Below are 44,026 nucleotides of genomic sequence, written 5' to 3'. Positions count from 1 at the left end.
GGAGATCAACGAGGAGATCGTCCGGCGGTTCGGCATCCTCTTCGGCGCCGGCGAGGTCAAGCAGGGCCAAGAGGTCGCCGAGAGCGTCGTCGACTCCTCCGAGATCATCAACACGCTGTCCGGCGGCGGGGTCTCCACGGTCGGCTACGCCGAGGAGGAGGTCGAGGAGCGCACCTCCGGCGGGCTGCTCTCCCGGCTGCGCGACGACAGCGGCGAGGACGAGCTCGACAGCGCGCACACCACGAACCGGATCACCAGCCTCGTCCGGAAGGCGGCGCTGGGCCGGCTCACGCTGCCCTGTGAGATCGAGGGCGCCGAGCGCGCCCTGCTCGTGCTCGCGGGCCCGCCGGAGTACCTCAACCGGAAAGGTATCGAGCGCGGGCGGAAGTGGCTCGAAGAGCAGACCGGCTCGATGGAAGTCCGCGGCGGGGACTACCCGTACCGCGGCGCCGGCTTCGTCGCGACCGTCATCCTGCTCGCGGGCGTCACCAACGTCCCGCGGATCAAGGAGCTCCAGCAGGTCGCCATCGAGGCGCAGGACAACTTGGACGAGATCCGCGAGGAGAGCGACGAGAACCTCGACGAGCTCGTCAGCGACGACGGCGACGAACTCGAATCGCTGTTCTAAGCGACCCTCCCGATGGAGGTCCTCGTTCCGTTCTCGACCGACCGCCCCAAGTCGCGACTCTCGACCGTCCTCGCGCCCGACGAGCGCGCTCGGTTCGCGCGGGCGATGCTGTTGGACGTGCTCGACGCGGTCGGCGCGGCCGGCGGCGAGCCGTGCGTGCTGGCGACCGGCGCCGTCGACGCCGACCTCCCCTGTCCGGTGACGATCGACGATCGCCCGCTGACCGACGCGGTCAACGCGGCGCTGGACGCGCGGCTCGGTGCGAGCGGTGCGGAGCGCGTCGCCGTCGTGATGGCGGACCTCGCGCTCGCGACGCCGGACGCCCTGCGAGAGCTGTTCGGGGCGGGACGCGAGGCCGACCTCGCGATCGCCCCCGGCCGGGGCGGCGGGACGAACGCGTTCGTCGCCGGGCACCCGGCGTTCGAGGTCGACTACCACGGCGCCTCCTATCTCGACCACCGTCGGATCGCAGACGAGATCGGCGCGAGCGTCGCGGTCGTCGACTCCCACCGGCTCGCGACCGACGTGGACGAGCCGGCCGACCTCGCGGAGCTGCTGATCCACGACGAAGCGGACGACGACGAGGGAGCGCGGGCGCCGCGCTGGCTCCGCGAGGCCGGCTTCGCGCTCGACGCGACGGACGGGCGAGTCGGCGTCAAGCGGGAGTGAGCGGCGGCGCCCGGCCGAGGGCGTCGACGCGGTCGGATCCGGGACCGCGATCCTTTTTGAGTCCCGGCGGCGAGTGGCGAACGTGTTCGCGGCCGCCGAGCGGTACGGAATCGAGATCGAGCCCGACGCGTCGCGCGTCGAGCGGCTGCTCTCGGTCACGCCCGAAGACGTCGAGCCCGCCGAGCGGCTCACCTTCGCGCGGAACGTCTTCGTCCCGCTAACGACCGCCTGCCGGTACACCTGCACGTACTGCACCTACTACGACGTGCCCGGCGAGGCGTCGCTGGTGTCGCCCGAGGGGGTCCGGGAGCGCTGTCGCGTCGGGGCCGACGCCGGCTGCACGGAGGCGCTGTTCACTTTCGGCGACGAGCCGGACGACCGGTACACCGCGGTCCACGACCAGCTCGACGAGTGGGGGTACGACTCGATCCTGGAGTACCTCCACCGAGCCTGCGAGATCGCCTTGGAGGAGGGGCTGCTCCCGCACTCGAACCCGGGGGATCTCACCGAGGCGGCGTTCGCCGACCTCCGCGAGGTGAACGCCTCGATGGGCGTCATGCTGGAGACGACCGCCGACGTCGACGCGCACAGCGGCGGCCGCCGGAAGACACCCGGCCAGCGGCTCAACACGATCCGCGCCGCGGGGCGGCAGGGCGTCCCGTTCACGACCGGTATCCTCGTCGGGATCGGCGAGGACTGGCGCGACCGCGCGGAGAGCCTCCTCGCGATCCGCGAGCTGCACGAGCGACACGGCCACGTCCAAGAGGTGATCGTCCAGAACGTCGTGCCGAACGAGCGGTCGGACTTCGACAGGCCTGACCTGGAGACGATGCGGCGCGTCGTCGCCATGGCGCGGGCCGCCCTCCCGCCCGAGGTGTCGGTGCAGGTGCCGCCGAACCTCTCGCCCGCGGCCGACCTCGTCGACTGCGGGATCGACGACCTCGGGGGCGTCTCCCCCGTCACCGACGACTACGTCAACCCGGACTACGCGTGGCCCGACCTCGACGGGCTCCGGGCGGTGGCCGACGCCGGCGGGATGCCCCTGCGCGAGCGGCTCCCGACCTACGCCCGGTACCTCCCCGACGACTTCAGACCGACCGGCGTCGCTCCCGCCTCGGCGCCGACGAACCGCGAGGCGTGGATCCCGCCGGCGGTCAGCGACCGGATGCGCGTCGACGACCCGCACGGGCGCCGCCTTCGGGGGGTCGCGCGAGGCGACGGACCGCTCAACCCGCGGCCGGCGCGCGGCGACTGAGCGACGGTTCGCGGCCGCCGAACGCCGTGTCGAACCGGTCGAGGGACCCCGGATAAACAACTGCGCTGCCAGTAGTTTCTTTAAATATCTGTCCGAATGGAGGGGTGATGGTACCACTACAGTTCGGCGGTGTCGGGTTGAGCGCGGCACTGGCGGGGATCCTGTTTTCAGTGGCGCTGTTCCTCGTCGGGTTCGTCGGCGTGTTGCTGCTGGGGAAGGTCGTCCTCGTCCCGGCGGTCATGCGGGTGTTGGGGGCGCGCGGGTTCGACGAGGCCGTTCGCAGCCTCGGCTCGAGCGTGGCGAACGCCGTCGTCTGGGTTGCGGCGATCGCCATCGGCTTCACGATGGCCGGCTACGGCGCGTTCCTCTCGGCGTTCGCCGTCTTCGGCGGCGCCATCGCGCTCGCGGTCGGCTTCGCGGCGCAGGACCTGCTCGGAAACTTCGTCGCCGGAATCTTCATCCTGAAGGACAAGCCGTTCGAGGTCGGCGACTGGATCGAGTGGAACGGGAACGCGGGCCGCGTCGAGGACATCGACCTGCGCGTCTCCCGCGTCCGCACCTTCGACAACGAGCGGGTCACGGTGCCGAACGGCGACCTCGCGAACAACGCCGTCACGAACCCGGTCGCCTACGAGACGCTGCGCCAGAAGTTCGTGTTCGGCATCGGCTACGAGGACGACATCGCCGAGGCCACCGACATCATCGTCGAGAAGGCCGAGGCGCACGAGGGGATCCTCGACAACCCGGCCCCCTCGGTGCGGGTGGTCGAGCTGGGCGACTCCGCCGTTGGGCTGCAGTCGCGCTGGTGGATCGACGAGCCCGACCGCGGCGAGTTCGTCCGCGTGCGCTCGGAGTACGTCACCGACGTGAAGGAGGCGTTCGACGACGCCGGCATCGACATGCCTTACGTCCACCGGCAGCTCACCGGCAGCGTCGAGATGGTCGAGTCGGTCGCCGACGAGGAGTAGGCGCCGCGTCTGCGAGCTACTCCGCGGCGGCGTCGCCGTCCGCCGCGTCCGGGCGGTACTGCCGGCTGACCGCCTGCCACCGGTTCGACCGGAACCGCGCGAGGTTCAGCCCCGCCGGCACCACCTTCTCGGCGACGACCGCCGCGTACAGCCCGCCGACGCCCAGCGGCGTGACGAGCCCGAGCAGCGCGAGGGGGAGCGCGACGACGTACAGTCCGACCATCGACGAGAGGAACGGCCACCGGGTGTCGCCCGCCCCGCGTAGCGAGCCGGTCACGGAGCCGTCGACGCCGAGCGGTATCGCGGAGACGGCGGCGACGACGACGAACGCCGCGGTCGCCGCCACGGCCGCCGGGTCGTCGACGAAGACACCCGCGATCGGGTCGGCGGCGAGGAGCACGACCGCCGAGGCGAGCACGTAGACGAGGGCCGACAGCCGGATCACGTCGCGGCCGTACTCGGTCGCGAGCGACTCCTCGCCCGCGCCGAGCCGCTGGCCGACGAGCGTGCTCGCGGCGATCGAGAACCCCCAGCTGAAGCTCCCGAGGATCGCCCGGACGCGACGGCCCACCTCGAGGGCCGCGACGGTCGCGGAGCCGAACGAGGAGGCGATCCACAACAGGGGGAAGACGGCGACCCCCTCGGCCACCCGGCGGCCGATCAGGGGCGCGGAGACGCGGAGGAGCTGCCGGACGAGGTCGGCGTCGATCCACGGCCCGTCGCGCCCGATCGGGACCGGCGAGGCGCCGCGCCCGAAGTACGATCGGCCGGTCATCCCCCACGAGAGCGCGACCCCGACGGCGGCGATGGAGACGGCGGTCCCGAGCCCAGCGCCGAAGACGCCGAGCCCGACGCCGAGGACGAGCCAGACGGTGAGGACGACGTTGAGGAGGGCGCCGCCGGCCCGGACCACCATCGGGGTGAACGTGTCGCCGACGCCGGCGTACGTGCGGCTCGCGATCATGTTGAAGAACTCGAAGGCGAGCGCCGGCGCGGTGACGGCGAGGTAGATCGTTCCGGCCCGGAGCGCGGTCCCCTCGCCGCCGACGAGCGCGATCAGCGGTTCCGCGAACGCGACGAAGCCGACGACGATGGGCGCGACGAGCGCCAGCGCGACGAGCAGCGACGCCTTGACGACGAGCGCGGCGCGGTCGGTCTCGCCGCCGCCGTAGCTCTGCGACACGAGCGACACCGTCCCGCCGGCGAGCCCGATGGAGACGAACTTCGCGAGCTGCCAGTACGCGAACGCGAACGCCAGCCCGGCGACGGAGGGCGCCCCGAGCGCGATCCCGACGACCGCCAGGTCCACCGTGTTCTTCGACATGATCGCGAACCCGGTGACGATTCGCGGCCACGCCAGATTGAGGGTCTCTCCGAGCCGCGTTCGGTCGATGACGCCGGCGCGGTCGAGCGCATTCGCGCTCACCGATCCGAGCCGGGAGAGCGCGGCTCGGAGTCGGACCGCCGCGGCCCGAAGTCGTGATCGCATCGACTGTGATACGCCCTGCGGCGGCTTGGGTCTGTTCAACCTCGGCCGGGCGCCGGCGGTGTCGCTCCACGGCGAGCGCCGACGCGTATCCGATAGCTTTTCACTGCGACCACCGACAGATATTACTAATGAATCCCACCGAGTGGCGGACGTACCTCGTGACACAGGAGAGTCGGTCGGCGGGTCGTGAGACGGCGGCGGTCGTCGAGGCGGCGCTCTCGGGCGGCGTCGACGCCGTCCAGCTCCGCGAGAAGGGCCGACCGGCCCGGGAGCGGTACGAGCTCGGACGCCGGCTCCGCGACCTCACCGCCGACGCCGGCGTCCCTCTGATCGTGAACGACCGGATCGACCTGGCCGCGGCGGTCGACGCCGACGGCGTCCACCTCGGGCAGTCGGACCTGCCGGCCGAGATCGCCCGCGGTCGCCTCGGCGACGAGGCGATCGTGGGCGTCTCGGCGTCAACGGTCCCCGAGGCCCGAGCGGCCGCCGAGGCCGGGGCGGACTACCTCGGCGTCGGCGCGGTGTACCGGACCGGCACGAAGGACGTGCCGGACGAGACGAACGGCGTCGGCCCCGAGCGCGTCGCGGCGATCGCCGACGCCGTCGACCTCCCCGTGGTTGGGATCGGCGGGATCGACGCCGGCAACGCGGGCGCGGTCACCGCGGCGGGCGCGGCCGGCGTGGCGGTCGTCTCGGCGGTCACGGCGGCCGCCGACCCGCGTGCCGCGGCCGCGGAGCTCCGGGAGGTGGTCGGCGATGGGCGGTGAGTCGACCGACCGGTCGACGGGCGGCTCGGGCGGCGACTCGATCGACGGCGCGCTCCTCGCCGATACCCTGTCGGCGGTCGAGGCGACCGCGCCGCTCGTGCACCACCTGACCAACGACGTGACGACGAGCGAGACGGCGAACGTCACGCTCCACTGGGGCGGGCTCCCGGTGATGGCCGACGCCCCGGCGGAGGCGGGCGACATGGCCGCCGGCGCCGACGCGGTCGTGATCAACACGGGAACGGCCTCGACGACCGACGTCGACGCCATGGTCGACGCCGGGCGGCGCGCCAACGAGGCGGACGTCCCGGTCGTGCTCGACCCGGTCGGGTACGGCGCCACGCCGCACCGCGTCGAGTCGGTCGGCAGGCTGCTGGAGGCGGTCGCGTTCGACCTGATAAAGGGGAACGCCGGAGAGATCCGCGGGCTCGCCGGGGAGGCGGCGACGGTGAGAGGGGTCGAGTCCGTGGGCGGAGGCGGCGCGGGCGTCTCGGACGCGGCCCGCGCGCTCGCCGCGGAGACGGGGGCGGTCGTCGTCGCGTCAGGGCCGACGGACGTCGTCGCCGACGCCGAGCGCGCGTACGAACTGTCCGTCGGCCACGAGCGCATGGGCTCGTTCGTCGGGTCTGGCTGTATGCTCGCGAGCACGCTCGGGACGGTCGCCGCGGTCGTCGACGAGGCCGACGGCGCGCCGGCGTCGACGACCGAGGCCGCGCTCGCCGGGTGCGCGGCGTACGGGCTCGCCGGGGAGCGCGCCGCGGAGGGCGATCCCGCGGGACCGGCGAGCTACCGGACGGCGTTCATGGACGCGGTGGCCGGGCTGGCGTCCAAGCGGCCCGCGCTCGACGTCGCGTCCCGGGTCGATCGGGCGTGAGATCACCACCAACGGGGCAGAGAGCGCCTACCGCGTCGCCGACTTCCACTCGCGGAGGCCGAGCCGCTCGCCGTTCAGGTCCTCGGCGGGCGCCTCGGTGACGGCCCAGACGAACAGCGGCGCGACGCTCTCGGGGTCGCGGGCGCGCTCCTTCCCGGTGAGGTCAGTGGCGACGAGCCCCGGGTCGACGACGCCGACGGTCGCGTCGAGGTCGGCCGCGAACCCGCGCGCGACCGCCTCGGCCGCCGCCTTCGAGACGGCGTACGCGCCCATCCCCGGCCGGGACTCGTGGGCGATCCCGCCGGAGGGGACGACGATCCGCGCACCCTCGGCGAGGTGCGGGACCGCCTCCGAGAGCGTCGCGAAGACGCCGCGGGCGTTGGTCCGCATCGTGTCGTCGTAGTCGGCGTAGCTGGTCTCGTCGACCGGACTCTCGCCCGGCCCGCCGTGGAAGACGGCCGCGTTCGCGAACACGGCGTCTATCGGCCCGGCCTCCCGGGCGACGCGCTCGAAGAACCGCTCCAAGTCGAACTCGTCGCGCACGTCGACGCGGGCGCCCCACGCGGTACCGGCGGTCTCGCCGCCGTCTTCGCCCCCCTCGTTCAGCGCCGCGACCGTTCGGTCGACCGCGTCGCCGTCGCGTCCGGAGACGGCGACGAACGCCCCCTCGTCGACGAACGCCTCGGCGACCGCTCGCCCGATCCCGCTCGTTGCACCGGTGATCGCGACCGTGGGATCCATGTTGCGATCGGGTAGGGGCGTCGCCGACTTAGGCGTACCCACTCGCGGCGCTTGCGACCCGGGTCCCGCCCGCTGCGTCTGGCCGGTATTTATACCGCTACCGACCCTACGATCAGGCATGGACGTGGCCCCGGACATCGACGCCGTGGCCGGCGAATCCGTCATCGTGATCGGCGGCGGGTTCGGCGGCCTCTCGACCGCGTGTTACCTCGCCGACGCCGGCGCGGACGTGACCCTCTTGGAGAAGAACGAACAGCTCGGCGGGCGCGCGAGCCGCCTGGAGACCGACGGCTTCCGGTTCGACATGGGCCCCTCGTGGTACCTCATGCCGGACGTGTTCGAGCGGTTCTTCGGCCACTTCGGCCGGTCGCCGGACGAGTTCTACGAGCTGGAGCGGCTCGACCCCCACTACCGGGTGTTCTGGAAGGACGGCGACATGGTCGACGTGCTCCCGGACCGAGAGAAGAACAAGCAGCTGTTCGAGGAGTACGAGCCCGGCGCTGGCGAGGCGTTCGAGGCGTACCTTGAGGAGTCTGAGCGGACGTACGAGATCGGCATGGAGCACTTCGTGTACGAGGACCGCCCGCGGCTCCGCGACTACGTCGACACGGACGTGCTCCGGTACTCGTGGGGGCTCTCGCTTCTTGGCAAGATGCAGGGGCACGTCGAAGACTACTTCGACCACCCGAAGCTCCAGCAGCTGATGCAGTACACGCTCGTGTTCCTCGGCGGCTCGCCGTACAACACGCCGGCGCTGTACAACCTGATGAGCCACGTGGACTACAACATGGGGGTCTACTACCCCGAGGGCGGGATCGGCGCCGTCGTCGACGGGATCGTCGAGCTCGGCGACGACCTCGGCGTGGAGTACGTCACCGACGCCGAGGTGACGGGGATCGAGGGGCGCCGCGGCGCGTTCGCGGTCGACACCGCCGACGGCGAGCGGTACCTCTCCGACCTGGTCGTCTCTGACGCGGACTACGCCCACACCGAACAGGAGCTGATCCCGAAACACAAGCGCCAGTACAGCGAGGAGTACTGGGAGTCGCGGACGTACGCCCCCTCCGCGTTCCTGCTGTACCTCGGCGTCGAGGGCGACGTGCCGAACCTCGAACACCACACGCTGGTGCTGCCGACGGGATGGGACCGGCACTTCGAGCAGATATTCGACGACCCGTCGTGGCCCGACGACCCGGCTTACTACCTCTGTGTCCCCTCCGAGACCGACGACACGGTCGCGCCGGAGGGCCACAGCAACCTGTTCGCCTTAGTCCCCATCGCGCCCGGACTGGAGGACACTCCCGAGCTCCGTGAGGAGTACCGCGACCTCGTGTTGGACGACATCGCCGAGAACACCGGCACGGAGCTGCACGACCGGATCGTCTTCGAGGAGACGTTCTGCGTCAACGACTTCGCCGACCGATACAACAGCTACCAGGGGAGCGCGCTCGGACTGGCCCACACCCTCAGGCAGACCTCGCTGCTCCGGCCGCCCCACCGGTCGGACGCGGTCGACGGGCTCTACTTCACGGGGTCGACCACGACCCCCGGTATCGGCGTCCCGATGTGTCTGATCAGCGGGCAGCTGACCGCCGAGGAGCTGTCGAAGACGGCGTGACCGAAGCCGTGAGCGACACCGCGACCGATCCCGGCCGACGCTCGATACCCGACCTCCTCCGGTACCTGCTGGTGCTGTCGCGACCGCGGTTCTGGCTGTACCTCGCGGGCCCCGTCGCCGTCGGCGTCACCTACGGGATCGCCAACGTTGACGGGCTGTTCACGCCCGTCACGGTCGGGCTGGCGGCGTACTTCCTCGTCCCCGCGAACGTCTTCCTCTACGGCGTCAACGACGCCTTCGACGCCGACATCGACGAGCTGAACCCGAAGAAAGAGGGCCGAGAGGCGCGCTGGCGAGGGGACCGGATCGTCGCCGTCGCGGTGGTCGTCTCGGCAGCGCTCGGGCTCGCCGCGTTCGCGGCCACGCCGCGGGTCGCGTGGCCGTACCTCGCCGGCTTCCTGCTGCTCGGCGCCGCCTACAGCGCCCCGCCGGTCCGATTCAAAACGACGCCGTTCCTCGACTCCGTCTCGAACGGGCTGTACGTCCTGCCGGGCGCGGCCGCGTACGCCGCCGTGGCGGGGACGCACCCGCCGGCCGCGGCGCTCGTGGGCGCGTGGCTCTGGGCGATGGGGATGCACACATTCTCCGCGATCCCTGACATCGAGCCCGACCGCGCCGCGGGGATCCGGACGACGGCGACCCTGCTCGGCGAAGGGCGGACGTACGCGTACTGTATCGCCTGCTGGGTCGCCGCCGCGGTCGCGTTCGCCGCGGTCGACCTCCGACTCGGCGCCCTGCTCGGCGTCTACCCGGTCTTCGCGGCGTGGGTCGCCCGGTCGTCGATCGCGGTCGACCGCGCGTACTGGTGGTTCCCGGCGCTGAACACCGCCGTCGGCACCCTGCTCGCGATGGGCGGGCTCTGGCGCGTCTACCCGATCACGGAGGTGCTCGCGTGAGCGACCCCGCCGGATCCGCCTCGACGTCGGGGGGGTTCGACGCGCTCCGCGCGCGGCTCCCGGACACGCGCCGCGAGGCGGAGCGCGTCCTCGACCGGATCGTCCGCGAGAACCGGTTCACCATCGCCGTGCTGTTCCCGCTCGTCGGCGCCGTCGCGCTCGTCGGCAGCGCGGAGGGGTGGGTGCCGGAGCCGCTCGCCTTCAATCCGTGGTTCGTGCTGTTCGGCGTGCTGGTGATGCGTTCGCCGCTCGTCGTCGGCGTGTTGCCCGCGATCGACCGCCGCGCGGTCGGGTGGATCGGCGTGCTCGTCGCGTACACCTACGCGATCGAGGTGTTCGGCGTCACCACGGGCTGGCCGTACGGGACCTTCGAGTACACCGTGAGCCTCGGGCCGATGCTCGGCGGGGTGCCCCTGGCGCTCCCGGTCTTTTTCATCCCGCTGGTGGTGAACGCCTACCTCCTCTGCCTCCTGCTTCTCGGCTCGCGGGCGTCGAACGGGTGGCTGCGGCTCGCGACCGTGATCGCCGCGGTGGTCGCGATGGACGTGGTGCTCGACCCCGGCGCGGTCGCGCTCGGGTTCTGGACGTTCGGCGGCGGCGCCTTCTTCGGCGTCCCCCTGTCGAACTACGCCGGGTGGGTGTTGTCGGCGACGGTCGCGGTCGTCACGCTCGACCGCGCGTTCGCGATCGGGGCGCTCGCCGACCGGCTCCGCGACTGCGAGTTCATGCTCGACGACATGGTGAGCTTCGTGATCCTCTGGGGCGGGATCAACCTCTGGTACGGGAATCTGATCCCCGCCGCCGTCGCGGTCGCGTTCGGCGTCGGACTCGTCCGGGCCGATCGGTTCGACGCGGCCCTGTTCACGCAGTGGCGGTGAGGCGGGGCGATCAGACTCGCTCGGCCCGTCCGGGTCGACCCGCCGGACTCGCTCGGCCCGTCCGACTCGGCCCGACTCGTAACCGCTTATATACGGCCCGCTCGTTCATGTAGGTATGAGCGTTCGCGTCACGGACAGTCGAGCGGAGGACACCGAATGAGCGGCCTCGCGATCGAGTACGGCACCCACGAACGGGTCCGCGAGGTCGTCGACCGACTGACCTACTGCGCCGAACACGTCAGCCTCGCGTTCGACGGCTGGGACGAGCCGCACGTGAAGGGACCCGGGCTCTACTTCGCGGTCGTCGCCGACCGCGACTACGGCGAGTACGCCGACCCGATGGGCGACAACCGGTGGCCCCGGGAGAGCTGTCCGACCGCGTTCGCGGAGGCCGAGTTCGTCGACGCCGTCGAGTCGGTGAGCCTCGAGCAGGACGGCGGCGTCGTCGTCGCGGTCGACGGCGAGATCGAGGCGCAGATGGTCCGCTTCCGCGACCTCGGCACCCGCGGCGACGAGAGCGATCTGGTCGACGACGTGAGCTACGAGCCGTGGATGGGGTCGCGGCACATGAGCGCGATCGAGACCTCGGTGCGCCCCGAGGTCGTCGCGACGGTGACGCTGAGCGAGGAGACGGGACGGGTGAGCGTGTTCCGCGACGGCGACGCGGAGTCGATGACGCGCGACGCGCTCGGCGGGAAGTGGCGCGCCGAGTGAGCGCGCGCTCTCGGCGGGGCACCGCTCCGACCCCGGCTCTCAAGTGAGCACCCGGAGTACCGGGCGGCATGCTCGTCAACGAGGTGATGACGACCGATCTCGTCGCCTGCGACGCCGGCGCGTCGGTCCGGGACGCGGCCGAACTGATGCTCAGGAACCGCGTCGGCAGCGTGGTCGTCACGAACGAGGGGACCCCCGCCGGTATCGCCACCGAGGCCGACGTGCTCCACGCCGGGTACGTCACCGACGACCCGTTCTCGGCGATCCCGCTTCGGAAGGCGACGAGCAGCCCGCTCGCGACGATCCAGCCGACGAAGACGCTCCGGACCGCGACCGACCGCATGCGCTCCGAGGGAGTGAAGAAGCTCGTCGTGGTCGAGGGGATGAGCCCCGTCGGGATCGTCACGACGGGAGACATCGTCGACAACTACGCCGGGATCCGGCGCGAGGTGCGCGATCTGGCGACTGACGCGGACCGCTGGTCGAACCGGGACGACCGGCTTGACGACTGAACCCGCTCAGTCGTCGTCGACGATCCCCTCGGCGACGGCCATGTCGTCGACGCTCGGGTCGTCGGCGGAGCTCCGCAGGACGAACCGCTTGCGAATCAGGTCCGCGAAATAGATGACGGTCCCGAGGATGAGCAGGGTGTCGCCTGGGAGCCGCGCCCAGAACAGCGTCTGGACGAGCGAGCCCTCGTCGAACGCGTGGCTGCGCGCTGCGGCGTACCCCTCCGTGACCGCCTTTTATTTCCGCGCGGCGCGATCGGCGAAACGTACCATGCGGATCGGCATCGTCTCCGACACCCACGACGACCTCGCCGCCGTCGAGGCGGCCGTAGCGCTGTTCGAACGCGAGGGCGTCGACGCCGTCGTCCACTGCGGCGACTTCGTCGCGCCCTTCTCGGTGACCCCGTTCGACGTCGGCGACGACTCCGACGACGGCTTCGACTTCTACGCTGTCCGCGGCAACAACGACGGCGAGTGGGCGGTCCAGTCGACCGTCGAGTCGTTCGGCACCTACCTCGGCGAGGCCGGGACGCTCTCGTTCGGGGATTCCGATTCGGGCGGAGACGCCGGGGACGCCGTCGACGTCGCGGTCACCCACGGCACGAGCGGGATCGTCGTCGACGCCCTCGTCGACTGCGGCGACTACGACTACGTGCTCCACGGCCACACACACGCGCACGGCGTCGAGGAGCGCGGCGGCGCGGTGCGGGTGAATCCGGGCGGACTCCCAATCCCCGTCGCGGGCGCGGACGACGCCTTCCGGGTCGCGGTCCTCGACGCCGACGCCGACGGCGCGACCGGCGCCGACGCGGTGACGCACCACGCCCTCGATTTATAAGCGGAACGCGATACACAAACGCGCGTTTGTTCTTTCGTTGACCTTTTGACCGGGCCGCGAGGACACCCCGTATGGACAGACGCGCGTTCCTCCTCAGAGGCGCCGGCGCCGCGGTCTGCGGCGGGGTCGCCGGCTGCGCCGACCTCGCCGGAAGCGGGGGCACGGAGGGAGTCGCAGAGCGCGATCCGCCGGAGCGCCCCGACGAGCTCGAGTCGGAGGCCGTCGCGGCGTACGTCGCCGCGTACGAGGAGGTGTACGCGCACAACCACCACGCGGCGGCCGGGGCGGTGGAGGTGACCGTCGACGCCGCCGCGACGGTCGACCACGTCTCCGGCGACGACCACTACGCGACCGCACAGCACGCGGGATCGGTGTACTACGAGGACGACGGCGACCGCTCCGTGGGCGAGCTGTACGCCGATCCGGTTCCCTACCTGGTGACGCCGGACCGGACCCTCCGGCTGGACGTGCGGCGAAGAACTGCGGGGACCGACGGCTCGAGCGACGGCACCGACGGTGACTCCGCCCCCGGGGAGGACCGGTCCTCGCCCCCGCTCGGCGTCCGCCTCCTCAACGTCACCGAGGAGGCGCGCGAACTCGCGCTGACCGTGACGCGCCGGTCGTCCGGCGACGACGCGGAACCCGGCGAGACGGTCGCCGACCTCGACGTCGCGGTCGACCCGGAGACCGCCGTCGAGGTGCGGTCGATCACGGACCTGCGGGGCGGCTACCGCGTCACCGCTCGCATGGAGGAGGACGGCGTGACCGGCGAGGGGCGGATCAACGTCGGGCTCCCGAGCGCGGACCGGGGCCCGAACGTCGACGTCGCGCTCGACGGAGCGGGCGTCTCGACGCGGCACCTCCCTTCATTCGAGGGCGTCTGAGTCGGTACCGCACAGGGTCCCGTTTCAGGCGTCGGCGTCGACCGTTTCGACGCCGCGTAACTCGAACCGGGCGCCGGGGTCGCCCGTGTCGTCGTCGGCGATCTCGACGGTCCACCCGTGCGCGTCGGCGACCTCGGCGACGATCTTGAGGCCGAAGCCGGTCCCCTCCGGGTCGGTCGAGACGCCGGCGTCGAACACTTCGTCGCGGCGGTCCGCGGGGATTCCGGGACCGTCGTCCGCGACGTAAAAGCCGTCGCCGTCGGGGAGGGCCCCGACCTCGACGCGGACCGACTCGCCGGCGTGGGTGACCGCGTTGGTAAACAGGTTCTCCAGGGCCTGCCGCAACCGGCTCCGGTCGGCGCGGACCCGGAGGTCGTCGACGACGACGAGGTCGGCGAACGCGGTGTCGACGCCGGTCCAGCACTCCTCGGCCAGCGCGGCGAGCGACACCGTCTCGGTCTCGTCGATGGCGGAGCCCTGTCTCGCGAGCGTCAGCATGTCCTCCACGAGCGACTCCATCCGGTCGAGCGAGCGGGCGACGGTGTCGATCTCGGTCAGGTCCTCGTGGTCCTCCCGGAGCCGCTCGCGGACCATGTCGAGGTTCCCCGTGGCGACGTTGAGCGGACTCCGCAGGTCGTGGGAGACGAGGCTGGCGAACTCCTCCAGCCGGTCCCGCTCGCGGGCGATCTCCCGTTCGCGGACCCGCAGCTGGCGCTCGCGTTCGATCCTGACGAACACCATCGTGACGGTGGCGGCCCAGAGGCGCGCGACGGCGAGGTCCGACTCGTCGAACGCGTCCCGCTCCGTGCCCCCGATGTTGATGAGGCCGTACCGGCCGAGCGGGAGTATCAGCTCGCTGCGGATCGGCGAGTTCCGGTTGTACCGGTCCGGATCGGCGTGCGTGTCGGCCACGTACACCGGGTCGCCGGACTCGAACGCCTCCCACGAGATGCTCGCCTCGTCGGGGCCGAACGTCGGGTGGTCGCCGACGAGCTCGTCGGCCTTGTCGGTCCAGACGACCGGACCGAGGACGTCGCGGTCCTCGTCGTACAGCCAGATCCCCGCTATCGGGTGTCCGAGCACCTCCTCGACGTACTCGACCGCCGCCTCCGCGGCGAACTCCCGATCGGTCGTCTTCAGCAGGTCCTGGGTCGCCTCGTGGAGCGCTTCCAGCGTCCGCGTTCGGCGGTGGAGCTCGGCCTGCTCCGCGCGCTCTTCCCTGACGTCGACGATCGTCGCGACGAGGAACGTTTCGCCGTCCTGTTCGAACGGGCCGAGGCTGAGGGTCACCGGCACCTCGCTCCCGTCCGCGCGCCGCGCGCACAGGTCCAGGCTCGCCGCCATCGAGCGCGGCTCGGGGTCGACGACGTAGCGGTGGAGCTCCTCGCCGGCCGAGCCTTCGCGGGGGTCGTACAGCAGCGTCTCGAAGCTCCTGCCCTCCACCTCCGTCGGCGTGTACCCGAGGACCCGCTCCACGCGTCTGTTACCGGCCTGGACGATCCCGTCGCTGTCGACGATCACGACCGCGTCCGGGACGCCGTCGAGGGCCTCCGGAAATCGCTCCATCGCTACTCCTCGGTCGGCTCGTGGACGTGTCCGCACTCGGGACACCGGACCTCTTCACCCCGGAGATCCGCGGAGGAGGCGCGCACCTCCCGCATCACCTCGCTGATCCGGTCCTCCGCTTCGAGCTCGTCCGCGACGGCGAGGTCGACCCCCTCGACTTCGAGGAGGAACTTCGCTACCTCCGTCACCTCGTACATCATCTCGTCTAAGTCCTCCGCCGTGAAGAAGCCGGACATCGCGCCGTAGAGGAACGTCGCGCCCGCCTTCGTCACCTTCTCCTCGAAAGAGTAGCGCGCCTGGTTGACCGCCTGCGGCGTGTACGTGTCGGTCATGAAGGGGACCAGCTCGGGGAGGTTCTCGCCGATCTTCGTCATCTCGACGCCCGTCTCGGTCCGGAAGTCGGCGCAGAGCCGCGCGATCGCCCACTCGCGGGCCGTGATGTACGTCCGGTCGCGGAGGAACTCGTTGACGCGCTCGTAGCGCGCCCCGTCCATCTTCTTGAACCGCTCGTACTTGCGGACCTCCGGCGGGAGCTGCTCTCGGGCCTGGTCACCCGCCTCGTCGTCGGATCCGTCGCGGTCCGTCGCGTCGTCGGATCCGTCGCGGTCCGTCGCGTCGTCGGATCCGTCGCGGTCCGTCGCGTCGATAGCCGACCGGGACCCGTCGCCCGGTTCCGACGACTCTCTCGCGGCGTCGTCGGCCCCCTCGCCGGCGTTCGCGGCTCCGTCGCCGGCGTCGGCGGTCCCGTCGGCGGCGTCCGATCCCTCGTCCGACGCGGGATCGGTTGGTTCGTTCATGTCGTTAGTAACCTGACCGCCGAACAAAAGGGTTGTCGGTGGCCATCGCGGCGGCGGGATCCGGCCGAAACGGACCGTAATCAGAGATCCATTTTTGTACCGGCGTGCGGACGGGGGACGTATGAAGGTGCTCTGCGGGATCGGCGGCAGCGACGACTCGTTCCGCGCGCTCGACCGGACCGTCGAGCGCGCGGCGGTCGCGAACGACGACCTCACGGTCGCGGTGGTCGAGAACCCGGACTCGTCGGTCGATCCGGACGAGATCGCCCGAAAGGCCGAGTCGGCGGTCGAGGAGGCGGGGATCGACGCCGAGGTCCGGCAGGTCGAGGGCGACCCGGGGAGCCGGCTGGTGGAGATCGCGGAGACGGAGGGGTTCGAGGAGATCGTCCTCGGCGGGGGCCACACGAGCCCGATGGGGAAGATCACGATCGGGTCGATCGCGGAATTCGTCCTGTTGAACGCCAAGACATCCGTAACGCTGGTCAGATGAGCGACCGACGATACCCCGACGCGGTGGCCGACGAGTTCCCTGTTCCGCCCACGGAGTTCACCGACCGGGAGGAGCGTACCGTCGAGATCCGCCCCTACGAGGGTACCGACGAGGAGTACGAGTCGCTCGTGGAGATGTACGACGCCTTCGACCCGGCCGACCGCGCGCAGGGGATCCCCCCGGGCGGGGAGAAGCGGATCCGCGAGTGGCTGGACGCGATCCTCGCCGACGACTGTCTCAACGTGATCGCGTGGTGCGGCGACGACGTGGCCGGGCACGCGACGCTGGTGCCCGACGGCGACGCCTACGAGCTGGCGATCTTCGTCCACCAGGAGTACCAGCGGGCCGGTATCGGCACCCACCTGATCCGCGGGCTGCTCGGCCACGGCCAGTCCGAGAGCATCCGGAAGGTGTGGCTCACGGTGGAGCGCTGGAACCGCGCGGCCGTCTCGCTGTACAAGAAGATCGGGTTCGAGACCTCCGACGCCGAGAGCTTCGAGCTGGAGATGGGGCTCCGACTGAACCCCGACGCGGACGAGGAGGGCGACGCGGACGAGGAGGGCGACGCGGACGAGAGCGAGGGCGACGGCGGAACGGCGTAGCGTTGGCCGGGATCTTCAAGCCTTTACGTGCGGCGGGCGAGCGCTCCGGTATGAGTCATCGGATCCTTCTGTTGGGGGCGCCGGGCGCCGGAAAAGGGACGCAGAGCGCGAAGCTCGCCGACGAGTACGGCGTCGAGCACGTCACGACCGGCGACGCGCTCCGCGCGAACAAGGACATGGAGACCGAGTACGGCACGCCCCGCTCGTTCATGGAGGCCGGGGAGCTGGTCCCGGACCCGGTCGTCAACGAGATCGTCCAGGCCGCGCTGGCGGACGCCGAGGGGTTCGTGCTCGACGGCTACCCGCGCAACCTCGACCAGGCGGAGTACCTCTCGGAGATCACGGACCTGGACGCCGTGATCTACCTCGCCGTCGACGAGGAGGTGCTCGTCGACCGTCTCACCGGCCGGCGGGTGTGCGACGACTGCGGCGCGAACTACCACGTCGACTTCCAGCCGCCCGAGGAGACGGGCGTCTGCGACGAGTGCGGCGGCGAGCTGATCCAGCGCGACGACGACACCGAGGAGACCGCCCGCGAGCGCCTCGAGGTGTTCTACGAGAACACCGAGCCCGTTATCGACCACTTCCGCGACGAGGGCAACCTCGTCGAGGTCGACGGTGAGGCGACGCCGGACGAGGTCTTCGAGCGCATCCGCGACGTTCTCGACGAGTAGGGGGGCGACGAACGGCGACCGGGGCGCCGTGACCGGTCTCGCGGCGACGGACCGGTCGCCGGCGATCCTGCAAGGTTCTTAACTGTCGGCCGACAACCGAACGGTAATGAGCAAGGTGGAACGGAGAGTCCGCTCGCTGGTCAGCGAAGACAGCGAGATGCGAGACGCCGTCGAGGTCATCCTCGATAGCGCCACGGACGGGGAGGTCCAGTGGGTCGACGTCCGCGACGAGATCACGAGCGGCCAGTGGGGCCGGCTCATCGAGAAGGAGGTTCTCACCGACGGGGACACCGGTTTCGCGCTGGCGGACCGCGACGCCATCGAGGCCGGGCTGGAGGACGACGACGACGACGGGATCACCAGCAGCGACGTCGACACTCCGGAGACGACCACGTGGACAAAGTGGGACAAGATCGCCGGGGTCGCGACGCTTGGCGCGTTCGTCGGCTACGCCGTCAACCCGGTTCGCAACGCGATCGCCGGCGCCTTCGACCTCGTGTTGGGGCCGCTCCTCAACTTGGTCCCCTTCTACGTCGTGGTCATGGTGATCGCGCTCGCGACGGGGCTGTACTCCACCCTGTTGCGCGCGGGACTCATGGACATGGACAAGATGAGCGCGTACCAGGACCGGATGAAGGACATCCAGGAACGTCGCAAAGACGCAAAGGAGCGCGACGACCAGGAGGCGCTCGACGCCATCCAGGAGGAGCAGATGGACGCGATGGGCGACCAGCTCGGGATGTTCAAAGAGCAGTTCCGCCCGATGGTGTGGATCATGTTCCTCACGATCCCGGCGTTCCTGTGGATGTTCTGGGTGATCGGCTACCGCGGCTCCTCCGCCGCGTACCCCGACGTCGCCACGCAGGAGCTGATAGTCCCGCTCGCGGGCACCGTCACGTGGGACACGGGCATCGTCGGCCCGATCCAGATGTGGATCGTCTGGTACTTCCTGTGTTCGATGGCGTTCACCCAGCTCGTCCAGAAGAGCCTCAACATCGAGATGTCGCCGTCGTCGTCGTAAGGCGCTCTTCCTCGGTCGGCCGTTTTTTCGCAGTCCGATGCGTCGGTACAGTGCAAACTGGTTGATGCCGGGAGTGGGTGGTGCAGATCGGTGGCGCCGTGCGAGTATTTAAACGACCGTGAGCGGCGGCGACCATCATTTATAAACGACTGGTGCGGTGGCGCGTGCCGCCGAGCGCCCGAAGGGCGCGAGGTGCACGCGCGAGGGAGTCGGTCACCCGGAGCAACGCGGAGGGTGACCGACGAGGCTGGGGAGGCGTGAGGCTGTGCGGTGCGGCTTGGGTTTTGGAGGTCGTCACCGCAGCGGTGCCAACCACTCATAAACGGCCGACAGCAACGCCACTCGATCGCTTATAAATACCCGATCGACCGAACTGAGACACGTACTCCCGCCGTCGCTCGGGACGCCAACAATATCACGCGTACGCCTCGAACTCCTCGCCGAAGACGAGGAAGTAGCCGGTCCCCGCGATCCCGATCACGGCGGCGACGGTGAAGGCGAGCTCCGGGCTGACGAAGTCCCACAGGTAGCCGCCGATCGCGGCGCTCGGGATGACGATCGTGTTCCGGAGCAGGTAGTAGGTCCCCGTGACCCGACCGCCGGCGCCCTGCTCGGCGGGGCCGACGATGAGCGCCTTGTGCGCGGGGAGCCCGGCGAACCGGAGCCCGGAGAACGCGAAGACGACGACCAGCGCCCACTGGACCGAGACGACCGGCGAGAGGAGTTCGGGGCCGAACACGAGGACGACGGGGAACGCGCCGTACACGAAGAATCCGAGCGCGACGACCGGCTTGAGGCCGACCCGCTCGGCCAGCTTCGCCGCGGGGACCATCGTGACCAGCGCGATCACCATCTCGACGCCGAGCAAGTACCCGAAGAAGGCCTGCGGCGAGAGGTCCACGGCGTACGCGAAGCCGCCGACGCCGACCGTCGTCTCCAGCCCGACCGAGAAGATCCGCGTGACGACGAGCACGAAGAAGACGTACACCATCCCGTTCGCGAACCGGACGAGGGTGTCGCCGATCAGAAGCGGTCGGAGCGGGTCGGGCATCTCGCGGAGGTCCCGCCGGATCCGCGCGAGTCCCTCGAACCGCCCGCCGCCGACGCTGTCCCCGCTCGCGTCGTACAGGACGTGTTGCGCGAGCGTCCCGAGGACGCCGAAGGCGACCGCCACCGCGAGCACGTACCGGAAGCTCACGGTGAACGCCGGGTGAAGGCCGATGAGGACCGCCGCGAGGACGGGGCCGATCAGGAACGCGGTGCGCCGGAACGTCTCCGTGCTCGCGAACCCGGCCGCCAGTCGGGACGGGGCCGTCGCCTGCTTGACCACGGCGAACGTCGCGCCGAGCCCGAACGACTTCCACGCCTGCGCGAGGGCTAGCCCGACGAAGATCCAGATCCACGGCTCGATCGTCACGCCCGCGACGGCGACCGCCCCCGCGTTCGGGGCGACCAGCCAGACGGCGAAGCCGACGGTCGAGACCAGCCCGAAGAGCGTCAGCGCGTACCGCGAGCCGACCCGGTCGGAGATCGCGCCGCCCGGGTACGGGTACAGCGCGGAGATGACGTTGCCGAAGGTGCCGAACAGCCCGACGACGAACCCCGACGCCCCGAGCGCCACCATGTACTCCGGGAGGAACCGGCTCGTCATCTGAAAGCCGAGGCTGAACGCGAACATCGCCAGCGAGACCACCAGCACGTCCCGCTCCAGCGCGAAGAACTGACGGAACGTCGCTAACGCGCCCGTCTCCTCCGGGTCGGCATCCGCCCGGTCCGCGCTCATCGCAGGAGTGATGGCGAGGCGGCGAGCGAGGTGTCAGCGGCGGTCGACGCCACGGCGCTCATGGTCGGGTGTTCGCTCACGGCGACAAATAGGTTCTCACCCGCGCCGTCCCCAAGGTTTACTCCCGACTCGCCACAGGGTCGACCATGCACGCCGACGAGATCGATCCGCAGGCGAAGGAGGCGGTCGAGCGCCAAGACCGGTTCCCGCTGCCGCACAGCAGGTGGGGAGTGAAGCTCGCGCGGCTGCTCACGCGGCCGATGACGTGGGTTCAAAACCGGAATCCGCCGGCGGTCGGTCGGACCGTGGACGGGACGGTCCCCGGGCCGGCGGGCGACCTCGATGTCAGGCTCTACCTCCCCGACGGGGAGGGTCCGTTCCCCACGGTCGTGTTCTTCCACGGCGGCGGGTTCGTGTTCGGGAGCATCGGCACCCACGATTGGCTCTGTCGCCACCTCACGCGAGAGAGCGGCTGCGCGGTTCTCTCGGTCGACTACCGGCTGGCGCCGGAACACCCCTTCCCCGCGGCGGTCGCGGACGCGTACGCGGCGGTCGAGTGGGCGGCGGCCAACCCGGACGCGATCGACGGAACCGGCGAGGTCGCGGTCGCGGGCGACTCGGCCGGCGGCGCGCTCGCCGCCGTCGCCGCGCTCATGGCCGTCGAGCGCGACGGTCCCGAGATCGCGTATCAGGCGCTGCTGTACCCCGGCGTCGGCGTCGAGCCCGACCAGCCGTCGGTCGAGGAACACGCGGGGACCGTCCTCAGCGAGTCGGACCTGGAGTGGTTCACGGAGTGCTACTACGACCACGAGCTCCACGCGCGCAACCCGTACGCCGACCCGACGAACGCCGGCGACGTGTCGGGCGTCGCTCCCGCCACCGTCGTCACCGCGGGGTTCGACCCCCTGCGCGACGGCGGGAAGGCGTACGCCGAACAGCTGGTCCGGGACGGGGTGCCGACGCGCTACGAGAACTACGCGGACCAGGTGCACGGGTTCATGACGCTCCGCGAGGTGGACCGGGCGACCGAGGCCATCGCGGACGTGGCCGACGACCTCGCCGTGGCGTTCCGAGCGGACTAGTCGGCGAGGGAACGGGCGGTCGCAGAGGTGGCGGCGTCGGCAGCGGCGTCGCGGTCGCCGCGCTCGCCGTCTCCCGTTAGTCCCCGCTGCCGGCCGCGACGAACTCTTGGATCACCGCGGCCTCGGCCTTCCGAACAAGCTCGCCGGCCGTGCTCGTCGAGCAGTCGAGAGCGGCCGCGACGTCCGCAGTCGTCCCGTCGCGGGGCACCTCGTAGTACCCCGCCTCGACCGCAGCCTCCAACGCGGCCCGCTGTCTGTCGGTGAGCCGCGAGGGCGACGCCGTCCGCTCGAACTCCTGAGCCCGCTCTATCGTCACGTCAGCGAGGTCGCCGAGCGCCTCGTGGAAGGCGCCGAGGGCCGCCGCTTCCCCGACCGCCTCGAACCGCACGTCGCCGCTCGCCGAGAAGACGACCGGCGGGAGGAAGACCACGCCTGCGGCCGCGATGGCGTCGAGCACCGCCGGCGCGAACTCGTAGCCGTCCTGTCGGAGGAACGCGTACGTCCCGGCACCGTCCTCGACGAGTTCGCTGTCGACGAGCGAGTCGACGGCGCGAACGACCGACCGTGTCGCGGCCGGGTCGGCGTCACACCAGAGCAGCGTCGTCGCGTCCGCGGTAGGGCTCCACGTCAGCAGCTCGGCGCGGGCGACCGGGCCGGGCTCGATGACCCGCCGGTGAAGCGGGTGGACGAGCCGCTCCGGGTACGCCGCCGAAAACTGGACGCGTTTCATCCCCTCGACGGGCGGGTTCGCGGCGTCCGTTTGTAAATCCGCGTTTCGATCGCCGGCTCCCGTCACGCGGGCGGCACGCGGCTCCCGTCACGCGGGCGGCTCGGCGTCGTTCAGGGCCGCGGGAACTGAGCGAAGGAGGGTCTGGAGGTGGTCCGCGTCGTCGAGCGCCGTCAGTCGGGCGGCCGGGAGCGCCGCCTCGAAGCGCCGAACGTCGGCGATCGGGACGTTCGTGTCGTCCTCGCCGTGCCAGAACCGCACCGGCGCGTCGATCGCCCCGAACGCCACGTCCCAGTCGGCCGCAGTCCGTCGGAACTCCGTCACAGCGCCGCTGCGGTGGCGGGAGAGCGCCTCGAGGAAGTCCGCGCGCACGACCTCCGCCGCGCGGTCGGACACCGCGGCGGTCGGATCCCCGTTGGTGTACTGGGCGACGACGAACGACGGGTCGCGGCGCCCCGCGAGCCACCGCTGGGCGCGCAACAGCCCGGCCAGCACCGAGGGCGCCGTCGACCCGATCCGGGTCAACAGCCGCTGTACCCCCGGCCGCTCGCGCGTGTGCTCGGGCGGAGTCGCGCCGGCGACCGCGTCCACCCGCTCTATCCGATCCGGCAGCGCCGCCGCGGCCGCGAACGCGTCGGGGGCGCCCCCGGAGAACGCGATGAGACGGGCGGATTCGACTCCGGCGTGGTCGAGCACGGCGCGGACGACCCGCGCGCCGTCCGCTCTCGACCGGTCGGGCCACGGGTCGGACAGGCCGTAGCCGGGGCGATCGGGCGCGAGGATCCGGTGATCGCTCTCCTTGGCGGGCGCGTCGAACAGTTCCGCGAGGCGCCGCGACCCCGGCGTCCCGTGTAGGAACACGACCGGAGAACCGGCCTCTGACCCGTACTCCGCGTACGCGAGTCGGCGACCACCGTTCACCGCGGTCGTTTCGGTCCGCGAGTCGGCCCGCGTCGACGACCGGTCCGCCGCGGGAGTCGTCTGTTCGGTCATCGGGTTACAGAACGAGACCGACCGGGGTGGAACTGGTGCCGGACTCGTCCGGCGGTTTATAAGCAACAGCCGGCGGCCGGTCCGACCGACGGTCCGGCGGCTCGCCCCTGACGCCGGGACCGCGGTGACCGATCCGGGGACGAAGACGCGCGCTCCGCCGGCGCAGCGGGCGCCGCGACCACCCGCGGAACCGCAACGCTTTCGTTCCGGTTCCCTGTCATGTGAACCATGCGACGCCGCCGATTCCTCGCGAGCGGGACGGCCCTCCTCTCCGTCCCCCTCGCCGGCTGCGGCCACCCCGCAGTCGTCCTCGACCTGACCGAGGCGACCGCCGCCGACATCGCCGACGAGGTGTCGGTGACCGCCGAGCCGGGCTCGGCGGAGTACGACGTCGTCTCGTCGGCGATCGAAAACGGGTCGGCCATGCGCAGCGGCCGGTCTCGGCTGTTCGATCGCACCGAGGCCGTCCGAGTCGACGGGGCCTTTTATGAGGTCTCCGAGACGCGGATCGCGAGCAGCGAGGTGACGGTGTACGAGGTGCTCGTCGACTTCGACCCGGAAGACGGGACCCCCGAACTGGGCGAGATCGCGTTCGACGAGCTCCCGGAGACGGATCGGGAGCGCCTCGAACCGATCCTCTCCGAGGCGGACCGGCCGGGACAGGACGGCTACGACGTCGGCGTCGGCTACGGGAGCGCCGCGGAGGTCGGGGACGACTCGGTGTTCGTGCCGGACCAGCGGTACGACGTGCTCGTCCGCGAGGGGGAGCGGTACCGGATCGGGGTCGAGTCGCGAACCGCCGAAGAGGTCGAGTACCGCTACGAGGCGACCGAGGCCGCGCCCGACGTGGACGCGTTCGCCGACCGGGTCCGAGACCGGTACCTGTTCGTGCTCGCGGGGCTCTCGACGGCCGAGCGCGAGGTCGTCGAGGAGGCGATCGACGACGGGTACTTCGAGGACGACGACGCCTTCCGGTCGGTGGTCGACCGGATCCGAGACCATGAGGGGGTCCGAGAGGACGACTCCTACGGGACGTGGCTGCTGGAGTACGAGGGCGCGACGTACCTCGCCTACGTCGAGTGGTAGCCGGTCGCCCGCAGCGCGCGGGACGCGTCGGCTTTACCCGAGCGCGGCCCGAGCGAACCCCCATGAACGAGACGACACGCGAGGCTGACGAGCGGCGAGCGCGATCGCACCGGGCGCGGCTGCTCTCGGTCCTGCGCGTGCAGTACCCCGACGCGCTCGCCGACCGCGGCTACCGCCTCCTTCACCCGACGACCGGAGACCCGTACACCGGCGACCGGCGGCACCTCGTCGCGACCTGCCGAGGGGTCGCCAACTTCGCCGTCGGCGCGCTCGCCGACGGCCCCGACTGGTGTCTCGACGCCGCCGAACACGGCCTGCGGTTCCTTCGAGAGGCGCACCGCGCCGACGACGGGGGGTACCGGCTCGTCGTCGACGCGGACGGCGACCCGGTCGACCGCACGCGGTCGGCGTACGGCCACGCGTTCGTCCTGCTGGCGTACGCCCGCGCGGTCGACGCCGGGATCGAGGGCGCCGCGGCCGACCTCGAGGCGACCCGGGCGCTGATCGACGAGCGCTTCCGCGACGACCGCGGGCTCCTCCGGAGCGACTGCGACGCCGACTGGACCGAGCGGGAGCCGTACCGCGGCCAGAACGCGAACATGCACGCCTGCGAGGCGTTCCTCGCCGCCCACGAGGCGACGGGCGAGGAGCGCGACCTCGAGCGCGCGCGGCGCGTCGCCGAGGCCATCGCGGTCGACCTCGCCGCCGAGACCGACGGGCTGCTGTGGGAGCATTACACCGCCGACTGGGAACACGACTTCGCGTACAACGCAGACGAGCCGCGCCACCAGTTCCGGCCGCCGGGGTACCAGCCGGGCCACCACGCCGAGTGGGCCAAGCTGCTCGCGCTGATCGACCGGTACGAGGGCGGCGAGGCGGCGAGCGGCGGCTCGACCCCCGAGTGGTACCGCCGCGCCCGCGAGCTGTTCGACGCCGCCGTCGACCGCGGCTGGGCGGAGAACGGGTTCGTGTACACCCACGCGGCCGACGGGTCGCCGATCGTCGCCGACCGGTACGGCTGGGCGCTCGCGGAGGCGATCGGCGCGTCCGCGGCGCTCGCCGAGCGCGCGGCGGCTCGCGGCGACGCCGACGAGGCCGACCGGTTCCGGGAGTGGCACCGGCGGTTCCTCGTCCGGACCGACCTGTTCCGCGGCCCGGCGGGCGTCTGGTACGAGAAGCGGCTGCCCGCGGCCGCCGACGGCGACCTCGTCGCGCAGGACCCGCCCGGCGTCGAGCCCGACTACCACCCGGCGGGCGCATTCTTCGAGGGGTGGCGCTCCGCGCGCGGAGCGCTCCCGGAGCCGTGAGACGGCTCCGGAATCGGGATATCGTGCCCTACGGCCAGTCGGGGTCGACGCCGACGAGGTCGGCGCTGACGGTCCAGAGCCGCTCGCGCGTCTCGGGGTTGGTCGCCGCGTCCGCTGGCGTCAGTTCCTCCTCGCCGACGTAGCGCCCGGTCCGGTCGGCGTATCCCGGTGCCGCGATCAGCCGCAGGAGGCGGTCCGCGGCCGCCCGGCGCGTCGTTCCGACGCCGGGAACGAGCCCCGCGACGCGGACCGCGAGCCGGGTGCGGAGCGCGGCGTCGCGGAACAGGTTCGTCGAGGGCACGAAGCCGGGGTGGAGGCAGTTCGCCGTGATCCCCGCGTCGTCCGGGAGCCGGTCCGCGAGTTCGAGGATGAACGCGACGTTCGCGAGCTTCGACCGGGCGTACGCGTCGAGGGGGTCGTACTCGTCGGCGAACTGGAGGTCGCCGAAGTCGAGCGTCGCGCGCCGGTGGAGGTCGGAGGCGGTGACGACGACGCGGGCGGGCGCCGAGGCGGCGAGCCGGTCGAACAGCTCGCGGGTGAGGAGATACGGCGCGAGGTGGTTCACGGCGAGCGTGAGCTCGATCCCGTCCGCGGTCTCGGTCCGCGACCCCGCCGAGAGCCCGGCGTTGTGCGCGAGGACGTCGATCCGGTCGTACGACCCGCGGAGGTCCGCGGCGAGGTCGCGAACGGCCGCCCGGGTCGCCAGATCGGCGCGGTGAAACCGGACGTCGCCGTCGAGCGCGTCGGCCTCGGCCGCCGTCGCCTCCCCCCGTGAGCGGTCTCGCCCGACGATCGCGACGGTCGCTCCGCGGGCCGCCAGCTCCGTCGCCGCTGCGCGACCGATCCCGCTGGTTCCGCCGGTGAGTACCACGGTTTCGCCGCTCAGATCGCTGGGTGACACGGTACCCGACTCCTCGAACGCGAGCATGTTATCGGTGTCGGGGGCGACCGGGCGGACCGCGGCGGCGCCGGGAGGCGGGGACGACCGGGCGGACCGAGGCAGCGCCACGAGACGGAGACCGACCGGCTCGAGGGAGATTCGACCGAGGTAGTTTCCGAAATTTTTATTCTTCGATTGGCTCAGGCTTTACTCGGTTATGTCAACCAAACAGCCCTCCACGGCCCTCACGTCGCGGCAACAGCTCGCCGCCGTCGTGTTGGCCGCGGCGGTGGTCGGCGCCGTGCTCGCGCCCAGCGTGTACGCGGCGACCAACGACCCAGAGGACACCGTCGCCGTCGTCGAAATCGAAGGTCCCGTCAACGCGGCCCTCGCGGACGACGTCGAGAGCGAACTCGCGGACATCCGCGCCAACGACTCCGTCGGCGCGGTCGTCCTCAAACTCGACACGCCGGGCGGGGCGCCCGTCGCGTCCGAGCGGATGTACAAGGCGGTCCAACGCACGAGCGAACAGATGACCGTGATCGCGAGCGTGCAGTCGATCAGCGCCTCCGGCGGCTACTACGCCATGGCGCCCGCGGACGAGATCTACGTCCTCCCGACCTCGACGGTCGGCAGCATCGGCCTGAACGCGCCCGCCCCGCAGACCTCGTCACCGGTTCTGGGCCCGAGCGGCCCCGACAAGGCCGGCGGCAACGAGGTTCAGGGGTGGGCCGAACAGCAGACGCTCGCCGACACCTTCGTCGACGCGATGATGGCCGAGCGCGGCGATGAGTTCGAGATCCCGCGCGAGGAGGTCGCGAAGGCCGACGTGTACCTCGGCACCGAGGCCGTCGAGAACGGCTACGCGGACGAGATCGGGTCGCTCAACGAGGCGGTCCACGCCGCCGCCACGGAAGAGGGGCTCGGCGAGTACGAGGTCGACACCCGGGAGACCGGACCCGACACCGGCTTCCCGATCCTGCTCCGTACCGACACGCAGGTCGTCGCGGTCCACGCCAACGACCCCGGCTACGGCGAGGTCGAGCCGATGGGCCTCACGTACGTCCACTTGGAGGCCGTTCCGCACGTCGACACGGTCGAGCGGTTCTCCGAGAGCGACCTCGACGCCGATCGCGGCGGGTCGGGGACCGACGCGACGGGGAACGGAACCGCGCGGCTCGCCGGGGGTGTCGGCGCGTGAGCGACGTCCGCACCCTGGCGGTCGCCTTCGCGGTGACGCTCGCGACGATCCTCGGCGGCGCGGCGCTCACGGGGTACGTGACCGCCGACGGCGCCGCCCCCGCGCCCGAGATCCAGAACGAGCACTACGTCGACGGCGACGCGGTCGCGAACGACACGCCCGGCGAGGCGACCGTCGAGATGGCGGCCGCGACGCGGTCTCAGACCGTACTCGTCGACCCCGGCGTCGAGCCGCAGGGCGCGCTTCCGTCGAGCCCGCTCGCGCTGCTCGGCTTCGGCGGACCGGGCGTCGCCGACCGCGACGTGCGCCCGCTGGCGAACGCGCTCATCGAGAACGGCCACGACGTGGGCGTCTACGTGCCGGACCCGGAGCAGCAGCGCGCCGTGCCTCCGGGCGCGGAGCAGGGACCGACCCAGCTCGGCGAGCGGCTCGCCGAGGCCGACGCGTTCGTGACGTTCCGGACCGATTACGACGAGCGCGAGCTCGACGAGATCGAGTCGTTCGTCGAGTCGGGCGGCCACGTGATCGTGGCGACGGAGCCCGACGCGGCGTTCGACCAGCCCGGGGCGGCCGCGCTCGACGCGACGCTCGGCGTCACGACCGACCCCGGCTACGTGTACAACATGGCCGAGAACGACCTGAACTACCAGCGCGTGTACGCGGAGCCACCCGAGTCCGACGCCGCGCTGACCGAGGGCGTCGACCGCGTCGTGTTGCCGTCGGCGACGCCGGTCGGGACGACGGCCGCGGGCACCGACGTGCTCCGCCCGATCGCGGGAAGCGAGCTGTCGACGACCCGGGCGCCGACCGAGGCGCCGCTGCTCGTCAGGAACGACGAAGTGGTGATGGTGGGCGACAGCGACTTCCTCTCGCCCGAGAACGCCCAGCGCGCTGACAACGACGCGCTGATCGGAAACCTCGCTGACTTCCTCGTGACGAACGACCGGACGCCGCCGGGAGCGGGGAGCGGGCAGCCCCCGAGCGGTCCCACGGCGCCCGACGAGCCGTCGGAAGAGCCGCCCGAGGAGCCGCCCGAGAACCGCACTGCCGGCTGAGCCGCGTCCGTCCGCCTTTTTATTCCCAGTTCCGTCGCACCGGCGTCTCGCTCGCGTTCACGTTCGCCAGCAGCCACGCCGCGGCGTCGGCGAGCGCGTCGGCGTCGGTCGCGGTCACTTTTAAGCGGTTGTGCTCGGCCTCGCGGTCGGGGTAACAGCCGACGGCGACGTCGAACCGCTCGCCCGCCGCCTCCAGCGCGGGCACGATGTCCGACTCGGGCTCGACGGTGTAGAGGAACCGGGACCGCCGGTCGCCCGCGAACTCGTCGGCGACCGACGAGAACATCGCCTTCAGCTCCTCGGGGATGCCCGGCATGACGTAGACGCCCTCGACGACGCACCCCGGGGCGAGCCCGGGAGCATTTAAAAGTGGTCGGCTCCCGACCGGAATCGCGGCCTCCGCTTCGACGTCCACGTCGACGTCGCTGTCGGGGAGACGCTCGCGGATCTCGGCCAGGTGCCCCTCGACCGCTTCGCGCGTCAGGTCCGTCGGCGCCAGGTCGCGGTCGAACGCGTCCGCGACCGCCTCCATCGTCACGTCGTCCGGGGTGCCCCCGATCCCGCCGGTGACGATCACGGCGTCGAACGCGTCGGCGTACCCCCGGACGCGCTCCGCGATGACGGCGCGGTCGTCCGGCACCGAGAGGCTCCGTGTCACGGCGACGCCGCGGTCGCTCAGCTCCGCGGCGAGCCAGTTGGCGTTCGTGTTCACCGTGTCGCCCGCGAGCAGTTCGTCGCCGACCGTGATCAGTGCGACCTCCATCGATAGGCCGTACGGCGAGCGCACGGATGTGCGTTTCCCGTCGACGGCAGCTCTCACCGAAATAATAATTAGGAACCGACGGCTCGGTCACGGGGTGACGAACCGTACCACGCGCCGGGCCGTCCTCGCCGCCGCGCTGGCGGCCGGGACCGGCGGGATCGCGGCCTCCGCGGCCGGCGACCTGCTCGACTCGTTCGCGCCGCTCTCCGGCGGGGCATGGGACGCGGCCGACCGGTCGCTCCCGGAGACCGTCACGAGCCCGCACGGCGACGCGAGCGTCGTCGTCGACGGCGACGGCGTCCCGCACGTCAAGGCCGACGACGAGGCCGCGGCGTACTTCGCGGTCGGCTACCTGCAGGCGTTCGACCGGCTCTTCGCGATGGACCTCCAGCGGCGGGTGATGCGCGGGCGCCTCTCGGAGGCGGTCGGCGCCGCGACCGTCGAGAGCGACGAGTTCAACCTCGCGATGGGGTTCGCCGAGGCCGCCGAGGCCACGTGGGACCTCGTGCGCGAGACCCCCGCCGGGCCGCTGGTGGAGGCGTTCGCGGACGGCGTCAACGCGGCGATCGAGGCCGAGCAACTCCCGGTCGAGTTCGCGCTGGTCGGCCACGAGCCCCGGCCCTGGACGCCGGTCGACTCGATGCTGATGGAAAAGCAGATCTCGTGGACGCTCACCGGGGACTTCTCCGGCCTGCGCCGGGCGGTCGTCGCCGACCGACTCGGCGCGGACCGCGCCGACGAGCTGTTCCCCCGGCGACTCGACCACGACGCGCCGATCCTCGACGGCGACGAGACGCGGCTCGGGGACACGAGTGGGGAGAGAGTCGCCGACCGCGGCTGGCGGCAACCGGCCGTCTCAGACCCCCTCGACGCCGACCTCACGGCGTGGCTCTCCGGGTTCGAGTCCCCGACCGGCGTCGGCTCGAACAGCTGGGTCGTCTCGGGCGAGCACACCGCGAGCGGGACGCCGATCGTCGCGTACGACCCGCACCTGTCGCTGATGGCGCCGCCGCTGTGGTACGAACAGCGCGTCGAGACCCCGGAGCGGTCCGTCCGCGGGGCCACGTTCCCAGGCGTCCCCTTCGTCATCGCGGGCGCCAACGACCGCGGGACGTGGTCGTTCACTAACGTCGGCGCCGACGTGCTCGACTGCTACCGCTACGAGACCGACGAGGCGGGCGAGCGCTACCGCTACGAGGGCGAGTGGCGCGAGTTCGACACCGAGACGCACGCGATCCCCGTGTCGGGCGGCGAGGACCGCGAGATCGAAGTCAAGCGGACGGTTCACGGCCCCCTGATCGAGCGCGAGGGACGGCGGGTCGGCGTCGCGTGGACCGGCCACACCGCGACCCGGACCACGGTCGCGATCGACGAGCTCGGCCGCAGCGACGGGTTGGACGACGCGCTCGCGGCCGCGCGGAAGTTCGACCTCCCGACGCAGAACCTCGTGTACGCCGACGCGGACGGGCGGACGATGTACTACGCGACGGGACAGCTCCCGATCCGCGAGATCGACGGCGAGGCGGTCGCCGGCGACCGGATCTTCGACGGCTCCGCCGGCGAGGGGGAGTGGGCGGGGTTCGAGCCGTTCGGCCGGTCCTCGTGGGACGGGTTCGTCCCCTTCGAGGAGAAGCCCCACGCGATCGACCCGGACGTGCTCTCGACCGCGAACCAGCGCGTGATCGACGACCCGCGCCACTACGTCGGCGTCGCGTACGCGACCCCCTACCGCGGCATGCGGATCGCCGACCGGCTCGACGACGCGGTCGCGTCGGGCGAGCCGACCGACCCGGCCTTCCACCGCGCGCTCCAGCGGGACGTTCGCGACGGGCGCGCGGCCCAGCTGGTGCCCGATCTGGTCGCGGCGGTCGAGGCGGCGGGAGACGGCGAGGCGGGTCCGGGATCCGAGGCCGAGCCGTCGGACCGCGCGACGGCGGCGGCCGAGGCCCTCGACGACTGGGACTACCGCATGGAGTGGGACTCACGCGCTGCGCTCGTGTTCGCCCGATGGCTCGACCGGTACCGCGCGCTCGCCTTCGGACCGACGTTCGACGCGGTCGACCTCGGCGAGACGTACCGGCCGAGCGACTGGGTCCTCGCGACGCTGCCCGACGGGGACCAGATCTTCGCCGACCGCTCGCGCCCCGAGACCATGGTCGCGGCGCTCGAGGAGTCGCTCGCGGAGATCGAGGAGGCGGGCTGGGAGGCGTACGGCGACTGGAACTCGACGGCGGCGATGACACATCCCCTCGGCGGCGAGGCGCCCTTTTTAAATTACGACGAGCTCCCGGCCGACGGCTCCCGCGCCACCGTGATGAACTACCGGGTCGACGACGCGGTGGGGTCGAGCTGGCGGATGGTGGTTCGGCCCGGGACCGACGCCACGGCGGTGCTCCCCGGCGGCAACTCCGGGGACTACTTCTCCGAGCACTACGACGACCAGCTCCGCGCGTGGCTGGCGAACGACCAGAAGCCGATGTCGCCGGGAGAACCGCCCGACGCCGACGAGACGGTCGCGTTCCGAGGTGACTCGTCGTGACCGACCTCAACGCGCTCCTCGACCGGATCCGGACCGACTCCCGCCCGCACGCCGCCGCCCTCGGGGTCGCGCTGGCCGTCGGCGTCGCCCTCGCGTCGGTCCACTGGCTCGGGCTCGTCGCGGCCGGCGCGGCGGCCGCGCTCGTGGCCCCGTCTCCGCGTCGCGGCGTCGCGTACGCGCTCGTCGCCGGGGTCCTCGCGCTGGCCGTCTTCGCCGTCTCCCTCGGGCCCGCGGCCGCGCTCCTCCCCGAGATGCGCCCCGTCGTGTACGTCACCGTCGCCGGCGCCCTCGGGCTCCCGCTGCTCGGGTCGCTCGCGCGCGGCGTCGTCTAGCCGCGAGCGGCGACAGCGACGGGGTCTCCGGAGCCCTATTGAGCGCCCCGTACGGGTCTCGTGCGCCTCGTATCACTATTATAAGCGCTTACGTGAACGATACGCGACGAGTGCGGTATGGCAACGACGACCGAGCCGACGGACGGGGGCCCCGAGGTGCTGGACGACGCTCGAGCGGCGCTCCGGGTCGAGCGACGGCGCGTCGGCGACGAGCGCGAGGCGTTGCGCGCCTTCCGCGGGCGGATATCGTCCGTCCCGTCGGAGCCGGTCCGCACGGACGGCGGCGCGGGAGCGGCCGGCGGAGGCGGGGGTCCGATCGGCGTCGCCGGGGGGATCGGGGCGCCGAGCGCGGGCGGACCCCGCGGCTCGGGGCCACCGGCGGGGTCGGGGCTCGTCGCGGTGAGGGACGCGTACCGCGAGACGGTGATGTCCGTCCCCCACTACGAGGCCGAGTACGACGACACCTACGAGCGGAGCGTCGCCGAGGAGTTCTCTCCCGAGCTCGCGTACGCGCTCACCCGCGGGTCGCGGTTCCACCGGGAATGCAAGCGGTCGCTGCTCGACGCGACGGCGACCGCCATCGAGGAGCGCGAGCGGTTCGTCGAGACGGTTCGGTCGGAGAGCGAGTCGGTTGAGCGGGCCGCCTCGCGGCTCGCCCCGATCCGGAGCGAAGCCGAGTCGACCGGCCAGCGGGAGTTCTCCGAGGCCGGGTTCGGCACGCTCGACGCCTACCGGGCCCGGACAGAGGTCCTGATCGACGACTGCGACCGGATCGCGGCGCGTCGACAGCGGGAGCTCGCGTCCCACGAGCGCGCCCTCGGGATCGACGGCGACCTCGACGTCCCCACGTACCTCTATCAGGACCTCGCCCCGACGTACCCCGTGTTGGCGGCGGTCGCCGCCGTCGGTGACCGCCTCGACGAGTCGAAGCGGCGGATCGAACGGGCGATGGCGCGAAGCGGATAGCCGTCGCTCGCGGTCGGCCGATCTGTCGGCCGTCGGGGCGGCAGTCCGGCCGAGACGGGCGACGGGCTCTTTGGGTCGCGGCTCCGAGATCCGGTAGCCGTGACGACCGTTCTCACCGACCGCGACCGACGGAAGCGCGACGACCGGTCCGACCAGACGTTTTATTCGGATCCGCGGTTCGTCACGCACGCCGACGACGCGTTTCTCGACCGGCTCACGGCGCTGTATGACGAGGTTCTCGGCCCGGGAGACCGCGTTCTCGACGCGATGAGTAGCTGGGTGTCGCACCTCCCGGAGACGGAGTTCGAGCGCGTCGTCGGCCACGGGCTCAACGAGGCCGAGCTCGCGGCGAACGACGCGCTCGACGAGTTCGTCGTCCGCGACCTCAACGCCGACCCGGGGCTCCCGTTCGCCGACGACGCGTTCGACGCCGTCTGCTGTGCGCTGTCGGTCCAGTACCTCCAGTACCCAGGGCCCGTGTTCGCGGAGGTCGGGCGCGTGCTCGCGCCCGGCGGCGTCGCCGTGGTGAGCTTCTCGAACCGGATGTTCCCGACGAAGGCCGTCCGCGCGTGGCGGACCGCCTCCATGGACGAGCGCGCCGACCTCGTCGAACGGTATCTGAAAGCCGGCGACCTCGCGGTCGAGGACCGGATCGCGGAGCGTCCGGGAACCGACCCCTTCTACGCGCTGGTGGGGCGGAAGCCCGCGAACGGCGGCGATTAACTCGACTGATTGAGGCCCGGCGTCAGTCCGGCGGCGTCGCCGTAGTGGCCTCAGTCCGACGCCGTCGCCTCAGTCCGACGCCGTCGCCGTCTCGGTCACCAGCCCGGACCCGCTCGGCGGTCGGAGCAGCAGCGCCGCTAGCCCCGCGGCGATCGCGAGCCCGCCGCCGAGCGCGAACGTCGAGACCCAGCCGGCGGTCGCGACGAGGTAGCCGGCCGCGGTGCCGGCGAACACGCCGCCGCCGACCTTCGCGGTGTAGAGGACCGCGTAGTTCCCGGAGGAGTTCTTGGCGCCGTAGTAGTCGGCGATCACCGACGGGAAGTAGACGAACAGCGGCGACGAGAAGAACATCGCCGCCATCACCAGCGCGACGAACGCGACCCCGGCCTCGGCCCGCCCGGCCCCGATCAGCGCGAGCCGGAACACCCCGGCGAGGACGAACGAGGCGGCCATCACCCGCTTCCGGTCGAAGCGGTCGGACGCCTCCCCGAGGATCAGCCGTGAGACCCCGGCGGCGACGGGCAGGAGGGTCGCCGACGCGGTCGCGACGACCGCCGCCAGCCCGAACTGCTCGGCGAAGCGGACGACGTTGGCGATGACGAGCAGGTCGGCCCCGGCCATCGCGACGAACATCGCGTACAGCAGCCAGAACTGCCACGTCGAGAGCATCTCGCGGGTCGTGTACGCGCGGCCGCGGAGCGACGCCGCGAGGCCGTCGCTCCCTCCGTCGCCGCTCTTTCCGTCGCCGCTCCCTCCGTCGCCGCCATCGTCCAGTCCGAGCCAGTCGTCCGGCGGGTCGCGAAGGAGATACGCGCCGACGAGCGTCACGACGAGGATCGCGAGCCCGAGGTTCCGGAGCACGTCGCTGTAGGCGGCGACGGTGGCGTTCGCGCGGACGTACGGGACCACGAGCGCGCTCCCGGCGGCGAACGCCATCGTCCCGACGCCCGTGGTGAGCCCGGTGCGGTCCGGGAACCACTTGACCGCGGTGTTCACCGCGACCGTGTACACGATCCCCACGCCGACCGCCCCGAGCGAGTACAGCAGGTACAGCTGCCAGAGCGCCGTGGCGTACGCGAGGCCGACGTACCCGCCGCCGGCGAGGAGGGCGGCGACGAAGGTGAGCGCGCCCGGCCCGTGGCTGTCGCGCCACTTGCCGGCGGGGAACTGCGAGAGCGACTGGAAGACGACGTAAAAGGAGAACACCGCGCCGAGCGCCGGCAGCCCGATGTCGAGGCTCCGTGCCAGCGACCCTTCGATCGACGACCAGACGTACTGATAGGGGCTCACCGCGGCCATCATCCCCGCCGCGGCGGCGATCTGCCACCAGCGCGAGAAGCCGAGGATCTCGGACGCCCGCCCCGCGTAGTCGACGTCGGAACCGGACGACTCCGGGGCGTCAGCCGGGGTGCCGTCGGCTGGGGTGCCGTCGGCCGAGGGGGAGTCGGCCGGGGGGGAGTCGGCCGAGGGGTCGTCAGCCATCGGTACCGTCCGTCCCGCGTCCGGTCGTGTGGTGGGTCATGGTGTGTCGGAGGCCCCCCGGTCCGCGCGCCGGACCGGCGGTTCGCGTTCGCACGCTGTCGGCACGCGGGAATAAAACGCGCCGTCGGGGAGGTTCTTGCCCCCTCGCTCCCGGGCGGGCCCGTCCGCGTGGCGCCGGCCGCGGCGACCCCGAGCGACCGATTAAGTGGCTGCACCCCCTCCCTACGCCCGTGACACACATCGGCATCGTCGGCGCGGGAGCGGGGGCCGCGGCCGCGGCGTTCACCCTCGACGGCGCGCTTCCGGACGCGGACGTGACGGTCTTCGAGAAGTCCGGCGGGCTCTGCGGCCGCGCGGCGACCCGTCGCCACGGCGAGTTGACCTACGACTACGGCGCGAACTACCTGAAGGCCGACGACGAGCGCGTCGTCGAGCTGATCACGGAGACGCTCGACGACGAGGGGCTGGTCGACGTCGCGGAGCCCGTCTACGTGTTCGACGCGGACGGCGAGGTCTCGCCCGGGCGCGACGCCGACGAGCACAAGTGGAGCTACCGACGGGGGATCACGCAGATCGCGAAGCGGCTGTTCGACCGGACCGACGCGACGGTCCACCGCCGGACGCGGATCGAGACGGTCCGCCGGGTCGGCGACCGGTGGGCGGTCGACGACGCGGAGGGCGCGACGCGCGGGCCGTTCGACGCCCTGCTGTTGAACCCGCCGGCGCCCCAGACCGCCGACCTCCTCCGGGACGCGGAGTGGGACTCCCCCGTCCGCGAGGCCCTCGTCGACGCGGTCAGCGACGTGCCGTACCGCACGGTCTGGACCGCGGTGCTGCACTACCCGTTCCCGCTGGACGCCCCCTACTACGGCCTCGTCAACACCGACAAGGAACACGCCGTCGGGTGGCTCTCCCGCGAGGAGTGCAAGCCCGGCCACGTCCCCGACGGCGAGAGCCTGCTCGTCGTGCAGGCGAACCACGACTGGTCGGTCGAGCACTACGACGCGGACCCGGCCGATAACGTCGCGACGCTGGCGACCCACGCCGCGGACATCGTCGGCGACGAGCGGCTGGCGGACCCGGCGTGGACGGACCACCAGGGATGGCGGTACGCGCAGCCGGAGAGGGGCGTCGACCGCGGCCCGATCGACTCCGCCCGCCGGGAGGGGCTGTACCTCCTCGGCGACTGGGTCGCCGGCGAGGCCCGGGTCCACGCCGCGCTCGCGAACGGCCTCGACGTCGGCGAGCGGGTCGCGTACGGGGTCTGAATCGCGGTCGGGCCGAGGAGTGGAAACGCGGTCGTCGGACCCCTCAGGCGGTGATACGCCTGACCCTGTCGCGGTCACCGCGGACACAGCAGTGAGCGACAGCGGGAGTGGGTGTTGCAGTTCGGTGGTAGCGATGGAGTGTTTAAACAGCCGTGGGCCACGGCGTCGATCGATTATAAATGAGCGAAGCGGTCGGCGCGCGCCTCCGAGCGGGCCGCAGGCCCGCGAGGAGCGCGTGCGAGGGAGTCGGTCGCCCGGAGCAACGCGGAGGGTGACCGACGAGGCTGGGGAGGCGTGAGGCTGTGCGGTGCGGCTGGATGGGATTCAAAAGGGAAGCCGTGAGGGCGACGCAGGCGACGGAAGCACCGCAGCGAAGGAGCGATAGCGACTGCGCGAGGCGCGCAGCGAGCGTGCGCCGCCCTCACGGCTGGGGCCTTGGAGGTCGTCACCGCAGCAGTGTCAACCAGGTATAAGCGGCCGACAGCGACGCCTCTCGATCGCTTATAAATACCCGGTCGACCGAAGTGAGACGCGTCCTCCCGCTATCGATCGACACGCAGCTGTCAGCGGCTGTCGAGTTCGAACGAGAAGCGCTCCGAAGAAGAGGGTCTCAACAGGGCCGAAGTACCGGGCGTCCGTCCGGCGGTTCGGTATCGACGCGTCGTTAGCTGCGGGTGAAGCGGTACTCGACGGCGCCCAGCCCGGGGAGGCTGACGCGGCCGACGGCCTCCCGGTCGACGTGGCGGGCGAGCGAACGCGTCAGGACCGCGAGGGCGACGCCGGCGGCCAGGACGCCGAGCGAGACGAGCGGGTACGCGGCAACGAGGACGCCGAAGGCGATGACCGCGAGGAACGCGAACGAGGCGCGGACGATGCCGTCGGGCGCGACGTTGGGCCCCGGCGACCGGCCGGCGGCCGGATATCCAGTTGTCATTGGTCGCATGGATACACCTCGGTCGCCGGGCGGTAAAAACCTTTCATATTACGAATATGTTTTGAGAACTGTTCGCACGACACACACCACCAGATGGTCTGAAGCTGTCGATATGACGGTGTAACTGTTGACATGGTAGTCGTTCGTGCACTCGTAATGAATCTATCACGTACGATCGTGCTCGCGGGGTGGCACCGACCCGGAGGCCCTCCGATCGGCGGCCTCGCTCGGATGTCGGGGGTCGCTCGGAGCTCGATCGACGAGTCGGGTCGCGACCGGAGGACTTCTCCCCGTGGCTCCCCCACGATCAGTCAATGGTCAGTATCCCGGGGTCTGGCGGGCGGGCGAACGCCCCGTTCTGGGCGACCGTCGCCCTCGCCGCGCTGTACCTCCCGGCGTCGATCGCCGCGCGCGCGCTCGTCGACCCGTCGTTCGCCGACGGGGGACCGGGCGTCCCGTCGGCGGTCGCCGACGCGACGGGCACCGTTCCTGCGACGCTGGTCGCCGGCGCGCTGTGGCTCCTGGTCGCCGGCGGCTTCCTGTACGCCTTCGCCGCGGAGCTCGACACGATGCGGACCCGAACCGCGTGGTCGCCGCCGGCCAAAGGGTACCTGATACTCGCGGCCGGCTCGCTGCTGGCGCACCCGCTCACCGGGGTCCCGTTCCTGTTCCTGCTCGTCCCCGGGTACACGCTTCACCGCGGGCTCCGGGTGCGATAGCGGGGCGCGGTCGGCGCTCTCGGCCCGTAGTTTTATTTCGTCTTAATCCATCATGTAGATACGAACAGTCGATGTCACTGACACATCACACCCCCTCAGAACGAAAGGCCGCGGTCGCGACGCCGGGCCGCCGTCGCGTCATCGCCGGGATCGCGGACGGAGCGGTCGAGACGGTCGCGGATCTGCAGGTCCGCGGGCGGGTCGACGAGATCGCCGCCGAGCTCCGCGAGAGCCACCTCCCCGCGTTGGAGGAAGCCGGCTACATCGAGTGGAACCGAGAGGAGGGGACCATCGAGCCCGGGCCGAAGTTCGACGAGGCGGCCGCCCACGTCGCCGACCTCCCGGACCCGGACGGGGAGCTCGCGGACGACTGACCCCGTCGGCGCGCGGACCGCGCCCGAGACGTTTATACGCCGCGGCGGGCGACCCCAGACATCGCATGGCCGAGCCGATACTGAAGTGGGCCGGCGGGAAGCGGCAGCTCCTCGACGAGCTGTACGCCCGGTTTCCGGCGACGTACGGCCGCTACCACGAGCCGTTCGTCGGCGGCGGCGCGGTGTTCTTCGACCTCGAGCCGTCGGCCGCGACGGTCAACGACGCGAATCCGCGGCTTGTGAACTTCTACGAGCGGGTCCGCGACGACCCAGAGGCGCTGATCGAGCGGCTGGAGTCGTTCGACGACCCCGACGCGGACCCCGATCCCGACCTCCCCCACGCCGAGGAGACCGCCCGCGGCCGCGACGTGGAGAGCTACTACTACCAGCAGCGCGCGCGGTTCAACAGGCGGCCGTACGAGGGCGAGTTCGACCCGCTGGAGGAGGCGGCGCTGTTGTTGTACCTCAACCGCACCTGCTACAACGGGCTCTACCGCGAGAACGCCGACGGCGGGTTCAACGTCCCCGTCGGTCGCTACGCGAACCCCGACTGGGTCCAGCGCGACCGCATCCGCCGGGCGAGCGACGCGCTCGCGGACGCGACGGTCCGGAACGGCGACTTCGACTACGTCCTCGACGCCGCGGAGCCGGGCGATCTGGTCTACTTCGACCCGCCCTACGAGCCGATGAGCGCGACGGCGAGCTTCAACGAGTACAGCGCCGAGGGGTTCGACCGCGAGGACCAGCGCCGGCTGCTCGACGTCGCGGGGGCGCTCGACGAGGCCGGCGTGTGGGTCGTCCTCAGCAACAGCGGCGTGATGAACGAGCCGTACGCGGAGGCCGGCTTCCGCGTCGATCGCGAGGGCGCGACCCGCGCGATCAACAGCGACGCCGGGAACCGCGACGAGGTCGACGAGATCGTCGCCACCAACGTGCCCCCGAGCGAGCGGCGCGCGGCCGGCCAGCGCGACCTCGCAGAGTTCTGAGCGCGGGCCTCGACCCGACAGCTGGCTCGGAAGCTCGGGGGCGACCGGAGAGGGCGGGCTTTTTGCCCTCCCCCGACGACGACTCGCGTATGACCGATCTCGACATCGACCTCGTCCTCGTGTCGGTGGACGGCAGCGAGGAGTCCCACGAGGCGGTCGACTACGCGATCGCCGTCGCCGCCGAGTACGACGCGAGCGTCCACGCCCTCTACGTGCTCGACGAGGACGTGGTCCGCGCCATCAGCCACGGCGTGGTCGACGAGGGCGACGTGGCCGACGACACCGAGGCGTTCACCGACTCGGTGGCCCGGCGCGCGGAGGCGGCCGGCATCGCCCACAGCAACTCCATCGCCTACGGGTTCTCCACCGAGGTGAAGACGGTTCACCCCGGCAGCGTGGTGCTCGACACCGCGGAGGAGCTGGAGTCGGACTTCATTGTCGTCCCGCGCGAGCCCGTCACCGGCGACCCCGGCGAGGTGCTCGGGAAGGCCGCCGAGTACGTCCTCCTGTACGCCAGCCAGCCTGTCCTGTCCGTCTGATGGTCGGCGGTCTCCCCTTCGTTCCGGAGGGAACGACCCTCCCGCCCGCCCCGTATCTCGTCGCCGTCCTGCTCGCGGCCGGCGCGGTCGTCACCGCGCTCCGCCGACGGCGCCCGCGGGTCACCGGCCGCCGCGTGCTCGCGCTCGCCCCGTGGATGGCGCTCGGATCGGCGGCGCACGTCCTCTACGTCGTCGGCGCGCTCCCGCCCCTCCTCTCGCCGTTCGCCGGCTCGCCGACCGTCTACCTCACGGTGGGCTCGCTGGCGGGCGCGGCGTGGCTCACCGTCGACGCGACCCGCCCGGACCGGGTGGCTGAGCGGCTCGCGGTCGCCGGCGCGCTCCTCCTCGCCCCGGTCGTCGCGGTCGCGGTCTCGACCGGCCTCTCGCCGGCGGGGGCGCGCTGGTCGGCGGTCGCGCTCGCGCTCGCGGTCCCGATTTCGGGCGTCGCCTGGGCCGGCCTGACGCGGCTCCGACCCGAGACCGCGGTCACGGGCGGCGTCGGCGCCCTCGCGGTGTTCGGCCACGCGCTCGACGGCGTCTCGACCGCGGTCGGGACGACCCATCTCGGCTTCGGCGAGCGCACGCCCCTCTCCCGGATCCTGCTGGAGTTCGACTGGATCCCGTCGGTCCCGGTGCTCGGCGAGGGATGGGTGTTCCTGCTTGTGAAACTCGCGGTGGCGAGCGCGGTCGTCTGGCTCTTCGCTGAGTACGTCCGCGACCGGCCGGCGGAGGGGTACCTGCTCCTTGGGTTCGTCGCGGCGATGGGGCTCGGCCCGGCGGCGCACAACCTGCTGCTGTTCGCGGTCGCCGCGTAGCCGCACGGGACCTCGCAGACACCACTTCTCGTCCGCGTCGCGGTCGCGATCGACGGCCCTTATAAAACCGAAATCGCGAACGCGACCGTGACGCCGGCCAATATGACCGCCTGGACGAGCGAGCTCGCGAGGGCGCCGATCACCGCGTACGCCGACCGCCGGGCGGCGACGCGCGGTTCGGCGCTGTTCTCGTAGAGGCTCGCGAGGAAGACGGTGCCGCCCAGCCCGACGACGAGCCCGATCGGCCCCATCACGAACAGCAGCGCGACGCCCACCAGCGTGCCGACCACGACGGTCCACGTCGGCGCGCCACCGAGCTTCCCGGAGACCATCCCCGAGACCAGTTCCGCGACGGAGGCCAGAAGCGAGACGAGAACGAGCGCGACGAGCACGAGGAGGCCCGGTTCGGTGAACCCGGTGGCGTACGCGTAGCCGACGACGGTCAGCGCCGCGAGGACGCCGCTCGGCACGAAGGGGACGAACGAGCTGGCCGTCCACACGATGAGCAGCACGATCGCGACTCCGGCCGCGGAGACTGCCATACACGAGAGTCGTCACGCGAGTTCATAACGGTTTGTCAGCCCCATCGGGACCGTTCGACGGGCCGGCGGCTCGTCGGAATCGAGCGAACCGAGAGAAACGAAGCCCGAACCGGCCGCCGCGCTCAGTCCTCCTCTTCGACGACTTCCGGGTCCTCGATGGCCGACTGCAGGGAGTCGAGCCCGTTGACCCACTCGGAGACGAGCCCGTACTCCAGGTCCTCGACGAGGTCGATGTCGAGTTCCTCGCCGTCGACGATCCGGGTGCCGGCCTGGACGATGTAGCCGAGCGCGGCGTCGAGGTCGTCGTCGGCCTCGGCGTCGGCCGCCGCGCGCACGAACTCGCTCACGTCGCCCTCGACGACGCCGCCCACGATGTACTCCTCGGCCGCGTAGAAGACGGGGACGAGCGAAGTTTGGACGCCGTCGATCAGCATGACCTTGTCCTCGTCGTCGAACTCCACGTCGGCGAGCACGATGTCGCGGACCGTGTGGATCTCTTCGACCGCTCGCTCGTCGTCGATGCGACCGTCGTCGAGCGCCGCGAGCACCTTCACGACCGCGATCGCGGCGTCGTCTTGGAGGTTCAACAGGAGCCGCGCCGAGTCCTCGTTCTCGGGGTCTAACTCCTCTTCCTCCAGCCTGTCGAGCCAGTTCTGCCACCGTTCGTCCGTGTAGAACGTTTCAACGGCGTCGTCGTCGGTCATGTGCGGTACGTCGCCCGGACTACTCAAATGCCTTTCCTATCGATCGTCCCGAGAGACGGCCTCTCACCCGCTCGACGCCGGGATTCGGGCGCTCGGTGCTACCCCCCTCACGTCGTCCGGTCCTCGCCGACGGCGGTCACGTCATCGGGTCGTCGCCGAGAGACGGGTGCTCGCGGGCGAACGCCACGAGTCGGTCGACGTACGACTCGAACGGCGGGACGGAGACCCCGGTCCCGGCCAGCGCCTCGCGCGCGTTCGGACACCGGTAGCGGGTCGGGTGGTCGAAGTAGTCGATCGTCGCCGGTTCCACGTCGACCGACGCGGCCGAGAGCAGGCGGGCCGCCGCCTTCGCGAGCCGCTTCGGGATCGGAACGGTCACCGTCCGGCGACCGACCGCGTCGCTCAGCGCCGCGACGAACGCCGGGACCGTCAGCGGGTCCGGGTCGCAGAGCTGGTACGTCTCGCCGGCGGTCTCCGGCCGGGCACTCAGCTCCGCGACGGCCTCGACGACGTAGTCGCGCGGCACGACGTTCAGTTCGGTCTCGGCCCCGCCCGGGACCGAGAACGCGACCGCGAGCCGCTCGGGCTGCGCGAGAAGCAGGCGGAGGAGGTTGTACGGCCCGTCGAGCTTGTCGGTCTCGCCGGTCTCGCTGTCGCCGACGGTGATCGCCGGGCGGTAGACGGTCGCCGGGAGCCCGTCCGCCATGCGCTCTCGGACCGCGACCTCCGCGCGGTACTTCGACGACTCGTAGTGGTTGTTGAACGACTGGCCCTCCCGGAGGTGATCGGCGGTGAACACGCCGTCGTACCGGCCGCTGACGTAACACGTGCTCACGTAGTGGAGGCGGTCGACCCCGAGCCGCTCGCACGCGTCGAGGACGCGTTCGGTCCCGCGGACGTTCACGGCCTCCGCGAGGTCGGCGTCGACGCTCAGGTCGTAGACGGCGGCGAGGTGGTACACCTCCTCGACGCCCGCCAGCAGGTCCGGGTCGTCGAGCGCCGACCCGAGCCCGAGGTCCGGCTCCGTGACGTCGCCCTCGTAGAGGTGGACGGTCGGGGCGTCGGCAGGGACGTCGTCGTCATCGCGCTCTCCGACCGCCGCGACGATCTCCCGCGCGCGCTTCTCGGCCAGCTCGCGGTACTGCGGCTGGATCAGGCACGCCACGGGACCGTCGCCGCGAGCGAGGACGCGTCGGAGCAGCGCGGAGCCGAGGAACCCGGGAAAGCCCGTGAAGAGGACCTCGGGCGACGTAGAGGCGTCGGCGGAGTCGTCACCGGCGCCGTCCGCGAAGCGGCAGTCGATCACGGCGAGTGACCCTCCAGCGTCGCCTCGGTGTCGATCCCGTAC

45 protein-coding genes and 2 pseudogenes are annotated in these 44,026 nt (G+C 71.6%); 32 read left to right on the top strand and 15 right to left on the bottom strand.

Features of this window, described 5'->3' with window-relative positions:
- The 4 genes and pseudogenes from C468_RS07260 to C468_RS07245 all read left to right on the top strand — a co-directional run.
- Window positions 1-628, top strand: a pseudogene (locus C468_RS07260) (cell division protein); the annotation flags it as partial.
- Between the two features lie 12 nt (window positions 629-640).
- Complete coding sequence (gene cofC, locus C468_RS07255; RefSeq protein WP_008848240.1) at window positions 641-1,297, top strand: 2-phospho-L-lactate guanylyltransferase; 657 nt, start codon at window positions 641-643, stop codon at window positions 1,295-1,297.
- Between the two features lie 82 nt (window positions 1,298-1,379).
- Complete coding sequence (gene cofG, locus C468_RS07250; RefSeq protein WP_049912123.1) at window positions 1,380-2,552, top strand: 7,8-didemethyl-8-hydroxy-5-deazariboflavin synthase subunit CofG; 1,173 nt, start codon at window positions 1,380-1,382, stop codon at window positions 2,550-2,552.
- A 107-nt stretch (window positions 2,553-2,659) separates the two neighbouring features.
- The gene (locus tag C468_RS07245; protein ID WP_008848238.1) at window positions 2,660-3,520 is read left to right on the top strand and encodes a mechanosensitive ion channel family protein; all 861 of its coding nucleotides are present in this window, start codon (window positions 2,660-2,662) and stop codon (window positions 3,518-3,520) included.
- Between the two features lie 16 nt (window positions 3,521-3,536).
- Here the strand turns inward: C468_RS07245 and C468_RS07240 are convergent, their stop codons facing one another.
- A complete protein-coding gene (locus tag C468_RS07240) occupies window positions 3,537-5,009 on the bottom strand; it encodes an MATE family efflux transporter (protein ID WP_008848237.1) in 1,473 nt (490 codons plus the stop codon).
- Window positions 5,010-5,137: 128 nt separating this feature from the next.
- Here C468_RS07240 and thiE point away from each other — a divergent pair, with 128 nt between their 5' ends.
- On the top strand, window positions 5,138-5,776 hold the full coding sequence (gene thiE, locus C468_RS07235) for a thiamine phosphate synthase (RefSeq protein ID WP_008848236.1): 639 nt from the start codon (window positions 5,138-5,140) through the stop codon (window positions 5,774-5,776).
- Window positions 5,766-6,650, top strand: coding sequence for a hydroxyethylthiazole kinase (thiM, locus tag C468_RS07230; RefSeq protein ID WP_008848235.1), 885 nt, complete (start codon window positions 5,766-5,768; stop codon window positions 6,648-6,650). The genes thiE and thiM overlap by 11 nt, the downstream gene beginning before the upstream one ends.
- 27 nt (window positions 6,651-6,677) lie before the next feature.
- Here thiM and C468_RS07225 read toward each other — a convergent pair whose 3' ends face one another.
- On the bottom strand, window positions 6,678-7,391 hold the full coding sequence (locus C468_RS07225; protein WP_008848234.1) for an SDR family oxidoreductase: 714 nt from the start codon (window positions 7,389-7,391) through the stop codon (window positions 6,678-6,680).
- 118 nt (window positions 7,392-7,509) lie between these two features.
- Here C468_RS07225 and C468_RS07220 point away from each other — a divergent pair, with 118 nt between their 5' ends.
- The 5 genes from C468_RS07220 to C468_RS07200 all read left to right on the top strand — a co-directional run bounded on the left by C468_RS07220 (window position 7,510) and on the right by C468_RS07200 (window position 12,009).
- The gene (locus tag C468_RS07220) at window positions 7,510-9,009 is read left to right on the top strand and encodes a phytoene desaturase family protein (protein WP_008848233.1); all 1,500 of its coding nucleotides are present in this window, start codon (window positions 7,510-7,512) and stop codon (window positions 9,007-9,009) included.
- Entirely contained in the window at window positions 9,006-9,905 is a 900-nt protein-coding gene (locus C468_RS07215) for a prenyltransferase (protein WP_008848232.1), read from the top strand. The genes C468_RS07220 and C468_RS07215 overlap by 4 nt, the downstream gene beginning before the upstream one ends.
- A complete protein-coding gene (cruF, locus tag C468_RS07210) occupies window positions 9,902-10,783 on the top strand; it encodes a bisanhydrobacterioruberin hydratase (RefSeq protein ID WP_008848231.1) in 882 nt (293 codons plus the stop codon). The genes C468_RS07215 and cruF overlap by 4 nt, the downstream gene beginning before the upstream one ends.
- Window positions 10,784-10,939: 156 nt before the next feature.
- Complete coding sequence (locus C468_RS07205; protein WP_008848230.1) at window positions 10,940-11,497, top strand: diadenylate cyclase; 558 nt, start codon at window positions 10,940-10,942, stop codon at window positions 11,495-11,497.
- A 68-nt stretch (window positions 11,498-11,565) separates the two neighbouring features.
- Window positions 11,566-12,009 (top strand): CBS domain-containing protein, encoded by a 444-nt coding sequence (locus C468_RS07200; RefSeq protein ID WP_008848229.1) that lies wholly within the window; start codon window positions 11,566-11,568, stop codon window positions 12,007-12,009.
- A 6-nt stretch (window positions 12,010-12,015) separates the two neighbouring features.
- Here C468_RS07200 and C468_RS18990 read toward each other — a convergent pair.
- A pseudogene (locus C468_RS18990) lies at window positions 12,016-12,240 on the bottom strand (nitric-oxide reductase large subunit); the annotation flags it as partial.
- 37 nt (window positions 12,241-12,277) lie between these two features.
- Here C468_RS18990 and C468_RS07195 point away from each other — a divergent pair.
- Together C468_RS07195 and C468_RS07190 are read left to right on the top strand one after the other, a co-directional pair.
- Window positions 12,278-12,844, top strand: coding sequence for a YfcE family phosphodiesterase (locus C468_RS07195; protein ID WP_008848228.1), 567 nt, complete (start codon window positions 12,278-12,280; stop codon window positions 12,842-12,844).
- Between the two features lie 71 nt (window positions 12,845-12,915).
- On the top strand, window positions 12,916-13,728 hold the full coding sequence (locus C468_RS07190; protein ID WP_008848227.1) for a hypothetical protein: 813 nt from the start codon (window positions 12,916-12,918) through the stop codon (window positions 13,726-13,728).
- A gap of 24 nt (window positions 13,729-13,752) precedes the next feature.
- Here the strand turns inward: C468_RS07190 and C468_RS07185 are convergent, their stop codons facing one another.
- Complete coding sequence (locus tag C468_RS07185) at window positions 13,753-15,294, bottom strand: sensor histidine kinase (protein WP_008848226.1); 1,542 nt, start codon at window positions 15,292-15,294, stop codon at window positions 13,753-13,755.
- A 2-nt stretch (window positions 15,295-15,296) separates the two neighbouring features.
- Window positions 15,297-16,091: a DUF5806 family protein gene (locus C468_RS07180; protein WP_008848225.1), complete on the bottom strand. Its 795-nt coding sequence runs from the start codon at window positions 16,089-16,091 to the stop codon at window positions 15,297-15,299.
- 121 nt (window positions 16,092-16,212) lie between these two features.
- On the opposite strand from C468_RS07180, the gene C468_RS07175 reads away from it, so the two are divergent.
- From C468_RS07175 to C468_RS07160, 4 genes are all read left to right on the top strand, one after another.
- Window positions 16,213-16,581 carry a universal stress protein gene (locus C468_RS07175; protein WP_008848224.1) on the top strand — a complete coding sequence of 123 codons (369 nt, stop codon included), beginning with the start codon at window positions 16,213-16,215 and terminating at the stop codon, window positions 16,579-16,581.
- Window positions 16,578-17,183 (top strand): GNAT family N-acetyltransferase, encoded by a 606-nt coding sequence (locus tag C468_RS07170; RefSeq protein WP_008848223.1) that lies wholly within the window; start codon window positions 16,578-16,580, stop codon window positions 17,181-17,183. The genes C468_RS07175 and C468_RS07170 overlap by 4 nt, the downstream gene beginning before the upstream one ends.
- A 50-nt stretch (window positions 17,184-17,233) precedes the next feature.
- Entirely contained in the window at window positions 17,234-17,857 is a 624-nt protein-coding gene (locus C468_RS07165; RefSeq protein ID WP_008848222.1) for an adenylate kinase, read from the top strand.
- Between the two features lie 106 nt (window positions 17,858-17,963).
- Window positions 17,964-18,878 carry a DUF106 domain-containing protein gene (locus C468_RS07160; RefSeq protein WP_008848221.1) on the top strand — a complete coding sequence of 305 codons (915 nt, stop codon included), beginning with the start codon at window positions 17,964-17,966 and terminating at the stop codon, window positions 18,876-18,878.
- Between the two features lie 415 nt (window positions 18,879-19,293).
- On the opposite strand, the gene C468_RS07155 is transcribed toward C468_RS07160, so the two are convergent.
- Window positions 19,294-20,661: an MFS transporter gene (locus C468_RS07155; protein ID WP_008848220.1), complete on the bottom strand. Its 1,368-nt coding sequence runs from the start codon at window positions 20,659-20,661 to the stop codon at window positions 19,294-19,296.
- Window positions 20,662-20,807: 146 nt separating this feature from the next.
- Between C468_RS07155 and C468_RS07150 the strand changes: the two genes are divergently transcribed.
- Window positions 20,808-21,743 (top strand): alpha/beta hydrolase fold domain-containing protein, encoded by a 936-nt coding sequence (locus C468_RS07150; RefSeq protein WP_008848219.1) that lies wholly within the window; start codon window positions 20,808-20,810, stop codon window positions 21,741-21,743.
- Window positions 21,744-21,819: 76 nt separating this feature from the next.
- On the opposite strand, the gene C468_RS07145 is transcribed toward C468_RS07150, so the two are convergent.
- Together C468_RS07145 and C468_RS07140 are read right to left on the bottom strand one after the other, a co-directional pair.
- Window positions 21,820-22,473: a helix-turn-helix domain-containing protein gene (locus tag C468_RS07145; protein ID WP_049912121.1), complete on the bottom strand. Its 654-nt coding sequence runs from the start codon at window positions 22,471-22,473 to the stop codon at window positions 21,820-21,822.
- 87 nt (window positions 22,474-22,560) lie between these two features.
- Window positions 22,561-23,463, bottom strand: a complete 903-nt coding sequence (locus C468_RS07140; protein WP_008848217.1) for an alpha/beta fold hydrolase — start codon at window positions 23,461-23,463, stop codon at window positions 22,561-22,563.
- A 228-nt stretch (window positions 23,464-23,691) separates the two neighbouring features.
- On the opposite strand from C468_RS07140, the gene C468_RS07135 reads away from it, so the two are divergent.
- Together C468_RS07135 and C468_RS07130 are read left to right on the top strand one after the other, a co-directional pair.
- The gene (locus C468_RS07135) at window positions 23,692-24,549 is read left to right on the top strand and encodes a hypothetical protein (RefSeq protein WP_008848216.1); all 858 of its coding nucleotides are present in this window, start codon (window positions 23,692-23,694) and stop codon (window positions 24,547-24,549) included.
- A gap of 62 nt (window positions 24,550-24,611) precedes the next feature.
- Complete coding sequence (locus C468_RS07130) at window positions 24,612-25,856, top strand: AGE family epimerase/isomerase (RefSeq protein WP_008848215.1); 1,245 nt, start codon at window positions 24,612-24,614, stop codon at window positions 25,854-25,856.
- A 28-nt stretch (window positions 25,857-25,884) separates the two neighbouring features.
- On the opposite strand, the gene C468_RS07125 is transcribed toward C468_RS07130, so the two are convergent.
- Entirely contained in the window at window positions 25,885-26,784 is a 900-nt protein-coding gene (locus C468_RS07125; protein WP_008848214.1) for an SDR family NAD(P)-dependent oxidoreductase, read from the bottom strand.
- 169 nt (window positions 26,785-26,953) lie between these two features.
- Here C468_RS07125 and C468_RS07120 point away from each other — a divergent pair, with 169 nt between their 5' ends.
- Window positions 26,954-27,937, top strand: coding sequence for a S49 family peptidase (locus C468_RS07120; protein WP_008848213.1), 984 nt, complete (start codon window positions 26,954-26,956; stop codon window positions 27,935-27,937).
- Window positions 27,934-28,992, top strand: a complete 1,059-nt coding sequence (locus tag C468_RS07115; protein ID WP_008848212.1) for a DUF4350 domain-containing protein — start codon at window positions 27,934-27,936, stop codon at window positions 28,990-28,992. Before C468_RS07120 ends, C468_RS07115 begins: the two co-directional genes overlap by 4 nt.
- Before the next feature lie 19 nt (window positions 28,993-29,011).
- Here the strand turns inward: C468_RS07115 and C468_RS07110 are convergent, their stop codons facing one another.
- Window positions 29,012-29,755: a competence/damage-inducible protein A gene (locus tag C468_RS07110; RefSeq protein WP_008848211.1), complete on the bottom strand. Its 744-nt coding sequence runs from the start codon at window positions 29,753-29,755 to the stop codon at window positions 29,012-29,014.
- A 94-nt stretch (window positions 29,756-29,849) separates the two neighbouring features.
- On the opposite strand from C468_RS07110, the gene C468_RS07105 reads away from it, so the two are divergent.
- The 4 genes from C468_RS07105 (at window position 29,850) to C468_RS07090 (ending at window position 34,315) form a co-directional block, all read left to right on the top strand.
- Window positions 29,850-32,294 carry a penicillin acylase family protein gene (locus C468_RS07105; protein WP_008848210.1) on the top strand — a complete coding sequence of 815 codons (2,445 nt, stop codon included), beginning with the start codon at window positions 29,850-29,852 and terminating at the stop codon, window positions 32,292-32,294.
- Complete coding sequence (locus C468_RS07100) at window positions 32,291-32,626, top strand: hypothetical protein (protein ID WP_008848209.1); 336 nt, start codon at window positions 32,291-32,293, stop codon at window positions 32,624-32,626. Before C468_RS07105 ends, C468_RS07100 begins: the two co-directional genes overlap by 4 nt.
- Window positions 32,627-32,743: 117 nt before the next feature.
- The gene (locus C468_RS07095) at window positions 32,744-33,592 is read left to right on the top strand and encodes a DUF7260 family protein (RefSeq protein WP_008848208.1); all 849 of its coding nucleotides are present in this window, start codon (window positions 32,744-32,746) and stop codon (window positions 33,590-33,592) included.
- A 99-nt stretch (window positions 33,593-33,691) separates the two neighbouring features.
- Window positions 33,692-34,315, top strand: a complete 624-nt coding sequence (locus tag C468_RS07090) for a methyltransferase domain-containing protein (protein ID WP_008848207.1) — start codon at window positions 33,692-33,694, stop codon at window positions 34,313-34,315.
- A gap of 69 nt (window positions 34,316-34,384) precedes the next feature.
- Here the strand turns inward: C468_RS07090 and C468_RS07085 are convergent, their stop codons facing one another.
- Window positions 34,385-35,797 (bottom strand): MFS transporter, encoded by a 1,413-nt coding sequence (locus C468_RS07085; protein WP_008848206.1) that lies wholly within the window; start codon window positions 35,795-35,797, stop codon window positions 34,385-34,387.
- 230 nt (window positions 35,798-36,027) lie between these two features.
- Here C468_RS07085 and C468_RS07080 point away from each other — a divergent pair, with 230 nt between their 5' ends.
- Window positions 36,028-37,065, top strand: coding sequence for an NAD(P)/FAD-dependent oxidoreductase (locus C468_RS07080; RefSeq protein ID WP_008848205.1), 1,038 nt, complete (start codon window positions 36,028-36,030; stop codon window positions 37,063-37,065).
- Window positions 37,066-37,729: 664 nt separating this feature from the next.
- On the opposite strand, the gene C468_RS07075 is transcribed toward C468_RS07080, so the two are convergent.
- Window positions 37,730-38,008: a hypothetical protein gene (locus tag C468_RS07075; protein ID WP_241430991.1), complete on the bottom strand. Its 279-nt coding sequence runs from the start codon at window positions 38,006-38,008 to the stop codon at window positions 37,730-37,732.
- A gap of 305 nt (window positions 38,009-38,313) precedes the next feature.
- Between C468_RS07075 and C468_RS07070 the strand changes: the two genes are divergently transcribed.
- The 5 genes from C468_RS07070 (at window position 38,314) to C468_RS07050 (ending at window position 41,432) form a co-directional block, all read left to right on the top strand.
- Window positions 38,314-38,718, top strand: a complete 405-nt coding sequence (locus C468_RS07070; protein WP_008848203.1) for a hypothetical protein — start codon at window positions 38,314-38,316, stop codon at window positions 38,716-38,718.
- A gap of 71 nt (window positions 38,719-38,789) precedes the next feature.
- Window positions 38,790-39,092, top strand: coding sequence for a hypothetical protein (locus C468_RS07065; RefSeq protein ID WP_008848202.1), 303 nt, complete (start codon window positions 38,790-38,792; stop codon window positions 39,090-39,092).
- Between the two features lie 65 nt (window positions 39,093-39,157).
- Window positions 39,158-40,078: a DNA adenine methylase gene (locus C468_RS07060; RefSeq protein WP_008848201.1), complete on the top strand. Its 921-nt coding sequence runs from the start codon at window positions 39,158-39,160 to the stop codon at window positions 40,076-40,078.
- Between the two features lie 89 nt (window positions 40,079-40,167).
- Window positions 40,168-40,617, top strand: a complete 450-nt coding sequence (locus C468_RS07055; protein WP_008848200.1) for a universal stress protein — start codon at window positions 40,168-40,170, stop codon at window positions 40,615-40,617.
- Window positions 40,617-41,432: a DUF63 family protein gene (locus tag C468_RS07050; protein ID WP_008848199.1), complete on the top strand. Its 816-nt coding sequence runs from the start codon at window positions 40,617-40,619 to the stop codon at window positions 41,430-41,432. Before C468_RS07055 ends, C468_RS07050 begins: the two co-directional genes overlap by 1 nt.
- A gap of 59 nt (window positions 41,433-41,491) precedes the next feature.
- Here C468_RS07050 and C468_RS07045 read toward each other — a convergent pair whose 3' ends face one another.
- The 3 genes from C468_RS07045 to C468_RS07035 all read right to left on the bottom strand — a co-directional run bounded on the left by C468_RS07045 (window position 41,492) and on the right by C468_RS07035 (window position 43,984).
- Entirely contained in the window at window positions 41,492-41,974 is a 483-nt protein-coding gene (locus C468_RS07045; protein ID WP_008848198.1) for a DUF456 domain-containing protein, read from the bottom strand.
- Between the two features lie 122 nt (window positions 41,975-42,096).
- Complete coding sequence (locus C468_RS07040) at window positions 42,097-42,678, bottom strand: DUF2150 family protein (protein WP_008848197.1); 582 nt, start codon at window positions 42,676-42,678, stop codon at window positions 42,097-42,099.
- 136 nt (window positions 42,679-42,814) lie between these two features.
- A complete protein-coding gene (locus C468_RS07035) occupies window positions 42,815-43,984 on the bottom strand; it encodes an SDR family oxidoreductase (RefSeq protein WP_008848196.1) in 1,170 nt (389 codons plus the stop codon).
- Window positions 43,985-44,026 lie beyond the last annotated feature (42 nt).

Source organism: Halorubrum kocurii JCM 14978 (assembly GCF_000337355.1).
Lineage (GTDB): Archaea > Halobacteriota > Halobacteria > Halobacteriales > Haloferacaceae > Halorubrum > Halorubrum kocurii.
Note: the sequence above shows the minus strand (reverse complement) of the source record. Positions and strands in the feature narration are given on the sequence as shown.

Coding starts and splice junctions, on each gene's coding strand:
- cofC (WP_008848240.1), top strand. CDS start 641: ATGGAGGTCCTCGTTCCGTTCTCGACCGACCGCCCCAAGTCGCGACTC.
- C468_RS07245 (WP_008848238.1), top strand. CDS start 2,660: ATGGTACCACTACAGTTCGGCGGTGTCGGGTTGAGCGCGGCACTGGCG.
- C468_RS07240 (WP_008848237.1), bottom strand. CDS start 5,009: ATGCGATCACGACTTCGGGCCGCGGCGGTCCGACTCCGAGCCGCGCTC.
- thiE (WP_008848236.1), top strand. CDS start 5,138: ATGAATCCCACCGAGTGGCGGACGTACCTCGTGACACAGGAGAGTCGG.
- thiM (WP_008848235.1), top strand. CDS start 5,766: ATGGGCGGTGAGTCGACCGACCGGTCGACGGGCGGCTCGGGCGGCGAC.
- C468_RS07225 (WP_008848234.1), bottom strand. CDS start 7,391: ATGGATCCCACGGTCGCGATCACCGGTGCAACGAGCGGGATCGGGCGA.
- C468_RS07220 (WP_008848233.1), top strand. CDS start 7,510: ATGGACGTGGCCCCGGACATCGACGCCGTGGCCGGCGAATCCGTCATC.
- C468_RS07205 (WP_008848230.1), top strand. CDS start 10,940: ATGAGCGGCCTCGCGATCGAGTACGGCACCCACGAACGGGTCCGCGAG.
- C468_RS07200 (WP_008848229.1), top strand. CDS start 11,566: ATGCTCGTCAACGAGGTGATGACGACCGATCTCGTCGCCTGCGACGCC.
- C468_RS07195 (WP_008848228.1), top strand. CDS start 12,278: ATGCGGATCGGCATCGTCTCCGACACCCACGACGACCTCGCCGCCGTC.
- C468_RS07190 (WP_008848227.1), top strand. CDS start 12,916: ATGGACAGACGCGCGTTCCTCCTCAGAGGCGCCGGCGCCGCGGTCTGC.
- C468_RS07185 (WP_008848226.1), bottom strand. CDS start 15,294: ATGGAGCGATTTCCGGAGGCCCTCGACGGCGTCCCGGACGCGGTCGTG.
- C468_RS07180 (WP_008848225.1), bottom strand. CDS start 16,091: ATGAACGAACCAACCGATCCCGCGTCGGACGAGGGATCGGACGCCGCC.
- C468_RS07175 (WP_008848224.1), top strand. CDS start 16,213: ATGAAGGTGCTCTGCGGGATCGGCGGCAGCGACGACTCGTTCCGCGCG.
- C468_RS07170 (WP_008848223.1), top strand. CDS start 16,578: ATGAGCGACCGACGATACCCCGACGCGGTGGCCGACGAGTTCCCTGTT.
- C468_RS07165 (WP_008848222.1), top strand. CDS start 17,234: ATGAGTCATCGGATCCTTCTGTTGGGGGCGCCGGGCGCCGGAAAAGGG.
- C468_RS07160 (WP_008848221.1), top strand. CDS start 17,964: ATGAGCAAGGTGGAACGGAGAGTCCGCTCGCTGGTCAGCGAAGACAGC.
- C468_RS07155 (WP_008848220.1), bottom strand. CDS start 20,661: ATGAGCGCGGACCGGGCGGATGCCGACCCGGAGGAGACGGGCGCGTTA.
- C468_RS07150 (WP_008848219.1), top strand. CDS start 20,808: ATGCACGCCGACGAGATCGATCCGCAGGCGAAGGAGGCGGTCGAGCGC.
- C468_RS07145 (WP_049912121.1), bottom strand. CDS start 22,473: ATGAAACGCGTCCAGTTTTCGGCGGCGTACCCGGAGCGGCTCGTCCAC.
- C468_RS07140 (WP_008848217.1), bottom strand. CDS start 23,463: ATGACCGAACAGACGACTCCCGCGGCGGACCGGTCGTCGACGCGGGCC.
- C468_RS07135 (WP_008848216.1), top strand. CDS start 23,692: ATGCGACGCCGCCGATTCCTCGCGAGCGGGACGGCCCTCCTCTCCGTC.
- C468_RS07130 (WP_008848215.1), top strand. CDS start 24,612: ATGAACGAGACGACACGCGAGGCTGACGAGCGGCGAGCGCGATCGCAC.
- C468_RS07125 (WP_008848214.1), bottom strand. CDS start 26,784: ATGCTCGCGTTCGAGGAGTCGGGTACCGTGTCACCCAGCGATCTGAGC.
- C468_RS07120 (WP_008848213.1), top strand. CDS start 26,954: ATGTCAACCAAACAGCCCTCCACGGCCCTCACGTCGCGGCAACAGCTC.
- C468_RS07110 (WP_008848211.1), bottom strand. CDS start 29,755: ATGGAGGTCGCACTGATCACGGTCGGCGACGAACTGCTCGCGGGCGAC.
- C468_RS07095 (WP_008848208.1), top strand. CDS start 32,744: ATGGCAACGACGACCGAGCCGACGGACGGGGGCCCCGAGGTGCTGGAC.
- C468_RS07085 (WP_008848206.1), bottom strand. CDS start 35,797: ATGGCTGACGACCCCTCGGCCGACTCCCCCCCGGCCGACTCCCCCTCG.
- C468_RS07075 (WP_241430991.1), bottom strand. CDS start 38,008: ATGCGACCAATGACAACTGGATATCCGGCCGCCGGCCGGTCGCCGGGG.
- C468_RS07070 (WP_008848203.1), top strand. CDS start 38,314: ATGGTCAGTATCCCGGGGTCTGGCGGGCGGGCGAACGCCCCGTTCTGG.
- C468_RS07065 (WP_008848202.1), top strand. CDS start 38,790: ATGTCACTGACACATCACACCCCCTCAGAACGAAAGGCCGCGGTCGCG.
- C468_RS07060 (WP_008848201.1), top strand. CDS start 39,158: ATGGCCGAGCCGATACTGAAGTGGGCCGGCGGGAAGCGGCAGCTCCTC.
- C468_RS07055 (WP_008848200.1), top strand. CDS start 40,168: ATGACCGATCTCGACATCGACCTCGTCCTCGTGTCGGTGGACGGCAGC.
- C468_RS07050 (WP_008848199.1), top strand. CDS start 40,617: ATGGTCGGCGGTCTCCCCTTCGTTCCGGAGGGAACGACCCTCCCGCCC.
- C468_RS07045 (WP_008848198.1), bottom strand. CDS start 41,974: ATGGCAGTCTCCGCGGCCGGAGTCGCGATCGTGCTGCTCATCGTGTGG.
- C468_RS07040 (WP_008848197.1), bottom strand. CDS start 42,678: ATGACCGACGACGACGCCGTTGAAACGTTCTACACGGACGAACGGTGG.